This is a genomic window from Microbispora rosea (genome assembly GCF_044460045.1).
Classification (GTDB): domain Bacteria; phylum Actinomycetota; class Actinomycetes; order Streptosporangiales; family Streptosporangiaceae; genus Microbispora; species Microbispora rosea.
Genome location: NZ_JBITJO010000002.1, coordinates 456,994 through 512,628, shown reverse-complemented (window position 1 = coordinate 512,628; position 55,635 = coordinate 456,994). Strand labels below are relative to the sequence as shown.

Annotated in this window: 53 protein-coding genes (2 of these 53 cut by a window edge); 37 read left to right on the top strand and 16 right to left on the bottom strand. The window is 72.5% G+C overall.

The features are described 5' to 3' along the window. The 3 genes from ACIBK1_RS09710 to ACIBK1_RS09700 all read left to right on the top strand — a co-directional run. A protein-coding gene (locus ACIBK1_RS09710; RefSeq protein ID WP_357321549.1) for a pyridoxal phosphate-dependent aminotransferase crosses the window boundary here: on the top strand, positions 1–696 show its 3' portion. It extends 480 nt beyond the left edge of the window; the window shows 696 of its 1,176 coding nt (coding positions 481–1,176); its start codon lies off the left edge, out of view; its stop codon occupies positions 694–696. 71 nt (positions 697–767) lie between these two features. Further along, positions 768–971: a ribbon-helix-helix protein, CopG family gene (locus ACIBK1_RS09705; protein WP_076434728.1), complete on the top strand. Its 204-nt coding sequence runs from the start codon at positions 768–770 to the stop codon at positions 969–971. Beyond that, the gene (locus ACIBK1_RS09700) at positions 968–1,348 is read left to right on the top strand and encodes a type II toxin-antitoxin system death-on-curing family toxin (protein ID WP_030505350.1); all 381 of its coding nucleotides are present in this window, start codon (positions 968–970) and stop codon (positions 1,346–1,348) included. The genes ACIBK1_RS09705 and ACIBK1_RS09700 overlap by 4 nt, the downstream gene beginning before the upstream one ends. On the opposite strand, the gene ACIBK1_RS09695 is transcribed toward ACIBK1_RS09700, so the two are convergent. Next, entirely contained in the window at positions 1,332–1,973 is a 642-nt protein-coding gene (locus tag ACIBK1_RS09695) for a TMEM175 family protein (RefSeq protein ID WP_396733757.1), read from the bottom strand. The two genes, ACIBK1_RS09700 and ACIBK1_RS09695, sit on opposite strands and share 17 nt — an antisense overlap. Positions 1,974–2,199: 226 nt before the next feature. Here ACIBK1_RS09695 and ACIBK1_RS09690 point away from each other — a divergent pair, with 226 nt between their 5' ends. From ACIBK1_RS09690 to ACIBK1_RS09650, 9 genes are all read left to right on the top strand, one after another. Beyond that, entirely contained in the window at positions 2,200–3,135 is a 936-nt protein-coding gene (locus ACIBK1_RS09690) for a carbamate kinase (RefSeq protein ID WP_396733754.1), read from the top strand. After that, positions 3,135–4,241 carry a barbiturase gene (locus ACIBK1_RS09685; protein WP_396733751.1) on the top strand — a complete coding sequence of 369 codons (1,107 nt, stop codon included), beginning with the start codon at positions 3,135–3,137 and terminating at the stop codon, positions 4,239–4,241. The genes ACIBK1_RS09690 and ACIBK1_RS09685 overlap by 1 nt, the downstream gene beginning before the upstream one ends. 151 nt (positions 4,242–4,392) lie before the next feature. Continuing rightward, a complete protein-coding gene (locus tag ACIBK1_RS09680; RefSeq protein ID WP_396733748.1) occupies positions 4,393–4,962 on the top strand; it encodes an SseB family protein in 570 nt (189 codons plus the stop codon). 79 nt (positions 4,963–5,041) lie between these two features. Beyond that, positions 5,042–5,740: a prepilin peptidase gene (locus tag ACIBK1_RS09675; RefSeq protein ID WP_396733745.1), complete on the top strand. Its 699-nt coding sequence runs from the start codon at positions 5,042–5,044 to the stop codon at positions 5,738–5,740. 92 nt (positions 5,741–5,832) lie between these two features. Further along, on the top strand, positions 5,833–7,011 hold the full coding sequence (gene aroC / locus ACIBK1_RS09670; protein ID WP_030505344.1) for a chorismate synthase: 1,179 nt from the start codon (positions 5,833–5,835) through the stop codon (positions 7,009–7,011). A 14-nt stretch (positions 7,012–7,025) separates the two neighbouring features. Continuing rightward, positions 7,026–7,538 carry a shikimate kinase gene (locus tag ACIBK1_RS09665; protein ID WP_357321933.1) on the top strand — a complete coding sequence of 171 codons (513 nt, stop codon included), beginning with the start codon at positions 7,026–7,028 and terminating at the stop codon, positions 7,536–7,538. Then, positions 7,535–8,611 carry a 3-dehydroquinate synthase gene (gene aroB, locus ACIBK1_RS09660; protein ID WP_030505342.1) on the top strand — a complete coding sequence of 359 codons (1,077 nt, stop codon included), beginning with the start codon at positions 7,535–7,537 and terminating at the stop codon, positions 8,609–8,611. Before ACIBK1_RS09665 ends, aroB begins: the two co-directional genes overlap by 4 nt. Then, entirely contained in the window at positions 8,608–9,042 is a 435-nt protein-coding gene (gene aroQ / locus ACIBK1_RS09655; RefSeq protein ID WP_030505341.1) for a type II 3-dehydroquinate dehydratase, read from the top strand. The genes aroB and aroQ overlap by 4 nt, the downstream gene beginning before the upstream one ends. Positions 9,043–9,056: 14 nt before the next feature. Then, positions 9,057–9,851 (top strand): SGNH/GDSL hydrolase family protein, encoded by a 795-nt coding sequence (locus ACIBK1_RS09650; RefSeq protein WP_396734472.1) that lies wholly within the window; start codon positions 9,057–9,059, stop codon positions 9,849–9,851. A gap of 83 nt (positions 9,852–9,934) precedes the next feature. On the opposite strand, the gene ACIBK1_RS09645 is transcribed toward ACIBK1_RS09650, so the two are convergent. Beyond that, positions 9,935–10,426 (bottom strand): NUDIX hydrolase, encoded by a 492-nt coding sequence (locus ACIBK1_RS09645; RefSeq protein WP_396722129.1) that lies wholly within the window; start codon positions 10,424–10,426, stop codon positions 9,935–9,937. Positions 10,427–10,642: 216 nt separating this feature from the next. Between ACIBK1_RS09645 and ACIBK1_RS09640 the strand changes: the two genes are divergently transcribed. Continuing rightward, positions 10,643–11,380, top strand: a complete 738-nt coding sequence (locus ACIBK1_RS09640; protein WP_396733742.1) for a hypothetical protein — start codon at positions 10,643–10,645, stop codon at positions 11,378–11,380. Positions 11,381–11,538: 158 nt separating this feature from the next. On the opposite strand, the gene ACIBK1_RS09635 is transcribed toward ACIBK1_RS09640, so the two are convergent. After that, entirely contained in the window at positions 11,539–13,635 is a 2,097-nt protein-coding gene (locus ACIBK1_RS09635; protein ID WP_396733739.1) for an ATP-dependent DNA helicase, read from the bottom strand. A gap of 225 nt (positions 13,636–13,860) precedes the next feature. Between ACIBK1_RS09635 and ACIBK1_RS09630 the strand changes: the two genes are divergently transcribed. Together ACIBK1_RS09630 and ACIBK1_RS09625 are read left to right on the top strand one after the other, a co-directional pair. Beyond that, a complete protein-coding gene (locus tag ACIBK1_RS09630; RefSeq protein ID WP_396733736.1) occupies positions 13,861–15,090 on the top strand; it encodes a hypothetical protein in 1,230 nt (409 codons plus the stop codon). A gap of 50 nt (positions 15,091–15,140) precedes the next feature. Beyond that, positions 15,141–16,730, top strand: coding sequence for a Na+/H+ antiporter (locus ACIBK1_RS09625; protein ID WP_396722137.1), 1,590 nt, complete (start codon positions 15,141–15,143; stop codon positions 16,728–16,730). 18 nt (positions 16,731–16,748) lie between these two features. On the opposite strand, the gene ACIBK1_RS09620 is transcribed toward ACIBK1_RS09625, so the two are convergent. Next, complete coding sequence (locus ACIBK1_RS09620) at positions 16,749–17,009, bottom strand: ubiquitin carboxyl-terminal hydrolase 14 (protein ID WP_030505334.1); 261 nt, start codon at positions 17,007–17,009, stop codon at positions 16,749–16,751. A gap of 122 nt (positions 17,010–17,131) precedes the next feature. Between ACIBK1_RS09620 and ACIBK1_RS09615 the strand changes: the two genes are divergently transcribed. From ACIBK1_RS09615 to ACIBK1_RS09600, 4 genes are all read left to right on the top strand, one after another. After that, positions 17,132–17,848 (top strand): ferritin-like domain-containing protein, encoded by a 717-nt coding sequence (locus ACIBK1_RS09615; RefSeq protein ID WP_396733733.1) that lies wholly within the window; start codon positions 17,132–17,134, stop codon positions 17,846–17,848. A 148-nt stretch (positions 17,849–17,996) separates the two neighbouring features. After that, the gene (locus ACIBK1_RS09610; protein ID WP_030505332.1) at positions 17,997–18,362 is read left to right on the top strand and encodes a hypothetical protein; all 366 of its coding nucleotides are present in this window, start codon (positions 17,997–17,999) and stop codon (positions 18,360–18,362) included. A 101-nt stretch (positions 18,363–18,463) separates the two neighbouring features. Beyond that, positions 18,464–18,799: a YidH family protein gene (locus tag ACIBK1_RS09605; protein WP_030505331.1), complete on the top strand. Its 336-nt coding sequence runs from the start codon at positions 18,464–18,466 to the stop codon at positions 18,797–18,799. After that, positions 18,796–19,122, top strand: a complete 327-nt coding sequence (locus ACIBK1_RS09600; protein WP_076434742.1) for a DUF202 domain-containing protein — start codon at positions 18,796–18,798, stop codon at positions 19,120–19,122. Before ACIBK1_RS09605 ends, ACIBK1_RS09600 begins: the two co-directional genes overlap by 4 nt. A 117-nt stretch (positions 19,123–19,239) precedes the next feature. Here ACIBK1_RS09600 and ACIBK1_RS09595 read toward each other — a convergent pair whose 3' ends face one another. From ACIBK1_RS09595 to ACIBK1_RS09585, 3 genes are all read right to left on the bottom strand, one after another. Beyond that, entirely contained in the window at positions 19,240–20,136 is an 897-nt protein-coding gene (locus tag ACIBK1_RS09595; protein ID WP_396733730.1) for a hypothetical protein, read from the bottom strand. After that, positions 20,136–20,699 (bottom strand): hypothetical protein, encoded by a 564-nt coding sequence (locus ACIBK1_RS09590; RefSeq protein WP_363414113.1) that lies wholly within the window; start codon positions 20,697–20,699, stop codon positions 20,136–20,138. The genes ACIBK1_RS09595 and ACIBK1_RS09590 overlap by 1 nt, the downstream gene beginning before the upstream one ends. Before the next feature lie 117 nt (positions 20,700–20,816). Next, complete coding sequence (locus ACIBK1_RS09585) at positions 20,817–21,929, bottom strand: ferritin-like domain-containing protein (RefSeq protein WP_396733727.1); 1,113 nt, start codon at positions 21,927–21,929, stop codon at positions 20,817–20,819. A 105-nt stretch (positions 21,930–22,034) separates the two neighbouring features. Here ACIBK1_RS09585 and ACIBK1_RS09580 point away from each other — a divergent pair, with 105 nt between their 5' ends. Beyond that, a complete protein-coding gene (locus tag ACIBK1_RS09580; protein WP_396733724.1) occupies positions 22,035–22,727 on the top strand; it encodes a TetR/AcrR family transcriptional regulator in 693 nt (230 codons plus the stop codon). A gap of 23 nt (positions 22,728–22,750) precedes the next feature. Here ACIBK1_RS09580 and ACIBK1_RS09575 read toward each other — a convergent pair whose 3' ends face one another. Next, the gene (locus ACIBK1_RS09575) at positions 22,751–23,272 is read right to left on the bottom strand and encodes an aggregation-promoting factor C-terminal-like domain-containing protein (RefSeq protein ID WP_076434744.1); all 522 of its coding nucleotides are present in this window, start codon (positions 23,270–23,272) and stop codon (positions 22,751–22,753) included. A 319-nt stretch (positions 23,273–23,591) separates the two neighbouring features. On the opposite strand from ACIBK1_RS09575, the gene ACIBK1_RS09570 reads away from it, so the two are divergent. Further along, positions 23,592–24,080 (top strand): glutathione peroxidase, encoded by a 489-nt coding sequence (locus tag ACIBK1_RS09570; protein ID WP_396733721.1) that lies wholly within the window; start codon positions 23,592–23,594, stop codon positions 24,078–24,080. Here ACIBK1_RS09570 and ACIBK1_RS09565 read toward each other — a convergent pair. Next, the gene (locus ACIBK1_RS09565) at positions 24,070–25,074 is read right to left on the bottom strand and encodes a LacI family DNA-binding transcriptional regulator (RefSeq protein ID WP_030505323.1); all 1,005 of its coding nucleotides are present in this window, start codon (positions 25,072–25,074) and stop codon (positions 24,070–24,072) included. The two genes, ACIBK1_RS09570 and ACIBK1_RS09565, sit on opposite strands and share 11 nt — an antisense overlap. 124 nt (positions 25,075–25,198) lie before the next feature. On the opposite strand from ACIBK1_RS09565, the gene ACIBK1_RS09560 reads away from it, so the two are divergent. Further along, positions 25,199–26,419, top strand: a complete 1,221-nt coding sequence (locus ACIBK1_RS09560) for an ABC transporter ATP-binding protein (protein WP_030505322.1) — start codon at positions 25,199–25,201, stop codon at positions 26,417–26,419. A 6-nt stretch (positions 26,420–26,425) separates the two neighbouring features. Here ACIBK1_RS09560 and ACIBK1_RS09555 read toward each other — a convergent pair whose 3' ends face one another. After that, positions 26,426–27,574, bottom strand: coding sequence for a hypothetical protein (locus tag ACIBK1_RS09555; protein WP_396733718.1), 1,149 nt, complete (start codon positions 27,572–27,574; stop codon positions 26,426–26,428). Beyond that, positions 27,571–28,740 carry a glycosyltransferase gene (locus tag ACIBK1_RS09550; protein ID WP_030505320.1) on the bottom strand — a complete coding sequence of 390 codons (1,170 nt, stop codon included), beginning with the start codon at positions 28,738–28,740 and terminating at the stop codon, positions 27,571–27,573. Before ACIBK1_RS09550 ends, ACIBK1_RS09555 begins: the two co-directional genes overlap by 4 nt. A 166-nt stretch (positions 28,741–28,906) precedes the next feature. Here ACIBK1_RS09550 and ACIBK1_RS09545 point away from each other — a divergent pair, with 166 nt between their 5' ends. After that, on the top strand, positions 28,907–30,154 hold the full coding sequence (locus ACIBK1_RS09545) for a nucleotide sugar dehydrogenase (RefSeq protein WP_387069283.1): 1,248 nt from the start codon (positions 28,907–28,909) through the stop codon (positions 30,152–30,154). 1 nt (position 30,155) lies between these two features. Here ACIBK1_RS09545 and ACIBK1_RS09540 read toward each other — a convergent pair whose 3' ends face one another. Both ACIBK1_RS09540 and ACIBK1_RS09535 read right to left on the bottom strand, forming a co-directional pair. Continuing rightward, positions 30,156–30,905, bottom strand: coding sequence for an SDR family NAD(P)-dependent oxidoreductase (locus ACIBK1_RS09540; RefSeq protein WP_396733714.1), 750 nt, complete (start codon positions 30,903–30,905; stop codon positions 30,156–30,158). Positions 30,906–30,981: 76 nt separating this feature from the next. After that, positions 30,982–31,308, bottom strand: coding sequence for a carboxymuconolactone decarboxylase family protein (locus ACIBK1_RS09535; RefSeq protein WP_396733711.1), 327 nt, complete (start codon positions 31,306–31,308; stop codon positions 30,982–30,984). A 512-nt stretch (positions 31,309–31,820) separates the two neighbouring features. Here ACIBK1_RS09535 and ACIBK1_RS09530 point away from each other — a divergent pair. The 5 genes from ACIBK1_RS09530 (at position 31,821) to ACIBK1_RS09510 (ending at position 38,422) form a co-directional block, all read left to right on the top strand. Then, positions 31,821–32,489, top strand: coding sequence for a hypothetical protein (locus tag ACIBK1_RS09530; RefSeq protein ID WP_156080691.1), 669 nt, complete (start codon positions 31,821–31,823; stop codon positions 32,487–32,489). Between the two features lie 13 nt (positions 32,490–32,502). After that, complete coding sequence (locus ACIBK1_RS09525; RefSeq protein ID WP_396733708.1) at positions 32,503–35,472, top strand: AAA family ATPase; 2,970 nt, start codon at positions 32,503–32,505, stop codon at positions 35,470–35,472. A 121-nt stretch (positions 35,473–35,593) separates the two neighbouring features. Further along, on the top strand, positions 35,594–36,109 hold the full coding sequence (locus ACIBK1_RS09520) for a MarR family winged helix-turn-helix transcriptional regulator (RefSeq protein ID WP_231513688.1): 516 nt from the start codon (positions 35,594–35,596) through the stop codon (positions 36,107–36,109). A 3-nt stretch (positions 36,110–36,112) separates the two neighbouring features. Next, on the top strand, positions 36,113–37,363 hold the full coding sequence (locus ACIBK1_RS09515) for an epoxide hydrolase family protein (RefSeq protein WP_396733705.1): 1,251 nt from the start codon (positions 36,113–36,115) through the stop codon (positions 37,361–37,363). Positions 37,364–37,633: 270 nt separating this feature from the next. Next, complete coding sequence (locus tag ACIBK1_RS09510) at positions 37,634–38,422, top strand: ThuA domain-containing protein (protein ID WP_063754522.1); 789 nt, start codon at positions 37,634–37,636, stop codon at positions 38,420–38,422. A 163-nt stretch (positions 38,423–38,585) separates the two neighbouring features. On the opposite strand, the gene ACIBK1_RS09505 is transcribed toward ACIBK1_RS09510, so the two are convergent. After that, positions 38,586–40,091 (bottom strand): aldehyde dehydrogenase family protein, encoded by a 1,506-nt coding sequence (locus tag ACIBK1_RS09505; RefSeq protein WP_030505312.1) that lies wholly within the window; start codon positions 40,089–40,091, stop codon positions 38,586–38,588. A 38-nt stretch (positions 40,092–40,129) separates the two neighbouring features. Next, positions 40,130–43,111 carry a helix-turn-helix transcriptional regulator gene (locus ACIBK1_RS09500; protein WP_396733702.1) on the bottom strand — a complete coding sequence of 994 codons (2,982 nt, stop codon included), beginning with the start codon at positions 43,109–43,111 and terminating at the stop codon, positions 40,130–40,132. A 377-nt stretch (positions 43,112–43,488) separates the two neighbouring features. On the opposite strand from ACIBK1_RS09500, the gene ACIBK1_RS09495 reads away from it, so the two are divergent. Both ACIBK1_RS09495 and ACIBK1_RS09490 read left to right on the top strand, forming a co-directional pair. After that, on the top strand, positions 43,489–44,607 hold the full coding sequence (locus ACIBK1_RS09495) for a glycoside hydrolase family 11 protein (RefSeq protein WP_396733699.1): 1,119 nt from the start codon (positions 43,489–43,491) through the stop codon (positions 44,605–44,607). A gap of 236 nt (positions 44,608–44,843) precedes the next feature. Further along, entirely contained in the window at positions 44,844–45,713 is an 870-nt protein-coding gene (locus ACIBK1_RS09490; RefSeq protein ID WP_051761127.1) for a fumarylacetoacetate hydrolase family protein, read from the top strand. A 60-nt stretch (positions 45,714–45,773) separates the two neighbouring features. Here ACIBK1_RS09490 and ACIBK1_RS09485 read toward each other — a convergent pair whose 3' ends face one another. After that, entirely contained in the window at positions 45,774–46,319 is a 546-nt protein-coding gene (locus tag ACIBK1_RS09485; protein ID WP_030505308.1) for a DinB family protein, read from the bottom strand. A gap of 99 nt (positions 46,320–46,418) precedes the next feature. Between ACIBK1_RS09485 and ACIBK1_RS09480 the strand changes: the two genes are divergently transcribed. The 7 genes from ACIBK1_RS09480 to ACIBK1_RS09450 form a co-directional block, all read left to right on the top strand. Next, entirely contained in the window at positions 46,419–47,414 is a 996-nt protein-coding gene (locus ACIBK1_RS09480) for an SWIM zinc finger family protein (protein WP_156080690.1), read from the top strand. Then, complete coding sequence (locus ACIBK1_RS09475) at positions 47,411–48,796, top strand: DUF5691 domain-containing protein (protein ID WP_051761125.1); 1,386 nt, start codon at positions 47,411–47,413, stop codon at positions 48,794–48,796. Before ACIBK1_RS09480 ends, ACIBK1_RS09475 begins: the two co-directional genes overlap by 4 nt. After that, entirely contained in the window at positions 48,793–49,860 is a 1,068-nt protein-coding gene (locus ACIBK1_RS09470; protein ID WP_030505305.1) for an ATP-binding protein, read from the top strand. Before ACIBK1_RS09475 ends, ACIBK1_RS09470 begins: the two co-directional genes overlap by 4 nt. Continuing rightward, positions 49,850–52,237 (top strand): DUF5682 family protein, encoded by a 2,388-nt coding sequence (locus ACIBK1_RS09465; protein ID WP_396733694.1) that lies wholly within the window; start codon positions 49,850–49,852, stop codon positions 52,235–52,237. The genes ACIBK1_RS09470 and ACIBK1_RS09465 overlap by 11 nt, the downstream gene beginning before the upstream one ends. Next, a complete protein-coding gene (locus ACIBK1_RS09460; protein WP_396733691.1) occupies positions 52,237–53,370 on the top strand; it encodes a VWA domain-containing protein in 1,134 nt (377 codons plus the stop codon). The genes ACIBK1_RS09465 and ACIBK1_RS09460 overlap by 1 nt, the downstream gene beginning before the upstream one ends. Before the next feature lie 29 nt (positions 53,371–53,399). Next, entirely contained in the window at positions 53,400–54,752 is a 1,353-nt protein-coding gene (locus tag ACIBK1_RS09455; RefSeq protein ID WP_231513687.1) for an MFS transporter, read from the top strand. 106 nt (positions 54,753–54,858) lie between these two features. Further along, positions 54,859–55,635, top strand: the 5' portion of a protein-coding gene (locus ACIBK1_RS09450; protein ID WP_030505301.1) for an enolase C-terminal domain-like protein. It continues 219 nt past the right edge of the window; only the first 777 of its 996 coding nucleotides appear in the window; the start codon lies at positions 54,859–54,861; its stop codon lies beyond the right edge, outside the window.

The window sequence follows — 55,635 nt, the reverse complement described above, 5'->3', positions numbered from 1 at the left end:
CCCCGCACCCGGGTGATCCTGGTCAACTCGCCGCACAACCCGACCGGGACCGTGTTCACCCGCGAGGAGCTTGAGTGCGTCGCCCGGGTCTGCCTGGAGCACGACCTGATCGCGGTGACCGACGAGGTCTACGAGCATCTCGCCTTCGACGGCGTCGAGCACGTGCCGCTCGCCACGCTGCCCGGCATGCGCGAGCGCACGGTCATGATCTCCTCCGCGGGCAAGACCTTCAGCGTCACCGGCTGGAAGACCGGCTGGGTGTGCGCTCCGGCGCCGCTCGCGGGCGCGGTGCAGGCGGTCAAGCAGTTCCTCACCTTCACCGCGAACGCTCCCTGGCAGACCGCGGTCGCGTACGCCCTGCGTGAGGAGATGGAGTGGGTCGCGGCTCAGCGGGCGGCCCTGCAGGCCAAGCGGGACCGCCTCGTGACGGGCCTGGCGGAGGCCGGCTTCGACGTGCTCAGGTCGGCGGGCACCTATTTCGTGCAGACCGACATACGGCCGCTCGGCTTCGACGACGGTCTGGAGCTGGCCCGGCGGCTGCCCGAGCTGGCGGGGGTGGTGGCCATCCCGACCCAGGTCTTCTACGACCACCCCGAACGGGGCCGTCACTTCCTGCGGTTCGCCTTCTGCAAGCGGGACGAGGTCATCGAGGAGGCGGTGACCCGTCTGCGCCGCCTCGGTGGCGATCGGGTTTGATCACTCAGCGTCATCGCCCGCCTGCTTCCGGCGGATGGTATCAGCGTGATACCACGCCATAGGATGGAGGCATGGCCATGACGCTTCGCCTGACCGACGAGCAGACCGAGGCCCTCCGGCGGCGCGCCGAGAAGGAAGGCCGGAGCATGCAGCAGATCGTCGTCGCCGCGGTGGAGGAGTACCTCGCCCGGCACACCGCCGACGAGGAGGTGCACCGCCTCGGTGTCGAGGCGGTGCGACGCTGGAAGCCGGTGCTCGACCGCCTCGCCCAGTGACCGGCCACCTCTCGGTCGAGCAGGTTCTGGATCTGGCCGAACTGGCCGTTGAGGGCACACCCCGATTCCGGGATCTCGGCCTGCTCGACTCGGCCGTCCACCGGCCGCAGGCGAGAATGTTCGACCAGGAGGCATACCCCGACCTGCTGGCGAAGGCAGCCGCGCTGCTGCACTCACTGGCGATCAACCACCCCCTCATCGACGGGAACAAGCGGGTGGCCTGGGTCTCCACCGTGGTCTTCCTCGCCTACAACGGCGTGGAGGTGGACACGGACGACGACTCGGCCTACGACCTGGTGATCGCGGTGGCGTCGGGAAAGCTCACCGAGGTCGACGAGATCGCTGACGTCTTGCGCGGCTTCACCGCCTCATCCTGAGCACCCGGAGCGTGCCGGCGGCGACGAGCGGGGTCGCCAGCCACAGGAAGGGCACCGCGGCGACCGCCCACGCGCTCGCCGCGGCGGTCAGCAGCCAGTAGATCCCGATGGCCACGTAGATCCTGGCGTTGCCGCGCAGACGTCGCAGGTCGGCGTCCGGCTGGTGCAGGCGCTGCGCCAGCACCATGGTGAACAGCGCGCCCTGGGCGAGCAGCAGGATGGCCTCGTTGCCGGCGAACAGGCCGGTCGCCAGGGCCCTGCCGTCCGCCTCGGCCGGCAGGTGGCTGGCGTTGGTCTCGCCGAAGAGCGACGTCGTGTACGGCAGGACGGCCACGAAGAACAGCAGCGGGATGTGCAGCAGGAGCATCGACTGGGACACCCGCTCGATCTGGTCGAACAGCGTGTGATGGGCCCGCCAGGCGAACCAGAGCATGAGAAAGGCGATGGCGAAGGCCATGAAGGAGCCGAAGTGGTCGCCGAAGAACGCCCCCAGTCGCTGGAAGTCCTCGCCCTCCGGACGGGGGAGTTCCAGGGCGAGCAGCGTGATGGCGATCGCGAAGATCGCGTCGGTGAAGACGCCGACGCGTTCGTGTGTGAGCCCGGGACGCACCTGAGGCGTGGCCATGCGGATCTCCATGAGAGGGGGGCAGTGGGGAGCATTCTGGCAGAAGCCGCCTCGGACGGGAGGCGGCAGGCGACGGGACGGCCATGGGCCCGGACCCGATGGGAACGGCCTCACCGCACGGCTCCGAGCTGGGTTTGCTGAGCTTGGTGAAATCTGCCCATGGATGCGGCAGGGGTGGGCGAGACTCGCCAATGAAGGCCCGGATGAGGCTGGATAGTTTCCGGATGTGGGCGGACGCGTACTGATCGCACTGGGCGGCAACGCCATGACGGCTCCCGACGGGAGCGCGTCCCCGGCCGACCAGCAGCGGGCGATCGGCGAGGCGATGGCCCACGTGGCGGCGCTCAGCAGGGCCGGGCACGAGGTGGTGCTCACCCACGGCAACGGCCCCCAGGTCGGCAACCTCCTGCTGAAGAACCAGCTCGCCGCCCACGTCGTGCCGCCCGTGCCGCTCGACTGGTGCGTCGCCCAGACGCAGGGCACGATCGGCACGCTCATCATGAACGCCCTGCAGCGCGAGCTGGGGCACGCCCGGGTGGCGGCGATCGTCACCCGCACGCTCGTGGACCCGGCGGACCCGGCGTTCCAGGACCCCGTCAAGCCGATCGGGCGGTACTTCGGAGAGGACGAGGCGCGCCGCTTCGAGGGGCACGGCCAGGTCTGGCGGCGGTTCGACCGCGGATGGCGGCGGGTGGTCGCCTCGCCGCGGCCCGTGGAGATCCTGGACGCCTCCGCCGCCGTCGCGCTCATCGACGCCGGATTCACCGTCGTCGCGGCCGGAGGCGGGGGAGTGCCGGTCGTACGGCGGGAGGACGGCGCGCTGACCGGGATCGAGGCCGTGATCGACAAGGATCTCGCCGCCGCCGCGCTGGCGGTCGCCGTCGGCGCCACCGACCTCGTGATCGCGACCGACGTGCCGAACGCCGCCGTGGACTTCGGCACGCCACGCGCCCGCCCGATCGAAGAGATCGACGTGGCCGGCCTGCGTGAGTTGCAGGCGGCCGGTCACTTCGCCGGGGGCAGCATGGGACCCAAGGTCGAGGCCGCCGTGTGCTTCGCCGAGGAGACCGGGGGACGGGCCGTGATCACCTCGCTGCACCACATCGGTGCCGCGCTGTCAGGAAATATCGGTACGAGGGTGTACAGAGGGGTGGAGAGATAGTGCCGGATCCGATCGAGGTACGGAAGGTCCCCATCGAGAGCGTCACCGACGCCTCCGGGCTGGCGAAACTGATCGACGACGGCGTGATCGAGGCCGACCGCGTGCTGGCCGTGATCGGCAAGACCGAGGGCAACGGCGGCGTGAACGACTACACGCGGATCCTGGCCGACCGGGCCTTCCGCGAGGTGCTCGTGGCCAAGGGCACACGCACCGCCGAGGAGGTCGCGCAGGTGCCCCTCGTGTGGTCCGGCGGCACCGACGGCGTGCTCAGCCCACACGCGACGATCTTCGCGACCGTCGATCCGGCCACGGCCGTACGGACCGACGAGCCGCGGGTGAGCGTCGGCGTGGCGATGAGCGAGGTGATCCTCCCCGAGGACATCGGCAGGCCCGCCATGGTCGAGAAGGTGGCTGCGGGAGTGCGCGAGGCGATGAAGATCGCCGGTATCGACGACCCGGCCGACGTCCACTACGTGCAGACCAAGACGCCGCTGCTCACACTGTCCACGATCACCGAGGCTAAGGAGCGCGGCCAGACGGTCGTCACCGAGGACACGCTGAAGTCGATGGACATCTCCAACTCCACCACGGCGCTCGGCATCGCCGTCGCGCTCGGGGAGATCGAGACGCCCTCGGCCGAGCAGATCCACAAGGACCTGTCGCTCTACTCGTCGGTCGCCTCGTGCTCCAGCGGCGTCGAACTCGACCGGGCCCAGATCGTCGTGGTGGGCAACGTGCGCGGGATCGGCGGGCGCTACCGCGCCGGCCACTCGGTCATGAAGGACGCCCTGGACACCGACGGGATCTGGGAGGCCATCCGCGGCGCGGGCGTCGACCTGCCGGAGCGCCCGCACCCGGACGACCTCGGCGACCGGCTGGTCAACCTGTTCATCAAGTGCGAGGCCGACCCGACCGGCCGCGTACGCGGGCGGCGCAACATCATGCTCGACGACTCCGACGTCCACTGGCACCGCCAGATCAAGGCGACCGTCGGCGGGGTGGCGGCCGGCGTGACCGGCGACCCGGCCGTGTTCGTCTCCGTGGCGGCGGTCCACCAGGGCCCGTCCGGGGGAGGCCCGGTGATCGCCATCGCCGACCTCGCGTGATCTTGTAGTTTGTCGCATCGGTGCCGTCCGGCCTGCGCGTGAAGCCTTGGTGATCATGCAGAAATCCGGGCGTACGCGCCCCCGCCTGCGGCGATGTCCTCCGTGACCTTGCAGTCCGGAGGCGGCCTCCGCTGGCGGTAGGGTCGCAGACATGCCGGTCATTCCGCAGCCCCTGCGCCCCGACGACGACGGCGGCACCGACGCGCCCGTCGCCGCGGCGCTGTCGGCGTTCCAGACCGGTACGGCGACGGCGGCCGACGTCCTGGCGGTGCTCGCCGGGGCGAGGCTGCTGGTGCCGGTGGTCGCGCTGCTCACCGAGTCGGAAGTGGGGGAGCACGGCCTGCGCCAGGAGAAGGAGAGCGAGATGGCCCTCCCGAAACTGGTCGGCAAGGACGGTCGCGAGGCCGTGCTCGCCTTCACCGGGACCGAGCCGATGCGCAGGTGGCGCGCGGACGCCCGGCCGGTGCAGGCCACGGCCCCGCAGGTCTGTCAGGCGGCGCGGCACGAGAGCGCCGCGGCCGTGGTGGTGGACGTGGCCGGGCCGGTCCCGTTCGTGATCGAGGGCGGCATGCTGCAGGCCCTCGCCACGGTGGAGGAGGCCAAGAGGGACGTCTCCGCCGTGGAGCGCCTCGCCCGCGAGGTGCCGGGCGCCACGGTGGCCCGTCTGGGGGCCGCTGAGGAGAAGCGCCGCGGCCGCTGGTGGAGCCGCCGCCGCGCCTGAGCCGCCTCGGCGGCCTGGTTGTCCACAGGGAAGCCCGCACCCCGGCCCTGGGCGGCGTGCGGGCGTTAGTGTCGGCCGCGTGTCCCTCGTCGTCCTCGCCGCCGCCGTCCTCGGCCTGATCGCCGGCGCGTACGCGCGTGCGGCCGCCGGCGGCTTCGGCCCGGAGCCGGACGCTCCGCGCGAGAGCCGCTGCGGAGAGATGCGGACCGCCCTCGCGGCGGCGGCCCGCACCGTGCCGCTGCCGCGCCCGCCGTACGCGGTCGAGGGTGCGACCGCGCTGGCCGCGGCACTGGTGACCTGGCGCGTCCACGACGGCTGGGTGCTCGCCGCGTGGCTGTACGCGGTGGCCGCGGGGGCCGTGCTCGCGGAGGTCGACAGGAGGACCTGGCGGCTGCCCGACGCGATCACGCTGCCGTCGTACCCGATCCTGCTGGCCCTGCTCGCGCCGTCGGGCCGCCTGCTGCCCGCGGTGGCGTCGGGCTGCGCGCTCGGCGCCGTCTACGCCGTGCTGTGGTTCGTCCGCCCCACGGGCCTCGGGCTCGGCGACGTGAAGCTGGCCGGGCTGATCGGACTGCTCACCGGCGCGCTCGGCGTGCAGGCCACGGTCGTCGCCGGGATGGCGGGTCAGGTCCTCGGCGCGCTGTACGCCGTGGGGCTGCTCCTGGCCCGCAGGGCCACCCGCACGACCGAGTTCCCGTTCGGCCCGTTCATGCTCGCGGGGGCGCTCGTCGCGGTGGCCCTGGCCGGGGCTCTACCCGGGGCTTCCCCCGGCGGGTAGCGCGTGCGGTTTCCGTTCTGGGGGGATCCGCGTACGGTCATGGGGGTGTCAGGGGGACGTCGCAGTCGGGTGCACATGGAAGACTTGTCCCCATGCTGCGCTGGTTGACTGCCGGGGAGTCACACGGCCCCGAGCTTCTCGCGATCCTGGAAGGCCTGCCCGCCGGGGTGGAGGTGACCACCGCCGACCTCGCCGAGGCGCTGCGCCGCCGCCGTCTCGGATACGGCCGCGGAGCGCGGATGAAGTTCGAGCAGGACGAGGTGACGATCTCCGGCGGCGTACGGCACGGCCGCACGCTCGGCTCGCCCGTCGCGATCCGCATCGGCAACACCGAGTGGCCGAAGTGGGAGACCGTGATGGCCGCCGACCCGGTGGACCCGGAGGTGCTGGAGGGCCAGGCGCGCAACGCGCCGCGCTCGCGCCCCCGCCCCGGCCACGCGGACCTCGCCGGCATGCAGAAGTACGGCTTCGACGACGCGCGGCCGGTGCTCGACCGGGCCAGCGCGCGGGAGACCGCCGCCCGGGTGGCGCTCGGGCAGGTCGCCCGCTCCTTCCTCAAGCAGGCCCTCGGCGTCGACATCGTCAGCCACGTGGTCTCCATCGGCGAGGCGAGCGCGCCCCCCGACGTGCTTCCCGGCCCCGGCGACATGGAGGCGGTGGACGCCGACCCGGTGCGCTGCGTCGACCCGGCCGCGAGCGCGGCGATGGTCGCCGAGATCGACAAGGCGCACAAGGACGGCGACACCCTCGGCGGCGTGGTCGAGGTCGTCGTCTACGGCCTGCCGCCGGGCCTCGGCAGCTACACCCACTGGGACCGCCGTCTCGACTCCCGTCTCGCCGGAGCGCTCATGGGCATCCAGGCGATCAAGGGGGTCGGGGTCGGCGACGGCTTCGAGACCGCCCGCCGCCCCGGCTCCCGGGCCCACGACGAGATCGAGAACACCCCCGAGGGCGTGCGCCGGATGACCAACCGGGCCGGCGGCGTCGAGGGCGGCATGACCAACGGCGAGCCGCTGCGGGTCAGCGCCGCGATGAAGCCGATCTCGACCGTGCCCCGCGCGCTCGCCACGGTCGACGTGCTGACCGGCGAGGCGGCCAAGGCGCACCACGAGCGCTCGGACGTCTGCGCGGTCCCGGCCGCCGCGATCGTCGCCGAGGCGATGGTGGCGCTGGTGCTCGCGGACGCGGCCGTCGAGAAGTTCGGCGGCGACTCCGTGGAAGAGGTCGCGCGCAACCTGTCGGGCTACCTGTCGTCCCTGGTCATCAAGTAATAAGGTTTGTGATCATGCAATCGGCGTCCCAAGGCCCCGCCGCGGTCCTCATCGGCCCGCCCGGCTCGGGCAAGTCCACGGTCGGGCGGCTCCTCGCGGACCGCCTCGGCCTGCCGTTCCGCGACACCGACGCCGACGTCGAGGCCGTCGCCGGCAAGAGCGTCAGCGACGTGTTCGTGGAGGACGGCGAGGAGAGGTTCCGCGAGCTGGAGGCGCAGGCCGTGCGCGAGGCGCTGGAGACGCACCCCGGTGTGCTCGCGCTCGGCGGCGGCGCGATCCTGCACGAGCACACCCAGAAGCTGCTGTCCGGCCACCGGGTCGTCTACCTCCAGGTCGGGCTCGACCAGGCGGTCAAGCGGGTCGGCCTCGCCTCGGCCCGCCCGCTGCTGGTGCTGAACCCGCGCAGCCGGCTCAGGCAGTTGATGGAGCAGCGCCGGCCGATCTACGAGAGCCTCGCAGCGATCACCGTCGCCACCGACGGCCGCGAGCCCGAGGACGTCGTGACCGAGATCGAGGCGGCGCTGTGACCGCGACACGCATCACCGTGCGGGGCGAGAGCCCGTACGACGTGGTCGTCGGCACCGACGTGCTGGCGGAGCTGCCGGGCCTGCTGGACGCGAAGGTGCGCACGGTCGCCGTGATCCACCCCGCCGGGCTGCCCGAGATCGCCAGGCCGGTGCGCGAGACCCTGGAGGGCGCCGGGTTCGAGGTCGTCGCCCTGCCCGTGCCCGACGGCGAGGAGGCCAAGTCCGTCCACGTCGCGGCCGAGCTGTGGTCGGCGTTCGGCCGGTACGGCATCACGCGTTCCGACGCGGTCGTCGGCGTCGGCGGCGGGGCGACCACCGACCTGGCCGGGTTCGCGGCCGCGACGTGGCTGCGGGGCGTCCAGGTCGTGCAGGTGCCGACCACGCTGCTGGCCATGGTGGACGCGGCGGTCGGCGGCAAGACCGGCATCAACACCCCGGAGGGCAAGAACCTGGTCGGGTCCTTCTACCCGCCGAAGGGCGTGCTGTGCGACCTGGCCACGCTGACGAGCGTGCCGCGTGAGGACTACGTCGCCGGCCTCGCCGAGATCATCAAGGGCGGCTTCATCGCCGACCCCACGATCCTCATGCTGATCGAGGACGACCCCGCCGCCGCGCGCGCCCCCGAAGGCGAGCACACCCGCGAGCTGGTCGAGCGCAAGATCCGGGTCAAGGCCGACGTCGTCGGGGCGGACCTGCGCGAAAGCGGCCTGCGGGAGATCCTCAACTACGGCCACACCCTCGCTCACGCGATCGAGCGGGTCGAGGACTACCGCATCAGGCACGGCGAGGCCGTGGCCATCGGGCTGGTCTACGCGGCGGAGCTGTCCCGGCTGGACGGCCGGATCGGCCGCGACGTCGTGGACCGCACGCGCTCGATCCTGGAGTCGGTGGGGCTGCCCACGTCCTACCGCGCCGACGCATGGCCGCGGCTCCGCGAGCACATGCGGGTGGACAAGAAGGCCAGGGGAGCGGTGCTGCGGTTCGTCGTGCTCGACGGCATCGGCAGGCCCGCCCGCCTGGAGAACCCGTCGGAGGAACTGCTCGAAGCCGCGTACCGGGAGGTCGCCCGATGAGGCAGGTGCTCGTGCTGAACGGGCCCAACCTGGGCCGTCTCGGCAGCCGGGAGCCCGACGTCTACGGCGCGCAGACCTTCGACGACCTGGCGGCCCTGTGCCGCGAGAGCGGCCGCGAGCTGGGCCTGTCGGTGGAGGTCAGGCAGACCGACGACGAGGCCGAGCTGGTGAGCTGGATCCACGAGGCGGCCGACAGCAGGACCCCCGTGGTCCTCAACCCCGCCGCCTTCACCCACTATTCGTACGCGTTGCGCGACGCGATCGCGCAGCGTACGGCCCCGCTGGTCGAGGTGCACATCTCCAACCCGAACGCACGGGAGGAGTTCCGCCACACCTCGGTCGTGGCGGCGGTGGCCACCGGGACGATCGCGGGGTTCGGCATGCGGTCGTACGAGCTCGCGCTGCGCGCGATCGCGGACATGGGCGAGTGACGAAAGAAGGGACCATGGGCTACCGGTCGTACGTGGCGGTCGGAGACAGCTTCACCGAGGGGCTCAACGACCCCCTCCCGGACGCGGCCTCTCCGGCGCCGGGGGAGGTGGTCCGCTACCGGGGCTGGGCCGACCGGGTCGCCGAGCGGCTCGCCTTACTCGAACCCGACTTCCGCTACGCCAACCTCGCGGTGCGGGGGAAGCTGATCGACCAGATCGTCGCCGACCAGGTGCCCGAGGCCGTCCGGCTGAAGCCCGACCTCATCAGCTTCTGCGCGGGCGGCAACGACCTCATCCGCCCCGGCGCCGATCCCGACCAGATGGCCAAGAAGCTCGCCACCGCCGTACGCGACCTGCGGGCCACCGGCGCCGACGTCGTGCTGTTCACCGGGACCGATCCACGGGACACCCCGATCATGCGGCAGCTGCGCGGCAAGTTCGCGATCTTCTTCATGCACGTTCGCTCGATCGCCGACCTGTACGGCTGCCACCTGGTGGACATGTGGTCGATGCAGGGACTGCGGGACTGGCGGGCCTGGAGCGGCGACCGGCTGCACATGAACGCCGAGGGCCACCGCCTGGTCGCGGCCCGGGTCCTGCACGTGCTCGGCGTGCCCGGCGAGGACGACTGGCGCAAGACGTGGCCGCCCCGGGAGACGGTGGACCCGAGGGCCAAGCGCCGCGAGGACGTGCAGTGGCTCAGGGAGCACTTCGGCCCGTGGATCGGGCGGCGCCTTCGCGGCACGTCCTCCGGCGACGGTCTCGCCCCCAAGCGGCCCGAGCTCGGCCCGCTGCCCCCTGCTCTCTAACTCTTCTCCCTGACCCTGCTTCGTGACCTTGCTCCCTAGGTCTGCCCTCTCCTCCTGATCGGGGGCACGCGCCGATCCGGCGACTACTCCGGCGTGCCGGACTGCGCCGCCGCGCGGCGCAGGCTCCGTGATGTCCAGGGTGGGCAGTCCGGATCGCCTTCGGCCTGCGCGGCGGTGAGCCAGAGGACATCTTCCACCTCCGTCGCCGAGGCGGTCACGGGCTGGGCGTGCGCCGGCATCGTCGCGCGGAAGACCACGTTGACGACGGGATCGCCGTCGTCGGTCACGAAGAACCCGCTCTCCACGTAGGAGAGCCGGGCTCCCGTGATGTCGACCCCGATCTCCTCGGCGACCTCACGTCGTGCCGTCTCCTCGAGCACGTCGAGTCCCGCGTCGTCGGCCTCGACCTTGCCGCCCACGCCGGCGAGCGTGCCGGGTGCGTGAGCCTCCTGCCTGCCACGCCGGATGAGCAGCCACCGGCCGTCTCGTTCCAGGAAGACCTCGACGTTCACGACGAAGGCCGGTCGGCCGCCCCGAGTGCGGCACACCGACGTGACAAGGGCGTCAGCGCTCATGCCCACGCACTCTACGCGCGGTCACGGGCCTGACGCCCCGCCCGAGGCCGGTGGCACCCGGCGCCACCGGCAGCCCGGACGGCGCGGACGCCGCCTCAGACCGGCGGAGGTCCTACCACGGTCCGATGCGAGACAGGCGGAGATCGCGCGAAGATCCTTCTTCACGGCCACCGGCGCAGGGGACGCCGATGCCGGATTGAAGCAAGGGGAGTGACGATGGCGTGGAGACAGTGGCGCGTGTGCCGGCGCGGACGGCTGTGGCTGCTCGTCGTGCTCGCGGCCCTGCCGATCGCGACGGCCGCCGTCGTGGCGGTTGCCTTTCCTTCGGTCGCCGCCACGATTTGTCCCGGCTGTTACGGGCTGGAGCGGCTGGCTCCGGGCGTCTACGCGGAGTCGGGCCTGCCGCCGGACCGGAGGCGGCAGGTGGTCTCCACCGTGGAGGAGGCGGAGCGGCGCGTCCGCGACTTCTACAGCGGCAGGCAGGGCTCTCCCCGGATCCTCGCCTGCCTCAGCGACCGCTGTTACGGCCGGATCGGCGGCGGAGGGGAACGGGGCGTCGCGGTGCTGAACCGCGCGGTGATGTTGTCGCCCGAGGGCGTGGATCCGGTCATCGCCTCCCACGAGATGTCGCACGTCGAACTGCACGCCCGCCTGGTCACGGATGATGCGGTGCCGCAGTGGTTCGACGAGGGCCTGGCCGTTGTGGTCTCCGGCGACCCGCGCTACCTCGCGGCGGAGACGGCGGCCGACCGCTGCCTGGTGAGCACGGACGCCGTGCTGCCGGTGACGCTGGACGCCTGGCTGCGCGCGGCCGGCACGGACGTGCGCACCTACGCGAAGGCGGCGTGCCGGGTGAGCCGATGGATCACCGCCAACGGCGGGCCGCATGCGGTGCTCGACCTCGTCCGGCGCCTGAACGCGGGGGAGACGTTCGGCGCGGTCACGAAGATGTGACCAGAGCCGGCGCGGCAGCGTTTTCCCGGATAGGTGGGCGGGACGCCGAGGCGAACGCGGGCGCGGCAGCGACCCCCGCATGCGCAGGCGGGACACCGGGGCGGGCTGCGTGGCCGGAGCTCCGACAGGCGGCCTGAGCCTCGCCCGGCCGGCGCGGGTCAGGCGTCGGCGGTGAGGCGGCGCAGGGCCTCGCGGACCTTCGCGGGGTCGGTGGTACGCCAGAAGGGCGGCAGCGAGTTGAGCAGGAACCCGCTGTAACGGGCGGTGGCGAGCCTCGGATCGAGAACGGCGACGACGCCGCGGTCGTCCATCGACCGCAGCAGCCGGCCCGCGCCCTGCGCCAGCAGCAGCGCGGCGTGGGTGGCCGCCACCGCCATGAAGCCGTTGCCCCCCGTGGCCGCCACGTGCCGCTGCCGGGCCGAGGCGAGCGGGTCGTCGGGACGCGGGAACGGGATCCTGTCGATGATCACCAGGGTCAGCGACGGGCCCGGCACGTCGACGCCCTGCCAGAGGGACAGCGTGCCGAACAGGCAGGTGGCGGGGTCGCCCGCGAACTGCTTGACGAGCTGCGAGGTCGAGTCGTCGCCCTGGCAGAGGAGCGGCACGTCGAGTCGCTCGAGCAGCGCCTCCGTGGCGGCCTTCGCGGCCCGCATGGAGGAGAACAGGCCCAGTGTGCGGCCGCCGGCCGCCTCGATCAGCTCGGCGATCTCGTCGACGTACGCCTCGGGCAGGCCGTCGCGGCCGGGCTGGGGGAGATGCGTGGCGACGTAGAGGATGCCCCGGCGCGGGTGATCGAACGGCGAGCCGACGTCGAGGCCGGTCCACTCCCCGGCCCGCAGGCCCCATTGGCGGGACAGGCTGTCGAACGTGCCGCCGAGCGCCAGCGTGGCGCTGGTGAGGACGACGGTGCGGTCGCCGAACAGCTTGTCGCGCAGCATGCCGCCGACCGACAGCGGCGCCACCCGCAGGGTGGGGGGAATGCGCCCGCGCCCCTCCTCCAGCCAGACGACCTCCGCCCGGTGGACCTCCTCGGACCGGGCGTCCGTGCCCCCGCCGTTCGCGCCGCCGGAGCTCGCCGAATCCCGGGCGCTCGCCGAATCCCGGGAGCCCGGGGAATCCACGTCCTCGTCGTCTCCGGCCCCATCGCCGCCGGCCGCCGGGCCGAAGGCGTCGAGCATCCGCTGGGCGGTGTCGTGCACCTCGTCCAGTGTCGTGAACGCGGCCTTGCGCAGCCCGGCGTTCTCGGGGTCGTCCTTGTCCTTGTTGCGCGGCCCGAGGGCGGTGATGCAGGCGAAGGCGGCGTCGCGCACCAGCGCGAGCGTCATCCCGAGCGACTGCGGCAGCGTGTCGACGCGGCCGGGCGGGGCGACGGCCAGCAGGGCGCGCAGGTCCTCGCCCGCCTCCTGGAGCCGGTCGGCCACCCCCTGCTCGACGAGCCGCCCGGCCCGGCGGACGGCGAGGCTCACCGTGCTCTCCGACAGCTCTCCGGTGACCACGGAGGTCACCCGGTCGACCAGCTCGTGCGCCTCGTCCACCACGACCACGTCGTGCTCGGGCAGGACCGCGAAGTCCTCCATGGCGTCGATGGCCAGCAGCGCGTGGTTGGTCACCACGACGTCGGCCTCGCCCGCGCGCTCGCGGGCGAGCTCGGCGAAGCAGTCGGCGCCGCTGGGGCACCGCTGGGCCCCCAGGCACTCCCGGGCCGTCACGGAGAACTGCCGCCAGGCCTGGTCGCTCACGCCGGGCACGATCTCGTCGCGGTCGCCGGTCTCGGTCTCGTTGGCCCAGTCCTGGATGCGCTGGACCATCCGGCCGGTGGCGCTGACCTCACGCGGGTCGAAGAGCTGGTCGTCCTCGTCCTCGGGCATCCCGGCGGCCATCTTGTGGCGGCACAGGTAATTGCGGCGGCCCTTGAGGATCGCGAACTCGGGGCGGTGCGGCAGCAGGCTCTCCAGCGCGTCGGCCAGCCGGGGCAGGTCGCGGTCGACCAGCTGGCGTTGCAGCGCGATCGTGGCGGTGGACACCACGACGGCGTCGCCGCTTTCGGCCGCGTGCCTGATCGCGGGCACGAGGTAGGCCAGGGACTTGCCGGTGCCGGTGCCGGCCTGCACCGCGAGGTGCTCCTCGCTCTCGATGGCGTCGCCCACCGCCTGCGCCATCTTGACCTGCCCCGGGCGCTCGACTCCGCCCAGTCCGGTCACCGCGGCGGTGAGGAGATCTTCGACGGGCGGAAGCTCGGAACGGTCCTTGGGCACGGAAGAACGCTACCCGGTGCCACCGACATCCTGTGCGTGTCCGCCCCACCACATCCTGGCGTTCCAGGAACTCCCTCCCGGCTCGCATGGCACACTGAGATGTCAGTGCTCTCAAGGTCAACGGCGATCTACCCAGTGAGGTCGAAAAGGGAAGCAACGGAAGTTTCGTGAGGGTTCCCGAGATCGAGTGGACGGAAAAGGGCAGGTAAAGGCACTATGTCTGCCATGTCGGAAGTTGTCCCACTGCCATCGTTCGGCGAGGTGTTCTTCGACGCTCGTGGCCAGGACCGTGTGCTCCGGGTCACGTGGCACGACGGCACGCTGGTGCTGAGCCTGTGGCGGGGCGAGATGTGCACGGCCAGTTTCCGCATGCCCATGGACGACGTGGGACGGCTGATCGACACCCTCGACGAGGGTTTCGCCGAGGCGGGCGGCGAGGAGCAGGACGCGGGGACGGGACCGTTCCCGCGCCAGGGGACGCCGGGCCAGGACGGCTACGCCCCCCAGGAGGCGTCGTACTCCGCGCACCCGCAGGACCAGGGGCAGGACCCCTACGCGACCCAGGTCCACGACCCGTACGCGGCCGAGTCCCCGGACGCGTACGCGACGCGGGGCCAGGACGCTTACGCCGTTCCCGACGGGTACGCGGGGCAGCCCGGCGACGGATACGCGGCGCAGGACCCCTACGGCGCGCCCCAGACCGGGCCGCACAAGCTGCCTCAGGTCCCGTACGGCCAGGCCCGGGACGGGTACGCCGCCGACGAGGGCCACCCGGCCGCGCCCGACGGCTACGGCCAGGCCCCGGACGGGTACGGCAGGGCCCGCGACGGATACGCGCAGGACGAGAACGGCTACGCAGCGCGGGACCGCCGCGCGTCGCGCGACGCCGGGTTCCCCGAGCCGGCCCCGTCCGACTACGAGTACCCCGACTACCCAGGCACAGGGCAGTACGCCCGTCCGCCGGTGCCGCCGCCCGCCCCGGCCCCCGAGGCCTACCCGGCGCCCGCCGCGCTCGGCCCGAACGACGTGCTCGTCGCCCGGGGCACGCCCTCCCAGGACCGCCTCGTGGCGTCCTCGGCCCAGACCGGCCCGCAGCCGGCCTACCGCCCGGCCCCGCAACCCCGCCAGGCCCCTCACCCCCATGCCCCTCAACCCCATGCCCCGCAGCCGACGGGACAGCCCGTGGGTCAGCAGCCCGGGGCGGTCGACCCGAGCGACCCCCTCGGCCTCGGCCCGGTCAGGCCCTACGTCAACGAGCAGTACGCGGGCGAGCCGCCGCTCTACACCACGGGCGAGCGCCTGCGGCCGGACCAGTGGCCGGCGGGTCAGGCCCCGGACCAGCACGCCGAACACGAGCGCCGCGGGGGGCGGCGCGGCGGGCAGCCCTCCGGGGATTCCCCGATTCCGTGGTCGGACGAGGACGGAGAGGGCTGGGACACGTCGCGGGGGTGGTGATGAGGGTCACGTTCGGCGGGAGTTCCAGCTGTAAGTAACCTCATCGTCTGATGGAAACAGCAACAGCACTGCAGTTCCTCCTGCTCCCGGCCGGCGCTCTCGGCGTCGCCGCCCTGGCACGGTGGCGTGGCTGGTCGGCCCCACTGCTCCTGGTGGTGGCCGGCCTCGCCGCGTCCTACGTGCCCGGGGTCCCCGACTACAGCCTCGATCCGCACATCGTCCTGGTGGTCTTCCTGCCGCCGATGCTCTACTCGGCGGCACTGGACAGCTCATATCTGCGGCTGCGCGACGCCGCCAGACCCGTCGGCCTTCTGGCCGTCGGGCTCGTCCTGGCGACGACCGTGGTGGTCGGCTTCGTCGTGCACGCGATCGTCCCCGATCTCCCGCTCGCCGCGGCGTTCGCGCTCGGGGCGATCGTCGCCCCTCCCGACGCCGTGTCGGCGGTCGCCATCGGGCGCAGGCTCGGCCTGCCGCGACGCGCGCTGACCATCCTCGTGGGCGAGAGCCTGTTCAACGACGCCACCGCGCTGACCGCCTACCGGGTCGCGGTCGGCGCGGTGACCGGCGCCGCCGCCGGCCTGCTCGACATCGGCGGGCAGTTCCTCCTGGCCGCCGGGCTCGGCGTGGTGATCGGCCTCGCCATCGCCTATCTCTCCGGGTTCGTGCTGCGGCGGCTCGGCGACGCGCTGATCGCCAACGGGGTCTCGCTGCTCGTGCCGTACGCCGCCTACCTCGCGGCCGAGGCCGTGCACGCCTCCGGCGTGATCGCCGTCGTGATCGTCGGCATCTACCTGGGCCACGAGCTCAGCAAGACGACGTACGGCACACGCCTGTTGTCGGACGCGGTCTGGAAGGTCGCCGACCTGGTGCTCGAGTCGATCGTGTTCGCCCTGATCGGCCTGCAGCTGCGCCCGATCATCGCCGGGCTGGACGGCCAGCGGCCCGGCGAGCTGGCGACGTACGCGCTCGTGCTGTTCCTGCTGGTCGTCCTCGTGCGGTTCGTGTGGGTGCCGGCCAGCGCCTGCCTGCCGCGGATGCTGTCGAAGCGGGTGCGCGCCCGGGAGCCCAAGACGCCGTCGTGGCAGAACATGGTGCTGACGAGCTGGGCGGGCATGCGCGGGGTGGTGTCGCTGGCCGCGGCCTTCGCTCTCCCCGAGCACTTCCCCCAGCGCAACCTGTTGCTGTTCCTGACGTTCGCGGTCGTCGTGGGCACGCTGATCGTCCACGGGCTGTCGTTCCCCTGGCTGATCAGGCGGATGGGCGTCTCCACCGCCCGGGAGCGGTACGGCGACGACCTCGCGGAGGCGGGCGCCCAGCAGGCCGCCGCGGCCGCCGCCCTGGCGCGGCTGGAGGAGCTCACCTCCGACGGCGTGCTGGACGTCCACGAAGAGGTCGTCGACCAGTTGCGCACCCGCTCCGAGCGCCGGGCCATGCACGCCTGGGAGCGGCTCGGCGGCGGCACCGGCCCCGAGGGAGAGGAGACGCCCGCCGCGCTCTACCGGCGGCTGCGCCGCGAGATGCTCGCCGCGGAACGTGAGGTGTTCGTGCGGCTGCGCGACGAGCGGCGCATCGACGACGAGGTCCTCCACCGGGTCATGCAGGAGCTCGACTTCGAGGAGGCGACGCTCGAACGCAGCTGAGCGGGCCCAGGGCGCCGTCTACTGGCTCAGGCGCTGGTCCACGAAGCACCAGCGCCAGTCCTCCCCTCGCTCGAACGAGCGGATCACCGGGTGGCCGGTCTCCTTGTAGTGGGCGGTGGCGTGCTTGCCGGGAGAGGAGTCGCAGCAGCCGATGTGGCCGCACTCCAGGCACTTGCGCAGGTGGACCCATCGCATGCCGTCCTCCAGGCACTCCTGGCAGCCTTCGGGCGTGAGCGGATCCGGGTCGGCCGTAACGAGCAGGTGTTCGCAATTCCCCATGCCGCCGATGCTACGGCGCGCGGTCGGGTACCCGGCACCTTCCCGGGCCGGGGGCCGTGTGCGCCGAACCTCCACAAACTCCCCCTCGGGATCTGCACATCGCTTCCGTAGGTTCGTGGGCCATGACGACGACGGTCGACACGGGCGACTTCACCGCCTGGTTACGCGACTTCCAGGGCGCGGCGCTGCTGCGGCGCACCTGGGGCGACCCCGACTGGAGCGCGGGAGCCCTGCTGGAGCCCGCCCTCGTACGCAGCCTCCAGCGGTTCCAGGTGGGCGAGGACGGCGACGGCGCCCGGCTCATGGACAAGGCCCGCCAGGCGGGCGACCCCGTGTACGCGGAGGCGGTGCGCCTGTTCGTGGCCGAGGAGTGCGAGCACGCCCGGCTGCTTGCCCGGCTCCTGGAGGCGGCGGGTGCGGCGACGATCGCCGGACACTGGACCGACGCGGTCTTCGTCCGGCTGCGGCGGCTCCTCGGCCTGCGCACGGAGCTGATGGTGCTGATGCTCGCCGAGGTGGTCGCGCTCGGCTACTACCGCGCGGTGCGCGACGGCGTCCGGGACCTGCTCGCCTCGGAGGTCGCGGGCCGGATCTTCGCCGACGAGCTGCGCCACGTGCCCTTCCACCGCGATCGGCTGCGGATGTCCTTCCGGAGATCCTCCCGGCTGTCGCGGGTGATCGCCGCGGCCCTGTGGTGGTCGCTGCTGGCGGGAGTGCTGGCCGTGGTCGCCATCGATCACGGCGAGGCCCTGCGCGGGGCCGGAGTGTCCAGGACCGCCTTCGCCCGCGAGGTCGCGGGGTATTTCCGCGAAATCGCCGCCGAGGTGATGACGGGGTGAAGGCGGGGCGATGCCGGGATGATGACGAAGTGAAGTCGGGATGACGACAGGGTGAAGGCGGGATGACGAGGGCGGTGAGCTCGGAGGGGCCCGAAGGGCCGGCTTCGGCTCCGCGGCGGGCGGGCCGCCGTTGGGTAGGGTGATCGGCATGCGACTCCTCCCGTTCGCCGCCGCCTGCGCGGCCGCCGTCCTGCTCGCCTCCGGCTGCGCGAGCGCGGACAAGGCGCAGACGTGCGCCGAGGCGACGCGGCTGGTCAGCCAGACCATCAGCGAGATCGGCGCGGTCGTGAACGACCCCGCCGCCATGCGCGAGAAGATCCAGGACGGCGCCGCCGACCTGGAGGACATGGCCAACAAGGCCGCCGACACCACGCTCAGGGACGCCCTCCAGGGGCTCGCCGACAGCCTCCAGAAGCTCGATGTCGACGACGCCAACGCGGCGGTGGACGCGGCGCAGAAGGTCGCCACCGACGGCGCGACCTACCTGCGCGAGGTCAGCAAGGCCTGCCTCTGATCGGGCCGTCGCCGCTCCATCCCGGCGTCCGCCCACGACGCCCGGCGAAAGCGGCCAACCCGGCAAATCTAGGGGAAAAGGGGCAGAAATAGCGTTATCGCATGGAAGAGAACGAACCAGACCCCCGCTTCGTCCTCGCCAACGAGCGCACGTTCCTCACCTGGATCAGCACGTCCCTCGCGCTGAGCGCCGGGGGCATCGCCATCGCGGTCGTCCCCGAGGGCGTCTTCGTGCCGTGGGTGCGCACGCTGCTCGCCGTCGTGCTCGTGCTGCTGTCCGCCGTTGCCGCGGGCTCGTCCTATCCCCGCTGGCGGCGCATCGACCGGGCGCTCCGGCAGGAGCGCGCGCTCCCGCCGCCCGCCCTGGCCCCGCTGTTCGGGTACGGCGTGGCCGGGGTGGCCGTCCTGGCCCTGCTCCTCATCCTCGTGGAACGGTGAGCGGCGAGCCGAGGCCGGGGCTGCACAGCGAGCGGACCCGGCTGGCCTGGGTCCGCACGGCCGTGACGATGGCCGGTGCAGGCATCGGAGCGGCCGGGATCTCGGTGCGCCAGGATCTGGTCGCGCTCGCCGTCCCCTTCGCGGCGGCCGCGCTTGCCGGGGCGGTCCTGCTCCTGCGCACCGGGACTCGGCACCGACGCCTGGAACGGGCGCTGCGGCAGCGGCGCCCGCTCGACGACCGGTTGGACACCGGCGTCGCCTGGGCCGGCGCGCTCGCCGTCGCCGCCGCGGCGCTGGTCATGGTGCTCACGCTGGCCCTGTGAACACCGCACGTCCCGCACAGGCAGGTAAGACCGGACGGCTCGGCCCGCCACGAGACAGAGGCGGGCCGAGCCGTCGTCGGTGCGGGGATTCTGTGACGGCGATCGCGGAGTGAGAGCTCAGATCGCCGGCACGGCCTCCATGCTGTGCGGCCGCAGGGCGGTCTGCAGCCGGATGCCGCCGAGGGACGTCATCGCCTCCTTGCCCGCGTTCTTCTTCGCCCAGCCCTCCGCCCGCTCGCGCAGAGTCCGGTCGGGAGACAGCAGCGTGTCCGCCATCATGGCGAAAAGGCTCGTGCACGCCTTCGATCCAACGCCGAGATCGCAGCGGGCCTTCACGGACAGGACCTTGTCCGGCCCGTCGTACCAGATGTAGACGGACATGTGGAGCCTGGCGGCGTCTCCCGGCCGGCAGATCATGCCCATCGTGGCGCCGGTCACCGGGTCGGGCGCCGCGGACTTCGCGCATCTCCACGCGTTGGCCGCCTGCAGCCAGTTCACCGCGACCATGTCGACCGTCACCTTGGGCAGGTAACGCTGCTTTCCCGAGGGGAACCTCCCGGGGAAGGACGGCGCGCGGTCGTCGGTCACCGGCTCGGTGGTCGCGAGGCCCACGGCGGCGCCCGCGATCCCGCCCAGCGCCAGCGCCGCGATCAGCGTGCCGGCCGTGACCAGCGCGAACACCGCCGTTCCCCGGCGGCGCGGCGCGTCCAGGCCGGGCGGTCCCGGGGGGCCGTACGCCGGTGCCGGCGTCTGCTGCCCGGCCGCGTACGGCTCGGCCCCCTGGGGCGGGAACGTCCGCGGCCAGGGCGAGCTCACGGACGGATGACCCGCGTCGAAACCGGGAGGCGGGGGCACGGTGAGGCCGGGCTGTGCGGGAGGGCCGGGAGGCGGGGGCACGGTGAGGCCGGGCTGCGCGGGAGGGCCGGGAGGCGGGGCCTGCACCGGGTGCCAGGCGGTGCCGTCCCACCAGAACCTGCCGTCGGGGGAGTACGGCCAGCCGGGGGGAGCCGCCATCAATATCTCCTCTTCATCGTGAGCTCGACGGACCGGGTGTTCGCCTTCCGCTCCAGCACGTACTCCCAGTCGAGAACGAAGGTCACATCCCCGTCGCCCGTGATCTGCTCGGCCAGCCAGCCGCCGAGCTTCTTGACCGTCGAGGGATCGTCGCGGTGCGGCAGCGTCGCGAACCACGACATGTAGTCCAGCCCGGCCGCCGCCGTGGTGCTGTCCGGGTTGACGATCCTGGCCTCGACCTTGCCGATGTACTCGTAGAAGTCCGCGACGTCGGGGACCCGGAAGAGGTCCGCTTCGAACCGCACCTTGCCGATCCTCAGCTGACAGGACCAGAACTGCCGCTTGTCGGCGCAGGCGTGCCCCTGGCCCTGCAGCGCCTCGACCACGGTGCCGATCTTGAGCCCGGGGATGCAGTCGTGGCCGCAGTATTTCGTGTCCTGTTCGCGATAGCCGGACGCGACGGCGTACGCGCCCACGCCGGCGAGCAGGAAGAGGACCAGACCGATCACCCCGACCACGACGCGGCGAGACCCGCGGCCACTCTGCGTCAGCTCCACAGTCACGAAGACGGAGTATGGCAAGGATTCCCCACACAGGGGACAAGGCTCGCGAATCTGGCCGATCGACCGGCGGCGTCCGCGGTCGTGGCGATCGCGCTGTGCCGAACAGGTGCGCCGCGGTCAGTCGTCCCCGGCGGCGATGGTCTCGGCGACCTCCTCCGCTCGTTCCTCCTCCTCGCGGGCGAAGCGCTCGGCGTCGAGCCGGTCGGCGATCTCCTCGTCCTGCCGCATCAGCGCGTCGAGGCTCTGCCCGGCCATGTCGAGCACGCCCATGTCGGCGTACGCCTTCTGGAGGCGGGGGCTCCACAGGCCGATGTCCTTCACGCACGGCACGATCCGGCTGAACAGCAGCGAACGGAACAGCCGCAGGTATTCCGACCGGTCCACGCACTCCATGGCCTCGGCGGACTCCTGCCGCGACAGGCCGATGGTCTCCCAGATCTCCTCGCCGCGCAGCCGGTCGCGCATGAGGTGGCAGCCCTCGATCACGAAGTCCTCGCGCTCGCGCAACTCGGCGTCGGACAGGTTCCGGTAGTAGTCGCGCAACGCCATCCGGCCGAACGCCACGTGCCTGGCCTCGTCCTGCATCACGTACGCGAGGATCTGCTTGGGCAGCGGCTTGGTGGTGATGTCGCGCATCACGCCGAACGCGGCCAGGGCCAGGCCCTCGATCAGCACCTGCATGCCGAGGTAGGGCATGTCCCACCGCGAGTCGTTCAGCGTGCTGTCCAGCAGCGCCTTGAGGTGCTGGTTGATGGGGTAGGCGAGCCCGATCTTCTCCTGCAGGAACCGCGCGTACGTCTCGGCGTGCCGCGCCTCGTCCATCGTCTGGGTGGCGGCGTAGAACTTGGAGTCGAGGTCGGGCACCGACTCCACGATCCGGGCCGAGCAGATCATCGCGCCCTGCTCGCCGTGGAGGAACTGGGAGAACTGCCAGGCGGCGTTGTGCCTGCGCACCTCGTCGCGCTGCCGGCGGTCCATGCGGTCCCACAGCGGGGAGCCGTAGATGGCGAGCGTGGTGTCGGGGACGCCGAGGACGTCGCAGGGGTCGACATCGAGGTCCCAGCCGATCCGCTTGACGGAGTCCCACTGCTTGTCCTTGCCCTTCTGGTAGAGGGCGAGCATCCGGTCCCTGCCGTCGTCGTACTCCCAGGTGAACCGGGCCGCTCCGGTCATCTCCACGTCCCACGTGGACAGCTCGGCGGGGATGGTGTAGAGCTCGTGGGTCGACACGGGGGACCTCCCTTGACGTACACCGTACGTATCCCTGCGAGCGTGTCACGTACGCTGTACGTACGTCAATGGACGGAGAACGCGCGGCGGCGAGAGGATTCGGTCATGCTCAACCGGAACCGCATCGTGACCGCCGCCGTGGAGCTCATCGAGAGAGAGGGCGCCGACGCCGTCTCGATGCGCAGGATCGCCGCAGAACTGGGCGTCGGCGTCATGTCGCTGTACAACCACGTGCCCAGCAAGGCCGCGCTGCTCGACGCCGTCGCCGAGGACGTGCTGTCGCGGATCGGCTTCGCCGACGACCCGTCCGCCCACTGGACCGAGCGGGTCCGCATCCAGGCGCGGGCCTTCCGGCGCATCGCCCACCACTATCCCCGTTGCACGATGGTCGTGGTGAGCAGGCAGCTGAGCTCGACGGCGGGCCTTCTCCCGGTGGAGCGCGCCCTGGCGACCCTGCGCGAGGCGGGCTTCGACGGCCAGGAGGCCGTCCGGATGCTGCGGATGTTCATCGCGTACGTCGTCGGCTCGCTGCTGCGCGAGGTGGGGGTGACCCCCACGTTCGCCCCCGTACGGGCCGACGCGGTCGTCGCCGAGGCGGATCCGGCGCTGTTTCCCGTGCTGAGCGAGCTGCGGCCGCATCTGGACTCCTGCGACCACGACGAGGAGTTCGAGTTCGGCCTGGAACTGCTGGTCCAGGCGATGGCCGTACGGGCCGCGGCGCGGGCGGAGGCCCAGGCCGGCGGCGAGGAGGGCGGGCGCGGCGGCGAGCGGGCCGGTCGTGGAGGCGCCCGGCAGTAGGCCGCCGGGCGCCTCCGCCCGGGTCAGTACCAGTTGTGGGACCGGAAGTGGCCCCAGGCGCCGCACGGCGAGCCGTATCGGCCCTTGATGTACCGCAGCCCCCACCTGATCTGGGTCTGCGGGTTGAACCGCCAGTCGTTGCCGGCGTAGCCCATCTTGTGACCGGGCAGCGCCTGCGGGATGCCGTAGGCGCCCGAGCCCGGGTTGTAGGCCCGATGATCCCAGTTGCTCTCCCTGGTCCAGAGGCTGTCCAGGCACTGGAACTGCTCACCCGACCAGGTCTGGCGGGTGACGAGCCGGAAGGCGTACGCCTTGCTGCGGAGCTTCGCCGGTGCCCGGCGGGACCGGGGCGGCTGTGCCGCCGCCCGCGTCGTCCACACTCCGACGTGGGTGACGGGCCGCATGCTCTCTGCGGTCCGCTCCGTCTCCCCGGTGCCTCCCTGGGCGGCCCAATCGCCGGCCCAGGCCGCTCCGCTTCCGCCACCGGCCACGGTGGCCGCGATGACGGCGGCGACTGTGTTGCGTAGAACGCTGTTGCTGTCCAAATCGGTCCTTGTCGTCGGGTCGCGTGCGGAAGGCGGGCGCGCGTGGCGCCCGCCGCGCGGCCGCGCGCCCATGGCGTGGGCGCCGCCGTCCGCTCGGCCCGCACCGGATCACCACAAGCTTCCGGCGGGCACCGCGACGGGTCCTCACGCGGATTGAAATACGGCCGCCCGCCTCCCGGACGGCATCTGCGGCACGCCGATGACGGATCTTTGCCGATCCGCCCCCCAACGCCGACGCTTCCCGGGGGCGCGGCTTACCGTGCGCGGCACGGCGCGCCCTGCGGCCAGACCGGACGCGACGCTCGTTTAGGGTGCGGACATGAGCGTTCTCAAGATTCCGGTGACCACGATCGACGGCGAGAGCACGACCCTCGGCGACCTGCTCGGCGGCGGGGCCGCCCTGCTGGTCAACGTGGCGTCCAGGTGTGGGCTGACCCCGCAGTACGAGGGCCTGGTCGCCCTCCAGCGGGCGTACGCCGGCAGGGGGTTCACCGTCGTCGGCGTGCCCTGCAACCAGTTCATGGGCCAGGAGCCCGGCTCGGCGGAGGAGATCAAGGAGTTCTGCTCCACGACCTACGGCGTGGACTTCCCCCTGCTGGAGAAGACCGAGGTCAACGGCCCGGAGCGGCATCCTCTCTACGGCGAGCTGACCGAGACCCCCGACGCGGAGGGCGAGGCGGGCGACATCCAGTGGAACTTCGAGAAGTTCCTCGTCGCCGCCGACGGCCAGGTGGTCGCCCGGTTCCGCCCCCGTGTCGTCCCCGAGGCCCCGGAGATCGCCGAGGCGATCGAGAAGGTCATCTCCTAGGCGCCGAGACCCTGGGCCCGCAGCTCGCCCGCACGACGAGCTGGGTGGGCAGCGTGACGGCCGGAGGACGCCTGCCCTGCCGCAGCACCAGCTCGGCGGCGCGATAGCCGATGTCCTGGGCCGGCTGGGCGATCACCGTCAGCGGCGGGGAGCACAGCTCGGCCCAGGGCACGTCGTCGAACATGATGAGCGACACGTCCCTGGGGATGCGCACGTCCAGCTCGCGGGCGGCCAGCACGGCCGCCTCACCGAGCACGTTGCCGCCCGCGATGACCGCGGTGACGTCGGCGCGGTGCTGCAGCAGGCCCGCGGCGGCCGCGTAGGCGGAGTCGCGGCTCGACCGGGCGTGCACGACCAGATCCCGGTCGGCGGGCAGGCCCAGCGAGGCGATCGCGGAGTTGAACGCGGCGACCCGCTGCGACTGCCCGTGCCTGCCGAGGTAGGCGATCTTCCGGTGGCCCAGCCCGGCCAGGTACTCCACGGCCGTCAGCACCCCGGCCCGGTCGTCGGGCACCACGCTGGGCACGTCCGCGCGCACCCGCCGGTCGGCGAACACGACGTTCAGCCCCGAGCGCAGCGCGGGCGCCCACATCTCGCCGTCCCCGGACGGCACCGCGATGAGCCGGTCCATGCTCTCCTCGATGAGCGCGCCGATCAGCTCGGCCTCCCGCTCGGGGTCGTCGCCGGTGACCCCCACCGTGACGGGCTCGCCGTACGAGCGGGCGCAGGACAGCACGCCGTCGGTCAGCCGCGCGTAGAAGCTGTCGGTGATGTCGGGGACCAGCAGTCCGATGCCGCCCGTCCGCCGGCGCCTCAGGTTGCGTCCCAGTGCGCTCGGCCGGTAGTCGAGCCGTGCCGCCGCGGCGAGCACCTTCTCGCGGGTCTCCGCGCTCGCCGAGCCGCCGGACAGGACCCGGGACACCGTGGCCACCCCGACTCCGGCCGCCTCCGCCACTTCCTTGATGGTTATCCGCCGCTGCGCTGGACCGCTCATGGAAACGATTCCATCAGAGTTCCATGGGTCGTGCTACCGAAATCTTGACAATAGGCGCTATTTCAGGGGAGAGTCATGAAAACGTATCCACATCAGCTTGGCTCGGGAACGCGAAGGACTGGGGATGGCTTCAATCGTTCTGAACAACGTCGACAAGATCTACGCGGGCGGGGTGAAGGCCGTGAACGGCCTCAACCTGGAGATCAAGGACGGCGAGTTCATGGTGCTGGTCGGCCCGTCGGGCTGCGGCAAGTCCACCGCCCTGCGGATGATCGCCGGCCTGGAGGACATCAGCGGCGGCGAGATCGTCATCGGTGACCGTGTCGTGAACCACCTTCCCCCGAAGGACCGCGACATCGCGATGGTCTTCCAGAACTACGCGCTGTACCCGCACATGACGGTCGAGGAGAACCTCGCCTTCGGCCTCAAGCTGCGCAAGATGTCGAAGCCGGAGATCCAGAAGCGGGTCAACGACGCCGCCCGCATGCTCGGCCTGGAGCAGTACCTCAAGCGCAAGCCGGCCGCCCTGTCCGGTGGTCAGCGCCAGCGTGTCGCCATGGGCCGCGCCATCGTCCGCGAGCCCCAGGCCTTCCTCATGGACGAGCCGCTGTCCAACCTGGACGCCAAGCTCCGCGTCTCCATGCGCGCCTCGCTGAACCAGCTCCACGAGCGCCTGGGCGTCACCACGGTGTACGTCACCCACGACCAGGTCGAGGCCATGACCCTCGGCGACCGCGTCTGCGTCCTGCGCGACGGCGTGCTCCAGCAGGTGGACACCCCGCAGAATCTGTTCGACGACCCGGTCAACCTGTTCGTCGCCGGCTTCATGGGCTCCCCGGCCATGAACTTCACCTACGCCGAGCTGGTCCGCGACAACGGCGGCGCGGCCGTGGCCTTCGCCGGCTACCGCCTCCCCGTCCCCGACTCGACCTTCGCCGAGAAGCCGGGCCTCGACCGCTACATCGGCCGCAAGATCATCCTCGGCATCCGGCCCTCCGACTTCGAGGACGCCGGTTCGGCCAGCGGCAACAGCGCCGGCTGGGTGCGCGTCCCGGTCCGCGCCAACGTCACCGAGGAGCTGGGCTCGGAGATCAACGTCCTGTTCACGATCGACGCCCCGCCGGTCGAGCACAAGGACACCGTGGCCGCCGCCCACGACGGCGACGACGAGGAGACGACGCTGCCGCTGACCGGCGACAAGTCGCTGTGGACAGCGCGCGTCAACGCCCGCAGCCACGTCCGTCCCGGTCAGGAGATCGAGCTGGTCGTCGACACGCACAACCTGCACTTCTTCGACGTCGACTCGGGCCTGTCCATCGGCCACGAGGCCAACATCGGCCGCTGAGTCCGGTCACCCCCGCCGCACGAAGGGCGGCGGGGGGTTTCCGGCGGAGCGCGGGCGTGGCACGCGCCCGCGCGGCCGGTCGTCGCCGGCCGGCATCCGCGACGACGTCCACCTCGGGCGCGCGGAGACGCCGTCGTGCCGGAGGCGCGCAGAGGAAGAATCATGCCGGAGGCGCGCAGAAGAAGAATCGTGCCGGAGGCGCGCAGAAGAAGAATCGTCCCCGAGGCGCGCGGAGAAATAACTGTGCCGGAGGCGCGCGAAGACGCCGCGCCGGACAGGCGCGCAGCAGAGCAGCGCGGCGGCGGTCGCGGCGGTGACCGTGGCCGCGGCGCCCGCGGGCACCCAGCCGAGCGCGACCGCGAGCCCGGCCGTCCCGGAGCCGGCCGAGACGCCGCACAGCGCGGGCGCCGCCGTCCGCGCAGGTCCGGCCGCTCGGCTCGCCCGCCGGGGCCGGCGGACGGCGTACGCCCCGGCCCCCACGATGGCGGCCAGCGCCGGGAGCAGCAGCCCTGCCGAGACCACGGCCGTGCCGCGCCCGGCCGTCAGTCCGGCGGCCGTGCAGGTCAGGACGGACCCGGCGAACAGCGAACCGGCCGGTCCGAGCCGGACCCTGCCCCGCGCCCTGCCGTACGGGAGGGCGCCGAGGCACGCCCCGGCCAGGGCGGCCGCGAGCACCGCGAGGGACGTGTCGCCCAGCACGAGCGCAGTCCCGGCGAGGAACGCGCCGGTGACGGCGGCGACCGCGGCCAGCGCGCCGCCGAGCCGGTCGAGCAGCCCGTACGCGTTGGTCATCGCGACGATCCACATCACGCTGACCGGGCCGTCCAGCCAGTCGCCCGTCAGCGTCACCTGGACGCCGCACAGCACGACCCCGCCCGCCGCCACCGTCTCCACCATGAGCCGCGTGACGAGCGACAGCGCGCCCACGTCGTCGATGAGCCCGAGCAGCGCCACCGCCGCGGCGGCCAGCAGGATCGCGCTCACCCACCGGTCCGGCGCGCCGCAAAGCGCCACCACGGCGCCCGCCGTGGCCACCGCCAGCGTCACGCCGGTCAGGTAGGGAACCGTGCGCCGCACCGGGCGCAGGCCGGCGGCGGCGAGCAGGCAGGCGACCGCTCCCGCGAGCGCGGGTGCCAGAGCCGGAAGCTGCGTCATCGGCTGCCCACCTCCGACCGCGTCGCGCCGCGCAGCGCCCGGTAGAGGGCCTCGGTGTCGGCCACCAGCCGGTCCACGCAGAACGCCCGCCCGGTCCACGTCCGGGCCGACTCGCCCATCCGCCGCGCCAGGCCCGGGTCCACCAGCAGCCGTACGACGTGGTCGGCCATCTCGTCCGGGTCGGGCTCGGTCAGGAACCCCGTGCGGCGGTCCATGACCACCTCGGGAACGCTGCCGACGCGCGTGGCCACCACCGGCAGGCCCGCCATGCCGGCCTCCACGAGCGCCAGCGGCGTGCCCTCGCTGTCGGAGGTGAGCAGCACCACGTCGGCCGCGGCGTACACGGTCTCGACGTCGCGCCGCCAGCCGAGCAGCCGGAAGGACTCCCACATCGGCATGACGGCCCGCTCCACCTCCTCCTTCAGCTCGCCGCTGCCGCAGACGAGGAACCGGGCGCCGGGCAGCCGGGCCAGGACCGCCCTGGCGACCTCCGCGAGCCGGTCGGGCCGTTTGGCCTTCTTCAGCCTGCCGACGTACGCCACGACCGGCGCGTCCAGCGGGACGCCCAGCGCGGCGCGGGCCCGGGCACGCTCGGGCAGCGGGGCGAGCCCGACGCCGGGCGGGATGACGACGTACTGTTCGGGCCGGCCGATCCCGGTCGCGAGGAGGTCGTCGCGCACCCGGGCGCCGACCGTGACGAGGCGGTCGGTCATCCTGGCCAGCCGGCGCTCGGTGCGGACGTAGACGGTCCGCCGCAGGCGGGAGAGCTGCCCGTCGAGGAGGTGACCGTGGTAGCTGTGCACCAGGGCCGCCCCGACCCCCGACAGCCGCATCGCGAGGCGGCCGAGCGCGCCCGCCTTGGTGGTCCTGGTGTGCACGATGTGTGGCCTGAACTCGCGCATCGCGTTCGTCAGCCGGAACAGGGCCCGGTAGTCGTCGGCCGGTTTGATCGCGCGGCCGAGGCCCGGCACCCGGTGGACCGGGATCGTCGCGTCGCGAAGCTGCAGGTGGTCGCCTTCGCCGCCGTCGACGTACCCGGTGTAGAGGCGGTGGTCGAACTCTACCGGGCTGAGCCGCTCGCACAACCCGGTGACCTGGGTGGCGGGACCGCTCACGTTCATCCGGGCGATTATCTCCATGACACGAATCCGGTCGTCCGGTTTCATGCTGGCTCCTCCCTGATCATGTCGGAGAAGCTAGTCCGCGGTCCCACCGCCGACGGGGTGCCCGGACGCCGCCGGAAGAGACTTTTCCCTATCCGTACCCAAGCCTTACAGCCGTCCCGTCCGCCAATCCCGGGGGCGGCGGCGGGGTCGCTCCTACAGTCGTAGCGTGGCGGAGAAGCTGGTGGTCGTGGGCCAGGGCCCGGCCGGGCTGCCCCTGGCGATGCGCGCCGTGGAGGCGGGGTTCCGCGTCGTCGGCCTCGACGAGGACGGGTGGCGGGTCAAGCGGCTGAACGCGGGGGAGCCGTGCGCCGAGGGCGTCGGCGCGGGCGTCGGCGCGGGCGCGCTGGCCGCCGCGCACGCCTCCGGCAGGTACGCGGCCAGCGCCGACGCGGCCGACGCCTCCGGGTTCGACGTCTGCGTGCTCACCCCGTCCGTGCGGATGCGGAACGGCGTGCCCGACCTCGGCCCGCTCGGCTCGGCCGCCCGCCGGATCGCCCCGTTCCTGCGGCCGGGGGCGACCGTGGTGCTGGAGGGCACCGCCTATCCCGGCACCACCGAGGAGTTCGTACGGCCGCTGCTCGAACAGGGGTCGGGGCTGCGCGCGGGGGACGACTTCCACCTCGGCCACAGCCCGCACCGGGCCGAGCCGGGCAACCCGCGCTGGCGGCTCGGCAACACGCCCAAGGTCGTCTCGGGCGTCGACGCGGCCTCGCTGCGGGCGGTGACCGACTTCTACGGCAGGCTGGTGCGGGAGACCGTCCCGGTCTCCTCGCCCCGGGTGTCGGAGCTGTGCGCGCTCATGGAAAGCGCCCGCGCGCAGGTCGGCGCGGCCCTGGCGAACGAGCTGTCGATTTTCGCCGCGCACCTCGGCGTCGACGTGTGGGAGGCGGTCGAGGCCGCCGCCACCACGCCCTTCGGGCACGCCGCCACCGCACCCTGCCCCGGGATCGAGGACCCCTGCCTGCCGCTCGACGTGGCGTACCTGCCGTGGGGGATCCGGCGCGGCGTCGGGCGGGGCTTCCGGCTGGTCGAGGCGGCCAACGACGTCAACGCGCACATGCCCGCCCACGTGGTCGACCGGCTCTGCCTCGCGCTGAACCGGAGGTGCCGCTCGATCAGGGGCAGCAGGATCCTGCTGCTGGGGCTGTCGCCGGTCGAGGTCGCCAAGACGCTGTGCCGGCTCGGGGCCCGGGTGCGGGCCGCGGATCCCCGCGCCGAGGACTGCGCGGACGATTTCGTCGTCCCCGCCGGGGTCGAGGTGGTCGAGCCGGACGCCGCGGAGCTGGCCAGGGCGGACGCGGTCGTCGTGCTCGGGGGGCAGGACTGCTACGACTACGACCTGGTCCAGCGGGCCAGCCGGTTCGTGTTCGACACCCGGGGCCGCTGCCGCGGCCCGAACGTCGAGCGGCTGTGACTCAGCGGTAGCGCAGCCTCGCCAGGCGGCCGACCAGGTTGAGCGGCAGGAGCCTGGCGAGCGCCGCGACCGCCTTGTAGCGGGCCGACGGTACGCTCACCCAGGCCCCGCGGGCGAGGTCGCGCATCGCGTCGGCGGCGACGCGGTCGGCCGACAGCCACGCGAAGGGCGGCAGCCCGGACATGTCGAGCTTGGCCCGGTCGTGGAACTCGGTACGCACGAACCCCGGGCACAGCGCCATCACCCGCACGCCGTGCCGGTTGACCATGTTGGCCGCCGAGGCGCTGTAGTTCACCACCCATGACTTCGTGGCGCTGTAGGTGCCGCCGGGGAGGAACGCCGCGACCGAGGCCACGTTGATCACCCCGCCCCGCCCCTTGGAGATCATGTACGGCAGGGCCGCCCGGGTCAGCCGCAGCACCGCCTCACAGTGCAGCCGCAGCATCCGGACCTCTTCCTCCACGGGGGTGTCCAGGAAGCCGCCGTGGTGCCCGAACCCGGCGTTGTTGACCAGGAGGTCGATGCCGGAGCGCAGCCGCTCCTCGGCCGCCGCCGTCCCCTCCTCGGTGGTCAGGTCCGCGCACAGCGGCTCGACCGGCACGCCGTACCGCTTGTGCAGGGCCTCGGCGGAGGCGGCGAGCCGCTCCTCGTCGCGGGCCACCAGGATCAGGGAGAATCCGTCGGCGGCCAGGCGGCGCGCGAAGGCGGCGCCGATCCCGGCGGTCGCGCCGGTGATGAGTGCGGTGGGCATGACGGCAGCGTACCCACCGCGGGAGGCCCCTCGTCCGGCCTCTCGTCCGGCCCCTCGTCCGGCCCCGGAACGGCGGTCACATCTCGACGGTGCGGCGGATGAGCTCCTCCACCTTCGCGCTGAGCCGGGCGGCGCGGGGCCACCCGGCGTACAGGGTGAGGAACACGACCGTCTCGCGCAGTTCGGCCGGGCTCAGCTCCCCCGAGCGCAGGGCGGTCTCGAGGTGCAGCTCGAGCATGTCGTCCATGTCCTGGCCGACGAGCAGGCCGAGCAGCAGCAACCGCCGTTCCCTGACCGTGAGGACCTGCCGGGACCACACCTCGGAGAACATGCGCTCCGCCGTCACTCCGAAGAAGCCGTCCGGCCCCTCGCCGGTGCCGTCCTCTTCGTAGACCTGCTTCATGTGCGCCAGCCCTCCCCACGGTGATTCCTGACGTCATGCATCCAGATGTCGTGTTCGAGGCAGTCAGGTGTTACATCGATCTGCTCATCCGGCCCCGGCCGATCTCACGGCGCGGGTCTTGTGTGCGTCATGTCCGGTGTGGAACGGGTGGGTCGTCGGGCCGGCCGGGGTCGTGGCTGTTCGATGTGCCGGAGCCAGCTTTCGCCGCTCGTCCTTTGGGTATCGGGATCAGAGGTGAGTCCGCGGCCGTCCATGACGTGCGTTCCGGGGGGCGTACTCGACGGGCCCAGGAAGTCGAGGAGGAGGCGCCCCGGGGCCGGGCGATGCCGGTGATGTGAGCGGCCTTCTGGTAACAGGAGGAGCCAAGATCCGAGAAAGATTCGGTCTAGTTTTCCGGCGCATCGCAGACTTACCGTTGAGAAGGACAGTTGGAAAACGGGCACTACTACCTCGTAGACCCGCAAAGCGGAGGTTGGGCCCTGGTGGAAAGACCGCGGGTAAGTACCGGGGTGGTGCGAACGGTCGTGGGGGCGGCGGTGGCCGCCTCTGTGCTGTCCGGCTGTGCCGGCCCCGATTACACCTACGTACGCGACGATACGGGCGGCACCTACTTCAAGGTTCCCGCGTCGTGGCGGCAAATCGACCAGAAGACGCTCGACGAGGAACTCTTCGGCGACACGGACTCCGCCACCGCGCAGGTGGTGAAACAGCTGGTGTGGACGGCGGCGTTCGACGCCTACGAGGAACCGTCCCTCCTGCATCTTGTCCGGGGCTCCGCGGGCACCGACGACAGACCTTTCGTGTTCGCGAAGGTGCAGAAGCTCAGCGAGGAAGAGCAGAACGCGGCGTCGCTCAATCTGCTGCGTGTCTCCCCTCCGATGCCGGTGCCGCTGACGGAGGACCAGCAGAAGGAGTTCGAGGCGAGCGGCCTGACGGGGTTCGAGCTGCTGGCCGATGAGGTGCTGCCCATCGCGGACGGCGTCCGCGGCATCCATACCGTCTACAACTACCGGGTGGGAAACGCGGTGCAGACGTTCGACAGGACCGCCTACCTGTCGGCCGACGGGACGACGGCATCCACCCTTCTCATCCGCTGCTCGCCCGCGTGCTACCGCCAGCGGGCCGCGGAGATCGGCACCGTCGTCAAGTCCTTCAAGGTCAAGCACCTCATCAACCCGTGAAGGAGCCCCTCATATGAGCACGGCCCTCCCACCGAAGCACCACGAGGGGCTTCGCGAGCCGGGGTCGGGTCCGGTGGACCGCGACCCTCTCACCAGGAAACGTCTGCCGCTGTGGGACCGGACGAAGTTCCTGATCCTGCTCGCCGTCGCGTTCGGCGTGCTGTTCTGGAACGAGATCGCGACGTACGAGGGCATCATCTCCCCGTATGACGCCGCCGTGATGACCGTCCGGAACGCGTCGTGGGTTCTGTGGCTGGCGGGCGTCGAGGTGCTCCGGCAGATCCACTTCCTCATCAGCGAGCGCTCGGCCGGCTACCACCGGTTCTGGACGCAGAAGATCTTCGGTGGCTGGAACCGCTGGTCCCACCGCAGGTTCACCGACTGGAACCGCTACCGCATCTCCCGCGCGATCAAGTGGGTCGTCTGGATCGCGGTCATCGCGCTGGTGCTGGGCAAGGTGCAGCAGGTCTCGCCGCTCGAGGCGCTGTACAGCGTGCCCGCCACCGTGTGGGGCTTCCTTCCCATGGTCCTGCAGCTCATGCTGATCATGGTGGTGGCCGTGGGGCAGTTCGTCGCCATCTTCTGGTTCCTGTCGCGGGGCGGCGTCGACGTCTACTACCCCGACGACATCAAGACGCGCTTCTCCGACGTCTGGGGCCAGGACCACGTGGTCGAGCGGGTCAAGGAGAACATCGTCTTCCTGGAGAAGCCGGACGAGATCGAGGCCAGGGGCGGTTACGTGCCCAGCGGCATCCTGCTGTGGGGCCCGCCCGGCACCGGCAAGACGCTGATGGCCGAGGCGGTCGCCGGCTCGACCGGCAAGCCGTACGTGTTCGTCGACCCGGGCGCGTTCATCAACATGTTCTTCGGCGTCGGCGTCCTCAAGGTCAAGTCGCTGTTCCGCAAGCTGCGCAAGCTGGCCCTGCGGTACGGCGGCGTCATCGTGTTCTTCGACGAGGCCGACTCGCTCGGCAACCGCGGCGCGCTGGCGCAGGGCGGACCCGGCGGCTGGGGCAGGTCGGTCCCGGCGCCGTTCGAGGACTCCGGCTGCAACGGCTTCGCCTACCTCGACCCGCACACCCGCACCGTGCTCGGCCGTCACGCCGCGGGCCCGGCCGCCGAGGCCGCACCGCCGCGGATGCCGCGCACCGGCGCCTTCGTCAATCGTGTGGTGTACGGCGCGGGCATGGGTGGCGGCGGTGGCGGCATGGGCACGCTGGAGGCGCTGCTCACCGAGATCTCCGGTCTGAAGAAGCCGCGCGGCTTCGTCAACCGCTACGTGCGCAGGCTGCTCGGCATGCGGCCCAAGCCGCCGCCGAAGTACCGCATCCTCATCATGATGGCCACCAACCTGCCCGAGGCCCTGGACGAGGCGCTGCTGCGGCCCGGTCGCATCGACCGCATCTACAAGGTCGGCTATCCCTCGAAGGCGGGCCGGATCCGCACCTACAAGGGCTACTTCGACAAGGTCAGCCACCAGCTCACCGACGAGCAGGTCGACAAACTCGCCACGATCACGCCGTACGCCACCGGTGCGACGATCAAGGACCTGGTCAACGAGTCGCTGATCACCGCGATCCGCGACGGACGGGAGACCATCACCTGGTCGGACGTCATGCGGGCCAAGCGGCTCAAGCAGCTCGGGCCGCCCGAGGACGTCGAGTACATCGAGCGTGAGCGGCACGCGGTCGCGGTGCACGAGGCCTGCCACGCGGTCGCCGCCTACCGCACCCGCCACCACCTGGAAATCGACCTGGCGACGATCGAGAAGGGCGCCGACTACCTCGGCATGGTGGCCAGCATCAAGCCGGAGGACCAGTTCACCCGGTGGAAGTCGGAGTACGAGGCCGACATCATGGTGTCGCTCGCCTCGCTGGCGGGAGAGCGGATGTTCTTCGGCGAGGACAACTCCTCCGGTGTCTCCGGCGACCTGCAGAGCGCGACCGCGATCACCGGGCTGATGGAGGCCCACTGGGGCATGGGCATCGGGGTGGCCTCGCTGCCGGCGCTGCAGGAGCTCGGATTGCGCGAGGGCAAGGCGGCCCAGCCGCAGCCGGGGGGCGGCGGCATCGGCTTCACCGGCACTCCGGCGGGCCGGCGCGACGAGATGGTGCCCGACATGCTCCCCGAGCGGATCGAGTTCAACCTCAGCCGGCTGCTGGAGAAGACGGCCGAGCTGCTGCGCGAGAACCGCCGCGAGGTGCTGTCGGTCGCGCACGCGCTGGAGCAGCACAAGACGCTGAACGGCGACGACGTGGTCGCGGTCATCGAGTGCAGGATGGGCCCGCTGATCGACGGCACCGTCTACACCTCCGACGAGTTCTACGAGGAGATCGAGACCTACCACACCGCCGCGGTGGCGGCCCACAAGGCGCACAGCGAGGTCCCGGTCGAGCTCCCGCTGCCCCGGACCCGGGTGATCGAGGCGTCGGTCGTGCCTGCGTCCTCGGGCGGCGCCGCGCCGGTGCTGGTCGCCCCGCCGCCGAACGGCCTGGCCGGCGGCAACGGGCACATCCCCGCGGTGCAACCGGTCGCGCCCGCGCAGCCGGACTTCGTGCCGTGGACCGGCTCGCCGCCACCGGTCGCCCCGGCTCCGCTGCTCGGACTGTCGGCGGCGAAGCCGTCCCGCACGTCGTACGGCGCGCTGTGGGCGGTCGTCGGCGTCGTCGTGGCGGTGGTGCTGCTCACGCTCCTGGGGGTGCTGCTCTTCGCCTCGCCGCGGGGCGCGGCCGGCGCCGCGGGCGCCGCTGTCGGGGGCGTGCCCGCGGGCACGGCCGTCCTGCTGGCCGTCGCGCTGGTCGCGGTGATCGGCGGCATCGCGGTCGCGGTCCTGCTGGTCCGCTCCCATCAGGCGGGGCGGCGGCGGGCCGAGGAGGCCAGAGACCAGGCGGCCGAACGAGCGCAGTTGCTCGCGGCGGCCATGGACCCCGAGGTCGCGATGCGGCTGCTGGGATACGACGGCAGGCGAGGACCGGAGGCCTGAGGCGTCTTCGCCATCCGGCCCTTCGATCCGATCCCCGGCGGGCGGCGTCCGCCGGGGATCGGCGTTTTCTCAGCGATCAGACTCATTAGAAACTTAATTAAGTTACTGATACAGTTTGTTCGTGCCTGAGATCAGCGAGCTGAGCATCGCCGCCCTGACCCGCGTGCTCGAAGACTTCACCCGGATGCACATCCGGCTGCCCGCGGGGCGGCGGCTGAGCTTCACGACCCTGTCCGTGCTCCACACACTGGCGGGCGACGGCCCCAAGCGGCTCACTGAACTCGCGGGCAGCGAACAGGTCACGCAGTCGGCGATCACCCAGATGGTGACCAAGCTGGAGCGCGAGGGCCTGGTCGAGCGTCACCCGGATCCGTCGGACGGCCGGGCGGTCCTCGTCCAGGTCACGGCCGCGGGCGCCGCGATCGTGGACGGACGGCGCGCCGAGCGCGTGGCCCGGCTCACCGACCTCGCCGACCGGCTCACGGAGCCGGAGCGGGCGGCCATCGCGCTGGCGCTGCCCGCGCTGGCCCGCATGGTCGAACTGCACTCCGGCGCGATCGGGGACCCGCCGATCGAACGGGGAGACGGCGAGGGCGACTCCGGCATGGACACACCGCGCGACAGTGCGAGGAGATGAACGATGCGCCCCACCATCACCCCGTCCGCCACACCCCGGCCGTTCCCGCTGGAGCCCGCGCCGATTCACGTGCCCGACGAGGTGCTCGCCGACCTGCGGCGGCGCCTGGAACTGACCCGCCTGCCCGACGACGCGGGCAACGACGACTGGCGCTACGGTGTGAACGCCGCCTACCTGCGGGAGCTCGTCGACTACTGGCGCGACGGGTACGACTGGCGGGCGGCCGAGGCCGCCATCAACGCCTACGAGCACTACCGCGTCGAGATCGAGGGCGTGCCGGTCCACTTCATGCGCAGGCCCGGCGCGGGTCCCGACCCCACGCCGCTCATTCTCACCCACGGCTGGCCCTGGACGTTCTGGCACTGGTCCAAGGTCGTCGATCCGCTGGCCGACCCCGGCGCGTACGGTGGCGACCCGGCCGAGGCGTTCGAGGTGATCGTGCCCTCGTTCCCCGGCTTCGGGTTCTCCACCCCGCTGCCGGACCATCCCGACATGAACTATTGGAAGGTCGCCGACCTCTGGCACACCCTGATGACCGAAACGCTCGGCTACGAGAGGTACGGCGCGGCGGGCTGCGACGTCGGCGCCCTGGTGACCGGGCAGCTCGGCCACAAGTACGCCGGCGAGCTGCACGCCATCCATATCGGGTCGGGCCAGAAGCTCACGTTGTTCAACGGCGACCGCGGCTGGGACCTCAGCGGCGGCAAGCCCATCCCGGAGGGCCTGCCCGCTGACGTCCACGCCCAGGTCGTCGCGATGGACAGGCGGTTCGCCGTCCACCTCGCCGTGCATGTGCTCGCCCCGAGCACGCTCGCCCACGGGCTGTCGGACTCACCCGCCGGGATGCTCGCCTGGGTGCTGGAGCGCTGGGTCAACTGGAGCGACAACGGCGGCGACGTCGAGACCGTCTTCACCAAGGACGACCTGCTCACGCACGCCATGATCTTCTGGGCGACCAACTCGATCGGCACCTCGATGCGGACCTACGCCAACAACAACCGCTACCCCTGGACGCCGTCCCACGACCGGCAGCCGGTCGTCGAGGCCCCCACCGGCCTCACCTTCGTCGGCTACGAGAACCCGCCCGGCGTGAGCACGGACGATCGGGTGCGGCACTTCCTCGATAGCGACCGCGCCAGCTGGTACAACCTCGTCAACCTCAACGCCCACGACCGCGGCGGTCACTTCATCCCCTGGGAGATCCCCGGCGAGTGGGTGGACGACCTGCGGCGCACCTTCCGTGGCCGGCGCTGACCCGTCCGTACGGCCATGACTGGGACCTGGGCGAACGGACTGTCCGGCAATACTTCTGGTTCGCGCACGACTTTGTCCTACCACATACGAAAGTCGTAGAAACTTGGATTTAACTTCTTCCAACTCATGACCAAAGAGGGTAACTTGGCGCCCACTTGAGGCCGTGAAAACCGTTTCGGCGGTGCTCGGCCCTGTCTTCCGTCATGGAGGCCGGCCCACCGCCCCCCAGTGGGCCGACCTCCATGACGCTTGAGTTGGAGGACTGTCCCCATGTCTCGTAAGCGACTGCTCGCTCTGGCGGCGCTGTCCGCGATCATCGCGCCGGTCTTCGCCGGCACCAGCGCGCTCGCGGCCCCCGCGGACCCCGAGTTCCGTGTGCTCGTCTTCGGCAAGACCACCGCCTTCCGGCACGACTCGATCCCCGCAGGTGAGGCGGCGATCCAGAAGCTCGGCCAGGAGAACGGCTTCGCGGTGGACGTGACGGAGGATGCGGCCCAGTTCACCGACGAGAACCTCGCCAAGTATCAGACCGTCGTCTTCATCTCCACGACCGGCGACCCGCTCGGTCAGCCCGAGCAGAAGGCGGCGTTCGAGCGCTACATCCAGCACGGCGGAGGCTTCGCCGGCGTTCACGCCGCCGGAGACTCGGGCTACAACTGGGCCTGGTACGGCGGCCTCGTCGGCGCCTACTTCCGCAACCACCCGGCGCAGCAGGACGCCACGGTGAAGATGGTGGGCCAGGGTGCGGCCTCCAACCGCGGGCTGCCGAACCGCTGGACCCGCTTCGACGAGTGGTACAACTACCGCACCAACCCGCGTGACGCCGGAGTGCGCGTGCTCGCCGAGCTCGACGAGAACTCCTACAACCCCGGCTCCGGCGCTATGGGCGACCACCCCATCGCCTGGTGTCACAACTACGACGGCGGGCGTTCCTGGTACACGGGCATGGGCCACACCAAGGAGGCCTACAGCGACCCGCTGTTCCTCAAGCACCTGCTGGGCGGAATCCGGATGACGGCCGGTGTGACGAACTTCCCCTGCGACCCCGACGGCGAGTGACCGCCCGCGAGGAACGCCCCACCGCGTGACGGGCGCCGGGATGCCGATCATCGGAGGCGCCCGAGCGAGGCGGATGACGGACGCGCTGTCCGGTGCCTGCACCGGACGGCGCGCCCACGCGTTCAGGACCGCGGGGCCGCCGGACGGCGAGCGGTCCTCCGGGTCAGAGCCGGAATCCCAGGTCGGGCGTGATCTCCGCCACGTCCATCTGGGCCTTCTGCAGGCGGCCCGAGTAGTCCCAGTTCATCGCCTGCCAGCGGGTGAACTGGTCGAGCACCCACATGCCGCTCTGCCTGCTGCCGTTGCCCGACTTGCCGTTCCCGCCGAACGGCAGGTGGGCCTCCGCGCCGGAGGTGGAGTTGTTGACGCTGACCATGCCGGCCGACACACCTTCGCGGAACCGGAACACGGCCTTCGGGTCGGAGGTGTAGATGGACGACGACAGGCCGTATCCGGGCCGGTTGGCCAGGTCGATCGCCTCGTCGAGGGCGGAGAACGTCGTCACGCCCACGATCGGGCCGAACGTCTCCTCCAGGAACAGCCGGTCGCCGGGACGGACGCCGTCCACCACCACGGGGTGGTAGTACAGGCCCTCGCCGTCCATCCGGCCGACCGGGCCCGGCAGCACGGTGTGGTGCGGCTGGATCCAGCCCAGGTACTCCTCGTAGCGCTCGGCGAACTTGTGGTCGAGCAGCGGGCCGTACAGGACGTCGCCGTTCGGGTCGCCGATCTTCGCGTCGCGCACGGCCACGGTGAACCGGCGCAGGAACTCGTCGTGGACGTCCTCGTGGACGATGACCGTGCCGAGTGAGGTGCACCGCTGACCGGCGGTGCCGAAGCCGGAGAACAGGGCGCCCTCGGCGGCGAGGTCGAGATCGGCGTCCGGCATGACGACCATCGGGTTCTTGCCGCCGAGCTCCAGGCAGGGCGACTGCAGGTGCCGCCCGCACAACTCGCCGACGGCCCGGCCGACCGCGCTCGACCCGGTGAAGCCGACCTTCTGCACGGTGCCCTCGCCGAGCGCGCGGTCGAGGCCCTCGTATGTCTGGCCGCCGTCGGCGAAGACGATGTTGAGCACGCCGTCGGGCAGCCCGGCGGCCGCGAACAGCCGGTAGAGCGCGTGCGCGGAGGCCGCGGCGTATTCGGCGGGCTTCCACACCACCGCGTTGCCGCACAGCAGCGCGGGGACCAGATACCACGAGGGGACCGCCACCGGGAAGTTGCCCGCCGTCACGACCGCCGCCACCCCGACCGGGACACGGAAGGTGAACAGGCTCTTGTCGGGCATCTCCGACGGCACGGTCTGCCCGTAGAGGCGGCGGCCCTCGCCGAGGAAGAAGTCGCAGGTGTCCACGATCTCGCGGACCTCGCCCAGCGCCTCGGCGTACGGCTTGCCGATCTCCTCGGTCACCAGCCGGGCCAGCGCCTCGGTGTTGGCCTCGACCAGGCGGCCGATCGAGGCGATCACCCGGCCGCGCACCGGGGCGGGGACGCGCGCCCACTCCCGCTGGGCCGCCGCCGCGGCGCGGCAGGCGCCGGCGAAGTCGTCCGCGCCGGCGAGCTGGACGGTCGCGACCGTCTCCGAGGGCCGCGCCGGGTTGACGGACTCGTACGGTGTGCCCGAAGAGAGCTCCTCACCCGCGACGACGGAAACGATCTGCAGAGCCACCGCTGACCTCCGGAATTGTTGCTGGCATCGGGCCTCGATTACACAGTATTTCCGTCCGGGGCGCCCGGCGACAGCCCCTCCTGGAGGGCGACCGCGGCGGCCTGGGTGCGGCTGGTCACCCCGAGCTTGGCCAGGATGTTCGAGACGTGCACGCTCACCGTCTTCTGCGAGATGAACAGCCGCTCGCCGATCTCCCGGTTGGCCAGACCGGCCGCGACGTGGGCCAGCACCTCCCGCTCGCGTGCGGTGAGCGCGGCCAGCCGTCTCGGCTCCCGTGCCGCCCCCGGCGGCTCACCGGTGGCGATCTCCCGCGCGTCGCCGTCGTGGGCGGCGGGGGAGGCCGCGGAGGTGCCGGCGGGGGTGGCCGCCGTCGGGTCGGGGAATCCGGCCCGTGTCCCGACCACCCTGAGCGTCTCAAGGAAGGGCCGGGCTCCCAGGGCGGCGGCGACGTGCACCGCGCGCTCCCACTCGGCGCGGGCCGCCGCGCGGTCGCCCGCCCGCAGCAGGCTCTCGGCCAGGCGCCACCGCGACCGGGCCTCCTCGTAGACGAAGCCGAAGCCGAAGGCCTCGGTGGCGCGCTGCCAGACCTCCGGCTCCGCCGTGCCGTTGGCGCGGTGCCACTCGGCCTCCGCCCGGGCCAGCCAGGCGATTCCTTCCGGCCCCAGCCGGCCGCGCGGGCCGTTCGGCCCGTTCTCCGCCGCCCACCGTGCCCGGCGCAGCAGGTCGTCGCAGGGCTCGCCGGGCCGGCCGAGGTCGGCCAGCGCCCACAGACCGGTGGCCGCGATGCGGATCACACTGGGATCGAACGGTTCGAGCACCGCGACGATCGCGTCGACGTGGTCGAGCGCGGTGTTCGGGTCGCCGCGCCACAGCGCCTGTTCGGCCGCCATGCCGCGGGCCATGTAGCCGATCAGGGCATCGGACCAGAAGCGGGACAGCCATCGCAGTCTCTCGTCGGCGCCGGGACGCCCCCGGCCCACCTCGACGAAGAGGGCGAACGACGACAGCTGGGCCTCGGCCCTGGTGCCGACCCGGACGCCGAACCCTCCGGCCAGCCGTTCCGCCGCGTCCCAGTCGCCGTCCGCGTAGTGCACCAGGTAGTTCAGGAAACGCAGGTCCGTGCCGAACGTGCTCCAGGTGAGCCCGGTCTCCCCGGCCAGCCGTACGCCGTCCTCGGTGATGCGGGCGGCCACCGCGAGGGCGCCGTTCTCGTAATGGATGCGGGCGAGGTTGAAGCGCGCCCGCAGGTCGATGGACAGATCGCCCGAGGGGCGGCGGGTGGCGCGCGTGAGCAGGTCGACGGCGTGCTCGACGCTGCTCCCGAACTCCTCCTCGATCAGGGCGAGCGAGACGAGGGCGCTGGCCTCCGCGTCGCGGGCGCCGGTCGCCTCCGCGACCTCCAGCGCCTTGGACGCCGTCGCCGCCGCCTCCTCGTCGTGGTACTGCCGGAAGAGCGCACGGGCGTGGGTGGCCAGGGCCCTGGCCAGCAGCGGGCTGTGGGGCGCGACGTCCACCGCCTCCCGGGCGGCCGCGACCCCCTCGGCCTCGTCGCCGCCCGCGTCCGCCAGATAGTAGGACAGGCGTTCGCCGGTCTCCGCGATCAGAACCGGGTCGTCGGTCTCGTGGCGCAGCCGCCGCACCTGTTCCGCCGCCCGGTGATAGTCGCCGGCCGCGGCCGCCGCCGCGGCCCCGGCCAGCGCGATCCTCGCCCGGCTCTCCCCGGCCAGCCGTTCGGCCTCCGGCACCTGGTCCCAGACCTCCAGCGCACGCCCGAAGTGCCGGTGTGCCTCCGCCGGCGCGCCGAGCCCGGCGGCCATCCGCCCGGCCTCCACCGACGCACGCAGGGCGCCCGGCAGGTCGTGCCCGGCGAGATGGTGATGGGCCAGCTCGGCGGGGGCGCCGCCGCGTCCGGCGAGCAGTGCGGCGAACGCGGTGTGCAGGCGGGTCCGCTCGCCAGGCAGAAGGTCGTCGTAGACGGCCTCCTGGAGGAGCGCGTGCCGGAACGTGTAGCCGTCGCTGCCCGCCGTGAGCAGTCGCTGCGAGACGATCTCGCGCAGCGCGTCCTCCAGCGGCAGGTCGCCGAGCCCGGTCGCGTCGCGCAGCAGGTCGTGACCGACCCGGCGGCCGGCCACCGCGGCGACCCGCAGCACCTGGCGGGCGGTGTCCGACAGGGTTTCCACCCGGGCGAGCAGCAGGTCGGCCAGCGTTCCCGGCAGCCGCGCCCGTTCCGCGCCGGCCGCCAGGAGCTCCTCCGCGAAGAACGGATTGCCACCGGCGCGCTCGATCACGGTCGTCAGGCCGCGTTCCGCCGCAGGTCCCGCCGGGCCCTCGCCGTACCGGCCGAGGACGGCGAGATACTCCGCCATCTCGTCGTCGCCGAGCGGCGGCAGCTCGACGGAGGTGACCAGCGGCAGCCGCCGCAGCTCGGCCAGCACCGGGCGCAGCGGATGGCGGCGGTGGAGGTCGTCCGTGCGGTAGGTGCCGACGAGGCACACCCGCTCGCGCTGCAGCATGCGGGTGAGGAAGACCAGCAGGTCGCGCGTCGAGCGGTCGGCCCAGTGCAGGTCCTCGAACACGAACAGGACCGGCTGCCGCCCGGCCACCTCCGACAGCATGTCGAGCACCGACCCGAACAGGCGCTGCTGGGCGAGCCCTCCGGTCGTCGCCTCCGCCGGGCCCGCCTCGTCGCCGGGCAGCAGCCGTCGCAGGGCGGGACGGGCCGTGACGGCCGGGCCGACCGGCCCGGCGGCATCGGCGGCGGCGCCGCGCAGGGCGTCCGCGAGCGGCAGATAGGGCAGGGCGTCGCCGAGCTCGGCGCACTGACCGGTGAGCGTCACGAAGCCCCGCCGCTGCGCGAGGTCGCACAGCTCGGTGACGATCCGCGTCTTGCCGATCCCCGCGTCGCCGCCCACGAGGGCGACCCCCGCGAGCCCGGCCGCGGCGGAGTCGAGCACGCCCAGGAGCCGGTCGAGCTCAGCGGAACGCCCGATCAGCACCCTTTGCGGCGTACGCGCAACCACGCAGGTGAGTATGACACGCGGCTCCGACAGAACCGCTCCCGCGACTTCCGGCCGCCTCGGCGCCGCATACCGCCGCTCGGGTTTCGAAGCGTAATTCGCAAAGCCGCTGAACTTTTCAGCGTCCGCCGAACCGGCGATGGGTGGCTCGAGCGCACCGCCATACCCATCCACCAGGCTAAATGCTTTCCCTCGTGCAATGCCGGATGAACTGTGCTTTTCAGGACCATTTCGGGTGGCGTTGACGGCGCCGCCAGGTCGCCCGATACTTTCGCTATTACGCCGATAGTTTCGGCGTCGTGTCGACGGGGAGGTGGCCCCTCGGCCGCCTCGGTCCACGGTGCTTGTCCCCCGTCACCCTTCTCGAGGAGGAAGCGCGCATGATCGACGCCCCCGCTCACTGGTCAGGCCGCAGACGCGGCCGCCTCAGGCTGCTCATCGTCCGGGTCTGCGCCGTGGCGCTGGCCGCGGCCGTGGCGATGCTGCCCGGCGTCGCCCACGCCGCCGTGACGACGAACCAGACGGGCACCAACAACGGCTACTTCTTCTCGTTCTGGACCGACAGCCAGGGCACGGTCTCCATGGACCTGGGGTCCGGCGGCAACTACAGCACCTCCTGGCGCAACACCGGCAACTTCGTGGCCGGCAAGGGCTGGAAGCCCGGCGGACGCAGGACCGTGACCTACTCGGGCAGTTTCAACCCCTCGGGCAACGCCTACCTGTCCCTGTACGGGTGGACCAGGAACCCGCTGGTGGAGTACTACATCGTCGACAACTGGGGCACCTACCGGCCCACCGGGACCTACAAGGGCACCGTCACCACCGACGGCGGCACCTACGACATCTACGAGACGACGCGTTACAACGCGCCCTCGATCGACGGCAACCAGACCTTCAACCAGTACTGGAGCGTCCGGCAGCAGAAGCGGACCGGCGGCAGCATCACCGTCGGCAACCACTTCGACGCCTGGGCCCGCTACGGCATGAACCTCGGCAGCCACGACTACCAGATCCTCGCCACCGAGGGCTACCAGAGCAGCGGCAACTCCAACATCACCATCGGTGGCTCCACCTCCACGGGCGGCCCCACCACCTCTCCGAGCAACCCGCCGTCCGGCGGCGGTGGCCAGCTCAAGAACAACGGCTCCGGCCGCTGCCTGGACGTTCCCAACGCGAGCACCAGCGACGGCACCCAAGTGCAGCTGTGGGACTGCAACGGTCAGAGCAACCAGCAGTGGGACTACACCTCCGCGCAGGAGCTGCGGGTCTACGGCAACAAGTGCCTGGACGCCGCCGGCACCGGCAACGGCGCCAAGGTCCAGATCTACAGCTGCTGGGGTGGCGACAACCAGAAGTGGCGCCTCAACTCGGACGGGACCATCGTCGGCGTCCAGTCGAACCTGTGCCTCGACGCCGTCGGACAGGGGACCAGCAACGGCACCCAGATCCAGCTCTACTCCTGCTGGGGCGGCAACAACCAGAAGTGGTCGCGGAGCTGACGCCCGGGGCCGCAATCCCCGCCTGCTGATCCTTTCCTTCTGGTGAGGGGGCTCCGGTGCGGCGGCATCCGCCGCACCGGAGCATTCCCCTGACGGGCCTTCCCGTGCCGATGCCCGTGAAGGACTGTGAGAACCGCGCACGCGGCGCCTTCCTTGTGCCGGGCCGGACTCATACCACGATGGACGCGGCAGGCGCCGATGAGGAACAACCCGCCGACTCGTGAGGGCACATACCGATGCGACTTGTTCGCGGTCACCTCGCCGGAGACACCGGCGCCTCCGGCCCCGCGCGCTGGGCGGTCCGCGGCGAGGAGGGCGATCGCCTGCTCCCCGAGGACTTCTCGCTCGGGGCGGCGCTCTCGTCCGGCCTCGGCCACTTCCGCCGGTCCCTCGGGGCGGCGACCGGTGAGGTCGTGACGCCGGCCTCGCTCGCGGCCCCCGTGGACCGCTGGACGGAGGTCTGGGCCGCCGGGGTCACCTACCGCAGATCACGGGAGGCGCGCAGAGAGGAGAGCCGCGCCCCCGACGTCTACGAGATGGTGTACGACGCTCCCCGCCCCGAGCTGTTCTTCAAGTCGCTCGGCTGGCGGGTGCGCGGGCACGGGCAGGCGATCGCCGTACGGCCCGACTCGTCCTGGAACGTCCCGGAGCCGGAGCTGGCCGTGGTCGTCTGCGCCAACGGGGAGATCGCCGGTTACACGATCTGCGACGACGTGAGCTCTCGTTCCATCGAGGGCGAGAACCCGCTGTACCTCCCGCAGGCGAAGGTCTACCTCGGCGCGACCGCGCTGGGGCCGGGCATCCGCCCCGCCTGGGAGGTCCCGGAGCCCTACGCTCTCGGCATCCGTCTCGGCATCTCCCGCGGCTCTCGGGAGATCTGGACGGGCTCGGCGAGCACCGAGTCGCTCCACCGGCGGATCGACGACCTCGTCGAGCACCTCCTGCGCGCCGACCGTTATCCGTACGGGGTGGTCCTGGCCACCGGCACCTGCCTGGTGCCGGAGTCGGACTTCACGCTGACGCCGGGCGACGAGGTGCGCATCGAGATCGACGGCCTGGGCCGTCTGGTCACCCCGGTGGGCACTGTCGCGGACGTCGGCCCCTGACCGTGGAGAGCCGGCCGGCTCGCGTTCGCCGGTGACGGGTGATCGCCGGGCTCATCTTCCTCAATGGCCGGTAGCGCCGTCGATCCGCTCGCGGAGCAGGTCGGCATGCCCGTTGTGGCGCGCGTATTCGGCGATCATGTTCACCAGGATGCGGCGCAGCGAGACCGGCTGCCCGCTGGCACGGTGGACGCCGGTCTCGTCCAGCGAGCGGGCGGCGGCGACGATCTCACCGGAGCGCTCGCACTCCGCCCGCCACACGACGAACGCCTCCTCGACGTCACCGCCCAGATCCCCGAAGTCCTGGTCGGGGTCGTCGTCGGAGTAGTAGAGGAGCGGGACGTCCTCACCGGCGAACTGGATGCGGAACCACCACCGCTCAACGGCCGCGAGGTGCCGGAGGATCCCGTGGAGGCTGAGCCCGGACGGCGGCACCCCCTTGTCCGACAGCCGATCCGCCGGGACTCCCGAGCACTTCAGCGCGAACGTCCCGCGGTGCCAGTCGAGGAAGGCCGTAAGGATCTCCCGCTCGTCGCCGACGAGGGGCGGGGTGGACCGGGAATCGCCGTCCCACTTCTTCGAGTAGTTCGCCTCGGGTATCTCGTTCACGGGACCGACCCTGCCAGACGGCACCGACACTTCCGCCCGGGCGCGGCCCACGGCCACGTGCGAGGCTAATTGTCGGAGCACGGGGCTACTGTGCGGCGGGTGATGAGACGGTGGGGCCAGGCCGCGACCGGGAACGCGGGTGACGCCGAGGCGGGCGGCGCCGGGGCCGGTGGCCGGGTGGCGGCCAGGCGCACCCAGGCCGAGCAGCGGGAGAGCAGGGTCGCCGCCGGACTGTCGGAGCTGGAGCGTTGGCTGGCCGACCAGATCGGGCAGGGGATCGCACAGGCACGCCAGTCGGCGCCGGCCGAGTGGGACGACCTCGCCAGACGGCTGGTGGACGCGCAGGCGCCGGGTGTGGCGGGGACGGTCACCCGTCTCACACGAGTGCTCGGCGCCGAGGACTGGCCGGGTCTTCTGCTCGGGGAGTACGCGCTGCTTCGTCTGCTCGCGGTCGCCCATCGCCGCGCCGCCGCGCTGCCCGAGCCGTTGCGGCAGACCGTGCGGGCGCGGGTCGGCTACCCCGTCACGCGGGAGTCCGTCCTGGCGACCCCGGCGGTGCGGGACCACTGGGATGTCGTCGGCTGCCGGGACGAGGAGCAGGACCGGCTGGTCGCCCGGCGCGTGTGGCTGGCCGGGCGCACGACGGGCCGCCTGGCGATGGTGCTGTCGTTCTCGCCGGTCGGGCAGCCGCTCGAGTCGTTTCCGCCGCCCGGCGCGACGATCGACGCCGACCTGGCCTTCTATCCGGGGGCCTCGCCGCTGCGCGCCCTGCTGGCCGAGCGCCGGGGCCTCGTCGACGCGGGGCCGCCCCCGGGGACCAAGGTCTCCCAGGTGCCCGCCTTGCTCGCCGAGGTGCTCGCCGCCGACCCCTGGAGCGACTCCTGGCCGCTGGTGCTCGACGGGGCCGTTCCCTGCCTGGACGGCATCGCGGACGACGAGGGGAACGCACTGCCGCTGCATCCGTCCGCGGGCGTCCCGTGGCGTCTGCTGGCCGTCTCCGGCGGGCGGCCGGTGACTGTTGCCGCCGAATGGACGCCGCGCGGGCTGCTCCCGCTGACGGTGTGGAACGAGGAGGGCGGGGCGGTGCGGTTATGACGCGGGCCGTTCCCGGAGGTTGGGAGGCCGGACGGGTTTCGTGGGAGGAGCTGGTCTCCACCGCGCTGGTGGGCGCCGACCGCCGCGCCGTCCCGCCGGAGAGTCTGCTGGAGCGGGCCGCCGAGCAGGTGGTGCGGATGCGCGCGGGGCGGCGGCCGGGCAGGGGCAGGCCGCCGGCCCCCGCGGCGGCCGAGACGATGCCACTCGTGCCTGGCGCCGCCGCGGACCGGCTCGCCCGCATGCTCGCGGGTGAGCAGGGCAGGCTGCTGACCGAGTGGCTGGAGACGGCCGCCGCGCGGCGGGTGCGGGTCCCGGCCGAGATGATTCCCGGGCTGCTCGACCTCGGGGCGCGCGACCGCTCGATCCGCGCCTGCCTGGGGGCGGTCACCGGAGTCCGGGGCCGCTGGCTCGCCGGTCTCAACCCGGCCTGGGCCTATCTGCTGGCGGAGCCGGCGCACGTGCCGCCCGACGAGGTGTGGGAGCTCGGCACGAGCGGCGACAGGCGTGCCTTCCTGGCCGCCTTGCGGCGCCGCGACCCCGCCGCCGCCCGGGAGTTGCTCGACCGTGGCTGGAGCGCGGAGACGCCGGAGGACAGGGCCGTCTTCGTGACGATCCTCGCCGACGGCCTCGGCATGGCCGACGAACCGTTCCTGGAGGCGGCGCTCGACGACCGGCGCCGTGAGGTGCGGCAGGCCGCCGCCGACATCCTCACCCGCCTGCCCCGGTCCCGGCTGGCCCTGCGCATGACCGCACGGGCGCGCCGTCTCCTGACCGGGAACGGCTCGCGGCTCCGGGCCGAGCCGCCGTCGCATTGCGACGACGCGATGGAGCGCGACGGCGTCAGGGCGCGACCGCCCGCCGGGATGGAGACGCGGGGCTGGTGGCTCCAGCAGGTGGTGGCGCACACGCCGCTGTCGTTCTGGCCGGATCACCTCGGCATGCCGCCGGACGAGATCGCGGCGGCCCGGATCGGCGACTGGCAGCGGGAGGTCCGCATGGGCTGGACCAGGGCCGCCATCCTGCAGCGGGACGCGACGTGGGCGCGTGCCCTGTTCGAGGCCGAGCCGCTGACCGATCTGCTGGCCGTGCTCCCGCCGGAGGAGCGGTCCCGCCGGGCGGCCGAACTCGTGGCGGGCCATCCCGTGGACGGTCAGATGGTCATGATGCTGGGCGGCGTGCCGCGGCCGTGGGGGCAGCGGCTGGCGAGGGCCGTGCTCAACAAGATCATCGAGACCACGCGGACGCAGCCGTGGAACGCCGGCGAGCTGATCCGGCTGGCGGGGGAGCGGTTCGACCCAGCGATGCACGAGTACGCCGGGGAGGTCCCCGAACTGGCGGCGACCCTGCGGTTCCGTTTCGAGATGCTGAAGGAGCTTGAGTGACCAGCGTTCTGCGCCCGCACGCGGAAGACCAGTTCGCCGACGAGCTGACGATCCTCGCGAAGACCGACGACCGGCCACGCCCGCCGGGCTGGCGGCTGTCGCCCTGGGCGGTGACGACCTACGTGCTGGGAGACGGCGGCCAGATCACGCCGAAGTACATCGGCCCGCGCAGGATCGTCGAGGTCGCCGTGGCGACGCTCGCCACCGACAGGGCGCTGCTGCTGCTCGGCGTGCCCGGCACGGCCAAGACCTGGTTGTCCGAGCACCTCGCCGCGGCGATCAGCGGCGACTCGACCCTGCTCGTGCAGGGCACGGCAGGCACGGCGGAGGAGGCCGTCCGCTACGGGTGGAACTACGCGCGGCTGCTGTCGGAGGGCCCTTCCCGCGGGGCGCTGACCCCGAGCCCGGTCATGCGGGCCATGGCGGAGGGACGGCTGGCCAGGGTCGAGGAGCTCACCCGCATGCCGTCCGACGTGCAGGACGCCCTGATCACCCTGCTGTCGGAGAAGACGCTGCCGATCGCGGAGCTGGGGGAGGAGGTGCAGGCGGCCAAGGGCTTCAACGTCATCGCGACCGCCAACGACCGCGACCGCGGGGTCAACGACCTGTCGAGCGCGCTGCGCAGGCGGTTCAACACCGTCGTGCTGCCGGTCCCCGCCAGCACGGAGGAGGAGGTCGGCATCGTGGCCCGGCGCGTGGCGCAGCTCGGCCGAGCCCTGGAGCTGCCGGAGACCGTGACCGGGATGGAGGAGATCCGCCGCGTGGTGACGGTCTTCCGGGAGTTGCGCGCAGGCGTCACCTCCGACGGGCGGACCAAGGTGAAGTCGCCCAGCGGCACGCTCAGCACCGCGGAGGCCATCTCGGTCGTCACCAACGGGATCGTGCTCGCGGCCCACTTCGGGGACGGCGTGCTGCGCCCGGCCGACGTCGCGGGCGGCATCGTGGGGGCGGTGGTCCAGGACCCGGTGTCCGACCGCGTGGTCTGGCAGGAGTACCTGGAGACGGTCGTCCGCGACCGCGACGACTGGCGCGACTTCTACCGGGCCTGCCGCGATGCCGGCTGAGCTCGCCGACGGCGCCCTGACCGGCTCGGACGGCGGCTCGGACGGCGGCCAGGGCGGTGGCGTGGGTGGCGGCCTGAGCGGTTCCCGGCGCGGGGACGGCCGCGACGACCGGAGCCGCGCGGGAGGCGGCGAGGGCGGGCCGGAGGCACCGGTGCCCGGTCTGCCGGTGCCGCGTTTGTCGGTGCTGGGGGTGCGGCACCACGGGCCGGGTTCGGCCAGGGCCGTGCGTGACGAGCTGGACAGGATCCGGCCCGATCTGGTGCTCGTCGAGGGCCCTCCCGAGGCCGACGGCCTGGTAACGCTCGCCGCCGATCCCGGCATGCGCCCGCCCGTCGCGCTGCTGGCGTACGTGCCGGGGGAGCCGTCGCGGGCCGCCTTCTGGCCGTTCGCGGAGTTCTCGCCGGAATGGCAGGCGATCGCCTACGCCGCCAGGGCGGGCGTCGAGGTGCGGTTCTGCGACCTGCCCGCCGCGCACAGTCTCGCGCTCGACGCCGACCCCGTACGCCGCGATCCCATCGGCGAGCTCGCCCGCGCGGCGGGGTACGACGACCCGGAGCGGTGGTGGGAGGACCTGGTCGAGCACCGGGGCGAGGCCCGGACGCTCGACGTGGTCGCGGAGGCGATGCGGGCCGTGCGCGAGGGGCACGTCGCGGAGGGCGTCGAGGCCCGGCGCGAGGCCTACATGCGCAGGACGCTGCGGAAGGCGGCGCGGGAGGGCTTCAGCCGGATCGCGGTGGTCTGCGGGGCCTGGCACCTGCCGGCGCTGACCCCGGCCGGCCCGGCCGCCGGGCCCGGCCCGTACGCGCCGGACGGGCCTGACCGCCTGCCTTCCGCGGCCGAGGACGAGCGGCTGCTGCGCGGCCTTCCGAAGGTCAGGGTCGAGATGACGTGGGTGCCGTGGACCCACGGACGGCTCGCCGCGGGTGCGGGCTACGGCGCGGGCGTCGCCGCGCCCGGGTGGTACGAGCACCTGTTCACGGTGCCCGACCGCCCGGTGGAGCGCTGGCTCGCGGGCGCCGCCGCGATCCTGCGGGAGGAGGACCTGCCCGTCTCCTCCGCGGACGTCATCGAGGCCGTACGGCTGGCCGAGAGCCTGGCGACGCTGCGCGGCAGGCCGCTCGCCGGTCTGCCGGAGGTCACCGATGCGGTCAGGGCGGTGCTGTGCGGCGGCGACGAGCTGCCGGTCGAGCTGGTCCAGCGGCGGATGGTCGTGGGGGAGCGGCTCGGGCGGGTGCCGGACGCCACGCCGATGGTGCCGCTGCGGCGGGACCTGCGCGACGAGCAGCGGCGGCTGCGCATGAAGCCCGAGGTCATGGCCGGGGAGCACGACCTCGACCTGCGCAGGCCGCTCGACCTCGGCCGCAGCCGTCTGCTGCACCGGCTCGCCCTGCTGGGCGTGCCCTGGGGGACGCCACGGCGGGCCCGGAGCAAGGGAACGTTCAAGGAGTCGTGGTCGCTTGAGTGGCGTCCGGAGCTCGACGTGGCCCTCATCGAGGCCGCCGTGTGGGGGATCACGGTCGAGGCGGCGGCGACGGCCCGCGTGCGCGACCTCGCGGGCGGCGCGGGTCTGCCGGAGCTGGCCGCGCTGGTCGAGCGCTGCCTGCTCGCCCACCTGCCGGACGCGCTGCCGTACGTCCTGGGGCGCATAGAGGACCGGGCGGCGCTCGACGGCGAGGTGCGTCACCTCATGGGGGCGCTGCCCGCGCTCGTGCGGGCCCGCAGGTACGGGGACGTGCGCGGCACCGAGGGCCTCACGGGCGTCACGGAGTCGATGCTCGCGCGGATCTGCGCCGGGCTGTCCCCCGCCCTCACGGGGCTGGACGAGGACGCGGCCCGCGAGATGGCGGCGCTGATGGACGGCGTCCACACCGCCGCCGCGTTGATGGGCGGTGGCCGGTGGCTCGCGACGCTGGCCGGGATCGCCCGGCGCGACGACCTGCCGGGGCTGCTCGACGGCCGGATCGTGCGGATCCTGTTCGACGCCGAGGCGCTGGAGGACGACGTCGCCGCCCGCATGGCGCGGTCGATGTCGTCCGGCAACCCCCCGGCCCGGTCGGCGGCCTGGATGGAGGGCTTCCTGTCCGGGGGCGGCCTGCTGCTCGTCCACGACCCGCGCCTGCTGGCCACCGTGGACGCCTGGCTCACCGGCCTGTCACCCGAGGCGTTCGTGGACGTGCTGCCGTTGCTGCGGCGCACGTTCGGGGCGTTCCCTGCGCCCGAGCGGCGGATGATCGGCCGCAGGGTCCGCTCAGGCGGCGCGCTCCGCGCCGGTTCGCCGGGCGGCGACGAGGAGGCGGGCTACGACGACGGGCTGGCGGCGGGGGCCGTGCGGACCGTGCGCGACATCCTGGGGCGCGAGACGGGCGGGAGGCTCTGATGGAGGGCGAGGACGAGCGGCTGCGCCGCTGGCGGCTGGTGCTGGGCGGCGCGGCGGAGGGCACGCTGGAAGGAGCGGACGCCCGGATGGACGCCGCCCTCGCAGCCCTTTACGACGGGCAGGAGCGGCGCGGCGCCGGCCTCGGCGCGTCCGCGCCCCGGGTGGCCCGATGGCTGGGGGACATCAGGGAGCACTTCCCCTCGGGGGTCGTGCAGGTCATGCAGAAGGACGCCATCGACCGGCTCGACCTGACCCGGCTCCTGCTGGAGCCCGAGATGCTGGAGGCCGTGGAGCCCGACGTGCACCTGGTGGGCACGCTGCTGTCGCTGAGCCGGCTGATGCCGGAGCGGGCTCGCGAGTCGGCCAGGTCCGTCGTCCGCACGGTCGTGCGGGAGCTGGAGGCGCGACTCACGCGGCGCACCCTGACGGCCGTCAGCGGCGCGCTCGACCGCTCGGCCAGGACCCACCGGCCCAGGAGGGCGGCCGAGGTCGACTGGAACCGTACGATCCGGGCGAACCTGCGCAACTACCTGCCCGAGCGGAAGACCGTCGTGCCGTCCCGGCTGGTCGGGTACGCCCGAGGGCAGCGGGCCGTCCAGCGGGAGGTCGTGCTGGCCGTCGACCAGAGCGGATCGATGGCGGCCTCGGTGGTGTACGCGGGCGTCTTCGCCGCGGTGCTCGCCTCGATGCGTTCGCTCAAAACCTCGTTCGTGGCCTTCGACACGGCCGTGGCCGACCTGACCGATCGGCTGCACGACCCCGTCGAGGTGCTGTTCGGCACCCAGCTCGGGGGCGGCACCGACATCAACCGGGCGGTGGCCTACTGCCAGGGACTCGTCACCCGGCCGGCCGACACGATCTTCCTGCTGGTCAGCGACCTGTACGAGGGCGGGCCGCGGGAGGAGATGCTGCGCCGGATCGCCGCCATGACCGCCGCCGGGGTCCAGGTGATCGTGCTGCTCGCGCTGTCGGACGAGGGCACGCCGCAGTACGACCACGACAACGCGGCGGCGCTGGCCGCGATGGGCGTGCCGGCGTTCGCCTGCACGCCGGACGCCTTTCCCGGCCTCATGGCGGCCGCCATCGAGCGCCGGTCTTACGACCAAGGTCGCATTTTCGGGTCAGGACGGTGATTTGTAATGTCCGTATCATGTCTTCGGTAATGACCGCCCCAGCCGTCTTCAGCCAGCGCTACCGTGCCCTGAGCGTCGGGATCGTGGCCCTGGTGATGCTCGTGGCGTTCGAGTATCTGGCGGTGGCCACCGCGATGCCCTTGATCGGCCGGGAGCTGAACGGCTACCACCTGTACGGCCTCGCGTTCAGCGGCGGCATGGCGGCCAACGTCATCGCCACGATGGTCGGCGGGCGCTGGAGCGACGCGCGGGGACCGTTCCCCGCCTTGTGGACGGGAGTGGCGGGGTTCGTCGCCGGGCTGGCCGTCTCCGGGTTCGCGCCCGCCATGGAGGTCTTCCTCGTCGGGCGATTCCTTCAGGGACTCGGCGGCGGCCTGTTCAACGTGGCGCTGTACGTCCTCGTCGCCCAGGCTTACCCCTCCGCCATGCACCCGCGGGTGTTCTCCGCGCTGGCCGCGGCCTGGGTGCTGCCGTCCGTGGTCGGCCCGGCGGTCACGGGCTTCGTGGCGGAGACCTGGAGCTGGCGCCTGATCTTCCTGGGCGTGGCGGTGCTGTCGGTCCCCGCCGCGCTGATCATGTGGCGGGGACTGCCCGCCAGGGACGGACAACCCAGGGAGGCGATGGGCCGGGCCTTCCTGCCCCGGTTCGCCTGGGGCGTCTGCGCCGCGATCGGCGCGGCCCTGCTGCAGTACGGCAGCGGCGCGGCGGGCGCAGGGATCGTCCTGGCGGTCGCCGGGCTGGCGGTCCTCGCGCTGGCGCTGCCGAAACTGCTGCCGGCGGGGACGCTGCGCGCGGCCCGCGGGCTGCCCACTGTGATCGCGCTGCGCGGCCTGGCCGCCGGATCGTTCTTCGCCGCCGAGGTGTTCGTCCCGCTGATGCTGGTGCAGGAGCGGCACCTCAACACGGCCGAGGCCGGGCTCGCGCTCACCGGAGGGGCCCTTGCCTGGTCGCTCGGCTCGTGGATCCAGGGCCGCAGGCCCCACGCGCGGGCGCTGACCATCCGCCTCGGCGCGACGCTGATCGCCGCCGGCATCTGCGTCACCGCTCTGATCGTCATCCCCGCCACGCCGGTGCTCGTGGTCTTCGCGGGCTGGGTCGTGGCGGGCCTGGGCATCGGAATGGTCTTCCCGACGTTGTCGGTGCTGGTGCTGGAGCTGTCCGCGCCCGGGGAGGAGGGCCGCAACAGCGCGTCGCTGAGCATCGGCGAGTCGGTCTTCTCCGTCGTGGCCGTCGCGATCACCGGGGCGTTGTTCGCCGCGTACGGGGGCCGGCCGTGGGTCTACGTGACGTGCCTGGGCCTGCTCGTCGTCATGGCGGGCACGGCCACCCTCATCGGCGGCCGTTTCGAGCACCGCCGCGAAGCGGGCACCATGGAGGTCTAGGGAAATCCCGGAATCCCGCCGTGGAGCAGGCCGCCGGACGCAGCGCACCCGAGGCGCCGCCGGAACGGCCTGGGCGGGAACCGGGGGAAGAAACGAGGGGATCCGAGTGCCGCGTGTCCGGGAGCTGGAGGTCTTCAGGATGACCCTGCCGTACGGCAGGCGTCCGGAGACCGTCCTGGTGAAGATCACGGACTACGGCGGCATGGTCGGCTGGGGCGAGGCCGTCGATCCCGCCGCGGCCGGCCCGCTGGAGCGGGCCCTGCCCGCGCTCATCGGCCTCGACTGGGAGCACCCGTCGGAGCTGGGGGACGTCCCCGGCGGCGCGGCCGGCGACATGGCCTGCTGGGACCTGTGGGGCCGTATGAACGGCGTCCCGCTCTCCCACGCCCTCGGCGGCAGCCGCACGTCCCTGATCGCGACTGTCAGGCTGACGGCGGACCGCTCCCTGGAGAGCATGGTCGCCCGGGTGAACCGGCACGTCTGCGCGGGCTACGGGCACGTGACGCTGGACGTCCACCCCGGCTGGGACGTCGAGCCGCTGCGCGCCGTGCGCGCCGCCTACCCCGGTTTGGCCATCGCGGTGGACGGGCACGGCGCCTACACGGAGATCGCGCAGCTTGAGGCGCTGGACGCCTACGGGGTGGTGGCCATCGAACGCCCCTTCAAGGACTTGCTGACCAGTGCCGACCTGCAGGACCGGGTGTCGGCCGCGGTCGCGGTCGAGGTGGCCCGCGTGTCCGAGCTCGACGAGGCGGTGAGCCTCAACGCGGGACGGGCCCTGCTGCTGCGTCCCGCGAAGTTCGGGTCGCTCGGCGCCGTACGGCGCGCGCACGACCGCGCGGTGGAGGCCGGATGGGACATCGTCTGCGCCGGCGGCCTCGGC

Bases quoted from the DNA above. Each gene is read 5' to 3' on its own strand.
- ACIBK1_RS09705 (WP_076434728.1), top strand. From the start codon at position 768: ATGGCCATGACGCTTCGCCTGACCGACGAGCAGACCGAGGCCCTCCGG.
- ACIBK1_RS09695 (WP_396733757.1), bottom strand. From the start codon at position 1,973: ATGGCCACGCCTCAGGTGCGTCCCGGGCTCACACACGAACGCGTCGGC.
- ACIBK1_RS09680 (WP_396733748.1), top strand. From the start codon at position 4,393: ATGCCGGTCATTCCGCAGCCCCTGCGCCCCGACGACGACGGCGGCACC.
- aroC (WP_030505344.1), top strand. From the start codon at position 5,833: ATGCTGCGCTGGTTGACTGCCGGGGAGTCACACGGCCCCGAGCTTCTC.
- ACIBK1_RS09665 (WP_357321933.1), top strand. From the start codon at position 7,026: ATGCAATCGGCGTCCCAAGGCCCCGCCGCGGTCCTCATCGGCCCGCCC.
- aroQ (WP_030505341.1), top strand. From the start codon at position 8,608: ATGAGGCAGGTGCTCGTGCTGAACGGGCCCAACCTGGGCCGTCTCGGC.
- ACIBK1_RS09650 (WP_396734472.1), top strand. From the start codon at position 9,057: ATGGGCTACCGGTCGTACGTGGCGGTCGGAGACAGCTTCACCGAGGGG.
- ACIBK1_RS09645 (WP_396722129.1), bottom strand. From the start codon at position 10,426: ATGAGCGCTGACGCCCTTGTCACGTCGGTGTGCCGCACTCGGGGCGGC.
- ACIBK1_RS09640 (WP_396733742.1), top strand. From the start codon at position 10,643: ATGGCGTGGAGACAGTGGCGCGTGTGCCGGCGCGGACGGCTGTGGCTG.
- ACIBK1_RS09630 (WP_396733736.1), top strand. From the start codon at position 13,861: ATGTCGGAAGTTGTCCCACTGCCATCGTTCGGCGAGGTGTTCTTCGAC.
- ACIBK1_RS09625 (WP_396722137.1), top strand. From the start codon at position 15,141: ATGGAAACAGCAACAGCACTGCAGTTCCTCCTGCTCCCGGCCGGCGCT.
- ACIBK1_RS09620 (WP_030505334.1), bottom strand. From the start codon at position 17,009: ATGGGGAATTGCGAACACCTGCTCGTTACGGCCGACCCGGATCCGCTC.
- ACIBK1_RS09615 (WP_396733733.1), top strand. From the start codon at position 17,132: ATGACGACGACGGTCGACACGGGCGACTTCACCGCCTGGTTACGCGAC.
- ACIBK1_RS09610 (WP_030505332.1), top strand. From the start codon at position 17,997: ATGCGACTCCTCCCGTTCGCCGCCGCCTGCGCGGCCGCCGTCCTGCTC.
- ACIBK1_RS09605 (WP_030505331.1), top strand. From the start codon at position 18,464: ATGGAAGAGAACGAACCAGACCCCCGCTTCGTCCTCGCCAACGAGCGC.
- ACIBK1_RS09595 (WP_396733730.1), bottom strand. From the start codon at position 20,136: ATGGCGGCTCCCCCCGGCTGGCCGTACTCCCCCGACGGCAGGTTCTGG.
- ACIBK1_RS09580 (WP_396733724.1), top strand. From the start codon at position 22,035: ATGCTCAACCGGAACCGCATCGTGACCGCCGCCGTGGAGCTCATCGAG.
- ACIBK1_RS09570 (WP_396733721.1), top strand. From the start codon at position 23,592: ATGAGCGTTCTCAAGATTCCGGTGACCACGATCGACGGCGAGAGCACG.
- ACIBK1_RS09565 (WP_030505323.1), bottom strand. From the start codon at position 25,074: ATGAGCGGTCCAGCGCAGCGGCGGATAACCATCAAGGAAGTGGCGGAG.
- ACIBK1_RS09560 (WP_030505322.1), top strand. From the start codon at position 25,199: ATGGCTTCAATCGTTCTGAACAACGTCGACAAGATCTACGCGGGCGGG.
- ACIBK1_RS09555 (WP_396733718.1), bottom strand. From the start codon at position 27,574: ATGACGCAGCTTCCGGCTCTGGCACCCGCGCTCGCGGGAGCGGTCGCC.
- ACIBK1_RS09550 (WP_030505320.1), bottom strand. From the start codon at position 28,740: ATGAAACCGGACGACCGGATTCGTGTCATGGAGATAATCGCCCGGATG.
- ACIBK1_RS09540 (WP_396733714.1), bottom strand. From the start codon at position 30,905: ATGCCCACCGCACTCATCACCGGCGCGACCGCCGGGATCGGCGCCGCC.
- ACIBK1_RS09535 (WP_396733711.1), bottom strand. From the start codon at position 31,308: ATGAAGCAGGTCTACGAAGAGGACGGCACCGGCGAGGGGCCGGACGGC.
- ACIBK1_RS09525 (WP_396733708.1), top strand. From the start codon at position 32,503: ATGAGCACGGCCCTCCCACCGAAGCACCACGAGGGGCTTCGCGAGCCG.
- ACIBK1_RS09515 (WP_396733705.1), top strand. From the start codon at position 36,113: ATGCGCCCCACCATCACCCCGTCCGCCACACCCCGGCCGTTCCCGCTG.
- ACIBK1_RS09510 (WP_063754522.1), top strand. From the start codon at position 37,634: ATGTCTCGTAAGCGACTGCTCGCTCTGGCGGCGCTGTCCGCGATCATC.
- ACIBK1_RS09495 (WP_396733699.1), top strand. From the start codon at position 43,489: ATGATCGACGCCCCCGCTCACTGGTCAGGCCGCAGACGCGGCCGCCTC.
- ACIBK1_RS09490 (WP_051761127.1), top strand. From the start codon at position 44,844: ATGCGACTTGTTCGCGGTCACCTCGCCGGAGACACCGGCGCCTCCGGC.
- ACIBK1_RS09475 (WP_051761125.1), top strand. From the start codon at position 47,411: ATGACGCGGGCCGTTCCCGGAGGTTGGGAGGCCGGACGGGTTTCGTGG.
- ACIBK1_RS09465 (WP_396733694.1), top strand. From the start codon at position 49,850: ATGCCGGCTGAGCTCGCCGACGGCGCCCTGACCGGCTCGGACGGCGGC.
- ACIBK1_RS09460 (WP_396733691.1), top strand. From the start codon at position 52,237: ATGGAGGGCGAGGACGAGCGGCTGCGCCGCTGGCGGCTGGTGCTGGGC.
- ACIBK1_RS09455 (WP_231513687.1), top strand. From the start codon at position 53,400: ATGACCGCCCCAGCCGTCTTCAGCCAGCGCTACCGTGCCCTGAGCGTC.